At 66.9% G+C, this 56,477-nt stretch carries 56 protein-coding genes (1 of these 56 running past the window's edge); 37 read left to right on the forward strand and 19 right to left on the reverse strand.

Annotated features, from left to right (window positions below; all coding sequences use genetic code 11):
- Positions 1-115 precede the first annotated feature (115 nt).
- The 3 genes from BST13_RS28980 to BST13_RS28990 all read right to left on the reverse strand — a co-directional run bounded on the left by BST13_RS28980 (position 116) and on the right by BST13_RS28990 (position 5,814).
- A complete protein-coding gene (locus BST13_RS28980; RefSeq protein WP_245839847.1) occupies positions 116-4,111 on the reverse strand; it encodes a phage tail protein in 3,996 nt (1,331 codons plus the stop codon).
- Between the two features lie 22 nt (positions 4,112-4,133).
- Positions 4,134-4,850 (reverse strand): eCIS core domain-containing protein, encoded by a 717-nt coding sequence (locus tag BST13_RS28985; RefSeq protein ID WP_083168414.1) that lies wholly within the window; start codon positions 4,848-4,850, stop codon positions 4,134-4,136.
- Between the two features lie 112 nt (positions 4,851-4,962).
- Positions 4,963-5,814, reverse strand: a complete 852-nt coding sequence (locus BST13_RS28990; RefSeq protein WP_083168415.1) for an alpha/beta fold hydrolase — start codon at positions 5,812-5,814, stop codon at positions 4,963-4,965.
- A gap of 59 nt (positions 5,815-5,873) precedes the next feature.
- Between BST13_RS28990 and BST13_RS28995 the strand changes: the two genes are divergently transcribed.
- The 13 genes from BST13_RS28995 to BST13_RS29050 all read left to right on the forward strand — a co-directional run bounded on the left by BST13_RS28995 (position 5,874) and on the right by BST13_RS29050 (position 17,763).
- Complete coding sequence (locus tag BST13_RS28995) at positions 5,874-6,242, forward strand: MerR family transcriptional regulator (RefSeq protein WP_083168417.1); 369 nt, start codon at positions 5,874-5,876, stop codon at positions 6,240-6,242.
- Between the two features lie 236 nt (positions 6,243-6,478).
- Entirely contained in the window at positions 6,479-8,020 is a 1,542-nt protein-coding gene (locus tag BST13_RS29000) for a phage tail sheath family protein (protein ID WP_083168418.1), read from the forward strand.
- A gap of 24 nt (positions 8,021-8,044) precedes the next feature.
- Positions 8,045-8,491, forward strand: a complete 447-nt coding sequence (locus tag BST13_RS29005) for a phage tail protein (RefSeq protein WP_029370186.1) — start codon at positions 8,045-8,047, stop codon at positions 8,489-8,491.
- Between the two features lie 14 nt (positions 8,492-8,505).
- Positions 8,506-8,940 (forward strand): hypothetical protein, encoded by a 435-nt coding sequence (locus BST13_RS29010; RefSeq protein ID WP_245839848.1) that lies wholly within the window; start codon positions 8,506-8,508, stop codon positions 8,938-8,940.
- Positions 8,937-9,080, forward strand: coding sequence for a DUF6760 family protein (locus BST13_RS39350; RefSeq protein ID WP_095533749.1), 144 nt, complete (start codon positions 8,937-8,939; stop codon positions 9,078-9,080). Before BST13_RS29010 ends, BST13_RS39350 begins: the two co-directional genes overlap by 4 nt.
- Positions 9,081-9,093: 13 nt before the next feature.
- The gene (locus BST13_RS29015; protein WP_142282861.1) at positions 9,094-11,346 is read left to right on the forward strand and encodes a hypothetical protein; all 2,253 of its coding nucleotides are present in this window, start codon (positions 9,094-9,096) and stop codon (positions 11,344-11,346) included.
- A gap of 48 nt (positions 11,347-11,394) precedes the next feature.
- Complete coding sequence (locus tag BST13_RS29020; protein WP_083168423.1) at positions 11,395-11,862, forward strand: phage tail protein; 468 nt, start codon at positions 11,395-11,397, stop codon at positions 11,860-11,862.
- On the forward strand, positions 11,855-12,628 hold the full coding sequence (locus tag BST13_RS29025; RefSeq protein ID WP_083168425.1) for a CIS tube protein: 774 nt from the start codon (positions 11,855-11,857) through the stop codon (positions 12,626-12,628). The genes BST13_RS29020 and BST13_RS29025 overlap by 8 nt, the downstream gene beginning before the upstream one ends.
- Positions 12,629-12,633: 5 nt before the next feature.
- Positions 12,634-14,448, forward strand: coding sequence for a VgrG-related protein (locus BST13_RS29030; RefSeq protein ID WP_083168426.1), 1,815 nt, complete (start codon positions 12,634-12,636; stop codon positions 14,446-14,448).
- 13 nt (positions 14,449-14,461) lie between these two features.
- On the forward strand, positions 14,462-14,746 hold the full coding sequence (locus BST13_RS29035; RefSeq protein ID WP_083168428.1) for a PAAR domain-containing protein: 285 nt from the start codon (positions 14,462-14,464) through the stop codon (positions 14,744-14,746).
- Between the two features lie 4 nt (positions 14,747-14,750).
- Positions 14,751-15,200 (forward strand): GPW/gp25 family protein, encoded by a 450-nt coding sequence (locus BST13_RS29040; RefSeq protein ID WP_083168429.1) that lies wholly within the window; start codon positions 14,751-14,753, stop codon positions 15,198-15,200.
- A 2-nt stretch (positions 15,201-15,202) separates the two neighbouring features.
- A complete protein-coding gene (locus BST13_RS29045) occupies positions 15,203-17,170 on the forward strand; it encodes a putative baseplate assembly protein (protein WP_083168431.1) in 1,968 nt (655 codons plus the stop codon).
- 29 nt (positions 17,171-17,199) lie between these two features.
- On the forward strand, positions 17,200-17,763 hold the full coding sequence (locus BST13_RS29050; protein WP_245839849.1) for a phage tail protein: 564 nt from the start codon (positions 17,200-17,202) through the stop codon (positions 17,761-17,763).
- A 4-nt stretch (positions 17,764-17,767) separates the two neighbouring features.
- Here the strand turns inward: BST13_RS29050 and BST13_RS39505 are convergent, their stop codons facing one another.
- From BST13_RS39505 to BST13_RS29065, 3 genes are all read right to left on the reverse strand, one after another.
- Positions 17,768-18,022, reverse strand: coding sequence for a hypothetical protein (locus BST13_RS39505; protein ID WP_083168434.1), 255 nt, complete (start codon positions 18,020-18,022; stop codon positions 17,768-17,770).
- Positions 18,023-18,031: 9 nt separating this feature from the next.
- On the reverse strand, positions 18,032-19,048 hold the full coding sequence (locus BST13_RS29060) for a C45 family autoproteolytic acyltransferase/hydrolase (RefSeq protein ID WP_083168435.1): 1,017 nt from the start codon (positions 19,046-19,048) through the stop codon (positions 18,032-18,034).
- 86 nt (positions 19,049-19,134) lie between these two features.
- A complete protein-coding gene (locus tag BST13_RS29065; protein WP_083168437.1) occupies positions 19,135-20,052 on the reverse strand; it encodes a LysR family transcriptional regulator in 918 nt (305 codons plus the stop codon).
- A 41-nt stretch (positions 20,053-20,093) separates the two neighbouring features.
- Here BST13_RS29065 and BST13_RS29070 point away from each other — a divergent pair, with 41 nt between their 5' ends.
- Positions 20,094-20,501, forward strand: coding sequence for a CBU_0592 family membrane protein (locus tag BST13_RS29070; protein WP_142282862.1), 408 nt, complete (start codon positions 20,094-20,096; stop codon positions 20,499-20,501).
- A 46-nt stretch (positions 20,502-20,547) separates the two neighbouring features.
- On the opposite strand, the gene BST13_RS29075 is transcribed toward BST13_RS29070, so the two are convergent.
- Entirely contained in the window at positions 20,548-23,445 is a 2,898-nt protein-coding gene (locus BST13_RS29075) for a winged helix-turn-helix domain-containing protein (RefSeq protein WP_083168440.1), read from the reverse strand.
- Between the two features lie 166 nt (positions 23,446-23,611).
- Complete coding sequence (locus tag BST13_RS29080; RefSeq protein ID WP_083168441.1) at positions 23,612-24,475, reverse strand: IclR family transcriptional regulator; 864 nt, start codon at positions 24,473-24,475, stop codon at positions 23,612-23,614.
- Positions 24,476-24,641: 166 nt separating this feature from the next.
- On the opposite strand from BST13_RS29080, the gene BST13_RS29085 reads away from it, so the two are divergent.
- Both BST13_RS29085 and BST13_RS29090 read left to right on the forward strand, forming a co-directional pair.
- Positions 24,642-25,451, forward strand: coding sequence for a hypothetical protein (locus BST13_RS29085; protein ID WP_083168443.1), 810 nt, complete (start codon positions 24,642-24,644; stop codon positions 25,449-25,451).
- Positions 25,448-26,398 carry an alpha/beta hydrolase gene (locus tag BST13_RS29090; protein ID WP_083168444.1) on the forward strand — a complete coding sequence of 317 codons (951 nt, stop codon included), beginning with the start codon at positions 25,448-25,450 and terminating at the stop codon, positions 26,396-26,398. The genes BST13_RS29085 and BST13_RS29090 overlap by 4 nt, the downstream gene beginning before the upstream one ends.
- Positions 26,399-26,491: 93 nt before the next feature.
- On the opposite strand, the gene BST13_RS29095 is transcribed toward BST13_RS29090, so the two are convergent.
- Complete coding sequence (locus BST13_RS29095; RefSeq protein WP_245839850.1) at positions 26,492-28,126, reverse strand: flavin-containing monooxygenase; 1,635 nt, start codon at positions 28,124-28,126, stop codon at positions 26,492-26,494.
- A gap of 246 nt (positions 28,127-28,372) precedes the next feature.
- On the opposite strand from BST13_RS29095, the gene BST13_RS29100 reads away from it, so the two are divergent.
- From BST13_RS29100 to BST13_RS29110, 3 genes are all read left to right on the forward strand, one after another.
- Positions 28,373-29,758: a WS/DGAT/MGAT family O-acyltransferase gene (locus BST13_RS29100; protein ID WP_211296205.1), complete on the forward strand. Its 1,386-nt coding sequence runs from the start codon at positions 28,373-28,375 to the stop codon at positions 29,756-29,758.
- A gap of 148 nt (positions 29,759-29,906) precedes the next feature.
- Positions 29,907-30,683, forward strand: coding sequence for an SDR family oxidoreductase (locus BST13_RS29105; protein WP_083168449.1), 777 nt, complete (start codon positions 29,907-29,909; stop codon positions 30,681-30,683).
- A 40-nt stretch (positions 30,684-30,723) separates the two neighbouring features.
- A complete protein-coding gene (locus tag BST13_RS29110) occupies positions 30,724-31,515 on the forward strand; it encodes an SDR family NAD(P)-dependent oxidoreductase (RefSeq protein WP_083168450.1) in 792 nt (263 codons plus the stop codon).
- A 23-nt stretch (positions 31,516-31,538) separates the two neighbouring features.
- Here BST13_RS29110 and BST13_RS29115 read toward each other — a convergent pair whose 3' ends face one another.
- Positions 31,539-32,597 carry an acyl-CoA dehydrogenase family protein gene (locus BST13_RS29115; RefSeq protein WP_083168452.1) on the reverse strand — a complete coding sequence of 353 codons (1,059 nt, stop codon included), beginning with the start codon at positions 32,595-32,597 and terminating at the stop codon, positions 31,539-31,541.
- 244 nt (positions 32,598-32,841) lie between these two features.
- Here BST13_RS29115 and BST13_RS29120 point away from each other — a divergent pair, with 244 nt between their 5' ends.
- Positions 32,842-33,657: an IclR family transcriptional regulator gene (locus tag BST13_RS29120; RefSeq protein ID WP_083168488.1), complete on the forward strand. Its 816-nt coding sequence runs from the start codon at positions 32,842-32,844 to the stop codon at positions 33,655-33,657.
- Positions 33,658-33,675: 18 nt separating this feature from the next.
- Here the strand turns inward: BST13_RS29120 and BST13_RS29125 are convergent, their stop codons facing one another.
- Positions 33,676-34,773 (reverse strand): acyl-CoA dehydrogenase family protein, encoded by a 1,098-nt coding sequence (locus BST13_RS29125; RefSeq protein ID WP_083168453.1) that lies wholly within the window; start codon positions 34,771-34,773, stop codon positions 33,676-33,678.
- Between the two features lie 83 nt (positions 34,774-34,856).
- Here BST13_RS29125 and BST13_RS29130 point away from each other — a divergent pair, with 83 nt between their 5' ends.
- Positions 34,857-35,816 (forward strand): acyl-CoA dehydrogenase family protein, encoded by a 960-nt coding sequence (locus tag BST13_RS29130; RefSeq protein WP_158087208.1) that lies wholly within the window; start codon positions 34,857-34,859, stop codon positions 35,814-35,816.
- Here the strand turns inward: BST13_RS29130 and BST13_RS29135 are convergent.
- Complete coding sequence (locus BST13_RS29135) at positions 35,763-37,256, reverse strand: wax ester/triacylglycerol synthase family O-acyltransferase (protein ID WP_245839851.1); 1,494 nt, start codon at positions 37,254-37,256, stop codon at positions 35,763-35,765. The two genes, BST13_RS29130 and BST13_RS29135, sit on opposite strands and share 54 nt — an antisense overlap.
- Positions 37,257-37,350: 94 nt before the next feature.
- Here BST13_RS29135 and BST13_RS29140 point away from each other — a divergent pair, with 94 nt between their 5' ends.
- The 6 genes from BST13_RS29140 to BST13_RS29165 all read left to right on the forward strand — a co-directional run bounded on the left by BST13_RS29140 (position 37,351) and on the right by BST13_RS29165 (position 43,189).
- Positions 37,351-38,997: an AMP-binding protein gene (locus BST13_RS29140; RefSeq protein ID WP_083168456.1), complete on the forward strand. Its 1,647-nt coding sequence runs from the start codon at positions 37,351-37,353 to the stop codon at positions 38,995-38,997.
- The gene (locus BST13_RS29145; RefSeq protein ID WP_245839852.1) at positions 38,994-39,950 is read left to right on the forward strand and encodes an alpha/beta hydrolase; all 957 of its coding nucleotides are present in this window, start codon (positions 38,994-38,996) and stop codon (positions 39,948-39,950) included. The genes BST13_RS29140 and BST13_RS29145 overlap by 4 nt, the downstream gene beginning before the upstream one ends.
- 40 nt (positions 39,951-39,990) lie before the next feature.
- Positions 39,991-40,788, forward strand: a complete 798-nt coding sequence (locus tag BST13_RS29150) for an SDR family NAD(P)-dependent oxidoreductase (protein ID WP_083168458.1) — start codon at positions 39,991-39,993, stop codon at positions 40,786-40,788.
- On the forward strand, positions 40,788-41,561 hold the full coding sequence (locus tag BST13_RS29155; RefSeq protein ID WP_083168459.1) for a glucose 1-dehydrogenase: 774 nt from the start codon (positions 40,788-40,790) through the stop codon (positions 41,559-41,561). The genes BST13_RS29150 and BST13_RS29155 overlap by 1 nt, the downstream gene beginning before the upstream one ends.
- 38 nt (positions 41,562-41,599) lie before the next feature.
- Positions 41,600-42,712 carry an alpha/beta hydrolase gene (locus tag BST13_RS29160; RefSeq protein WP_245839853.1) on the forward strand — a complete coding sequence of 371 codons (1,113 nt, stop codon included), beginning with the start codon at positions 41,600-41,602 and terminating at the stop codon, positions 42,710-42,712.
- Between the two features lie 72 nt (positions 42,713-42,784).
- Positions 42,785-43,189, forward strand: a complete 405-nt coding sequence (locus BST13_RS29165) for a RidA family protein (RefSeq protein ID WP_083168461.1) — start codon at positions 42,785-42,787, stop codon at positions 43,187-43,189.
- On the opposite strand, the gene BST13_RS29170 is transcribed toward BST13_RS29165, so the two are convergent.
- Positions 43,141-43,503 (reverse strand): DUF952 domain-containing protein, encoded by a 363-nt coding sequence (locus tag BST13_RS29170; RefSeq protein WP_083168462.1) that lies wholly within the window; start codon positions 43,501-43,503, stop codon positions 43,141-43,143. The genes BST13_RS29165 and BST13_RS29170 overlap by 49 nt on opposite strands.
- Before the next feature lie 159 nt (positions 43,504-43,662).
- Here BST13_RS29170 and BST13_RS29175 point away from each other — a divergent pair, with 159 nt between their 5' ends.
- Positions 43,663-43,854 (forward strand): DUF7455 domain-containing protein, encoded by a 192-nt coding sequence (locus tag BST13_RS29175; protein ID WP_026356416.1) that lies wholly within the window; start codon positions 43,663-43,665, stop codon positions 43,852-43,854.
- A 61-nt stretch (positions 43,855-43,915) separates the two neighbouring features.
- Positions 43,916-44,893, forward strand: a complete 978-nt coding sequence (locus BST13_RS29180; RefSeq protein ID WP_083168464.1) for a YihY/virulence factor BrkB family protein — start codon at positions 43,916-43,918, stop codon at positions 44,891-44,893.
- Here the strand turns inward: BST13_RS29180 and BST13_RS29185 are convergent.
- Positions 44,883-45,119: a DUF3039 domain-containing protein gene (locus BST13_RS29185; protein ID WP_018600547.1), complete on the reverse strand. Its 237-nt coding sequence runs from the start codon at positions 45,117-45,119 to the stop codon at positions 44,883-44,885. The two genes, BST13_RS29180 and BST13_RS29185, sit on opposite strands and share 11 nt — an antisense overlap.
- Positions 45,120-45,224: 105 nt before the next feature.
- Between BST13_RS29185 and BST13_RS29190 the strand changes: the two genes are divergently transcribed.
- The 3 genes from BST13_RS29190 (at position 45,225) to BST13_RS29200 (ending at position 47,613) form a co-directional block, all read left to right on the forward strand.
- Complete coding sequence (locus tag BST13_RS29190; protein ID WP_083168465.1) at positions 45,225-45,641, forward strand: DUF3099 domain-containing protein; 417 nt, start codon at positions 45,225-45,227, stop codon at positions 45,639-45,641.
- A 117-nt stretch (positions 45,642-45,758) separates the two neighbouring features.
- Complete coding sequence (locus BST13_RS29195) at positions 45,759-46,748, forward strand: sigma-70 family RNA polymerase sigma factor (protein WP_264028723.1); 990 nt, start codon at positions 45,759-45,761, stop codon at positions 46,746-46,748.
- A gap of 172 nt (positions 46,749-46,920) precedes the next feature.
- Positions 46,921-47,613, forward strand: a complete 693-nt coding sequence (locus BST13_RS29200; RefSeq protein WP_083168467.1) for an iron-dependent transcriptional repressor DtxR — start codon at positions 46,921-46,923, stop codon at positions 47,611-47,613.
- Here BST13_RS29200 and BST13_RS29205 read toward each other — a convergent pair.
- Positions 47,594-48,661: a DUF4192 domain-containing protein gene (locus BST13_RS29205; RefSeq protein WP_083168469.1), complete on the reverse strand. Its 1,068-nt coding sequence runs from the start codon at positions 48,659-48,661 to the stop codon at positions 47,594-47,596. The genes BST13_RS29200 and BST13_RS29205 overlap by 20 nt on opposite strands.
- Positions 48,662-48,837: 176 nt before the next feature.
- On the opposite strand from BST13_RS29205, the gene sthA reads away from it, so the two are divergent.
- On the forward strand, positions 48,838-50,244 hold the full coding sequence (sthA, locus tag BST13_RS29210) for a Si-specific NAD(P)(+) transhydrogenase (RefSeq protein WP_170064355.1): 1,407 nt from the start codon (positions 48,838-48,840) through the stop codon (positions 50,242-50,244).
- Here the strand turns inward: sthA and BST13_RS29215 are convergent.
- On the reverse strand, positions 50,241-51,071 hold the full coding sequence (locus BST13_RS29215; protein ID WP_083168472.1) for a trypsin-like serine peptidase: 831 nt from the start codon (positions 51,069-51,071) through the stop codon (positions 50,241-50,243). The two genes, sthA and BST13_RS29215, sit on opposite strands and share 4 nt — an antisense overlap.
- Positions 51,072-51,251: 180 nt before the next feature.
- On the opposite strand from BST13_RS29215, the gene BST13_RS29220 reads away from it, so the two are divergent.
- The 3 genes from BST13_RS29220 to BST13_RS29230 are packed head-to-tail and all read left to right on the forward strand — an operon-like array spanning position 51,252 to position 54,101.
- Positions 51,252-52,304 (forward strand): proteasome assembly chaperone family protein, encoded by a 1,053-nt coding sequence (locus BST13_RS29220; RefSeq protein ID WP_083168473.1) that lies wholly within the window; start codon positions 51,252-51,254, stop codon positions 52,302-52,304.
- Positions 52,305-52,340: 36 nt separating this feature from the next.
- Entirely contained in the window at positions 52,341-53,363 is a 1,023-nt protein-coding gene (locus BST13_RS29225; RefSeq protein ID WP_083168475.1) for an alpha/beta fold hydrolase, read from the forward strand.
- Positions 53,364-53,414: 51 nt separating this feature from the next.
- Positions 53,415-54,101 (forward strand): PhzF family phenazine biosynthesis protein, encoded by a 687-nt coding sequence (locus BST13_RS29230; protein ID WP_083168476.1) that lies wholly within the window; start codon positions 53,415-53,417, stop codon positions 54,099-54,101.
- Between the two features lie 9 nt (positions 54,102-54,110).
- Here the strand turns inward: BST13_RS29230 and nrdR are convergent, their stop codons facing one another.
- Positions 54,111-54,563 (reverse strand): transcriptional regulator NrdR, encoded by a 453-nt coding sequence (gene nrdR, locus BST13_RS29235; RefSeq protein WP_083168494.1) that lies wholly within the window; start codon positions 54,561-54,563, stop codon positions 54,111-54,113.
- 160 nt (positions 54,564-54,723) lie between these two features.
- Positions 54,724-55,206, reverse strand: coding sequence for a LysM peptidoglycan-binding domain-containing protein (locus BST13_RS29240; protein WP_083168478.1), 483 nt, complete (start codon positions 55,204-55,206; stop codon positions 54,724-54,726).
- 233 nt (positions 55,207-55,439) lie between these two features.
- On the opposite strand from BST13_RS29240, the gene lexA reads away from it, so the two are divergent.
- Entirely contained in the window at positions 55,440-56,150 is a 711-nt protein-coding gene (gene lexA / locus BST13_RS29245; RefSeq protein ID WP_083168479.1) for a transcriptional repressor LexA, read from the forward strand.
- 19 nt (positions 56,151-56,169) lie between these two features.
- Here the strand turns inward: lexA and BST13_RS29250 are convergent, their stop codons facing one another.
- A protein-coding gene (locus BST13_RS29250) for an LGFP repeat-containing protein (RefSeq protein ID WP_083168481.1) crosses the window boundary here: on the reverse strand, positions 56,170-56,477 show its 3' portion. It continues 1,912 nt past the right edge of the window; only the last 308 of its 2,220 coding nucleotides appear in the window; its start codon lies off the right edge, out of view — the gene reads right to left on this strand; the stop codon is at positions 56,170-56,172.

The following is a 56,477-nucleotide window of genomic DNA, read 5'->3' on the forward strand; positions in this document are numbered from 1 at the left end:
CGCGACCCCTGCACCCGAAATCCCATCGAACAACACCGCCCAAAAATCAGGTGTTGCAGCGACCACTTGACTCTGAGCCGTCACAACAACCCTCACGTCAATCTCGGCGACGGGCTCAGGCCCCGCTGATGAGCCAACGCGCACCACGGAGCTTGGCGAGATCTGCTGGCGTGGTCTGTGCGGCTTGCCGGTCCGGCATGTTGTAACTCTCGCGCGGCTCATACCGCTCGCTGTACGCAAATGTCAGAGCGGCCGTCGCGATCTTCGGACCCGAGGGCATGCTGGGGTCGACGGGCGCACGCTCTTTGTCCAAGGTCCGCCGAATTCCCACCAGCATGTCGGTACAAGCCGTGCACGGACTGAGGTTGCTCTTGATCTCGATGGCGACAATCCGCTCGCGGAAGGCAGACCCCTGCTGCTCCAGAAAATTGTCGAACTGGCTTTCCGTATGGCCAGTGTTCGACCTGAAGAACGCAGCCCCGCCAGATGCCCAACCATGTGTCACAACTTCACGCTGCTGTGGAAGACCAGTCAAATTCGGTTCGTTGGTACCGGTGTAAACACCGCCGCGCGGTTTGTTTCGGGACTCTGCGGGCAGCCGGTCATCAGGGTTGAACAGTTCATAGCCTGAACCGCGAGGAGGCGTTGTACCCGTGCCTCGTGGGACGGTACCAGCCATCTCCAAGGGTGTACGGGCGGGCGGTTCGGGTTGAGCTTCTGTCGGCGGGTTCCTGGGTGGAACGCACACGGTGATCCTGGCGGTCATTTGCTGGCCGCCGCGTGGCTCCTCTGCCATACGCGCGCGGTTTGGTTGCCCGAACTGCGCCTGTATGCCGAGCAGCTTCGCCAGATTGCGGGCGTGCTTATCATTGGCTTTCTCAACATCTTTCGGTGTCTTCGCCGCTGCCAGTTCCCGCGTTGCGGTGTCGATATTGTTCATCGCGGTGACTGCCTCGGAGCGAGGACGCTGCGTGCCCTGCTGCTCCGGAAGCTCCGCCAAGCGACCCCGGTACAACCCAAGGAGCACGCCGATTTCGGTGGGCTGGCTGGCGACGATGGTCTTGACGTGACCGTCCTCGCCGATCGTGCTCATCACGGTATGTCGCTCTGTCACACCCTCAGGTTGGCGCACCGTGAACGGGGTCTGGTGGCGCCCTGTTATTGCAGCGACCTTCCCCTTCGCCCACTCCTTACCAGCCTCAACCTTGCCCTTCACCCATGCCTTGCCCGCTGCCACCTTGGCCTTCACTTTGCTGCCAATACCTTTGAGCCCGCGGATGATCGGCCCGGCAAGTTTGAGCCCGGTCTTGATGACGAAGTCGATGGCTTTGTTGACGGGTTTCTGCAAGGTGGCGATGATCTCGCGGATCTTCTCGCCGATGCCGCCGATCCCGATGGCACTGGCGAGGAAGCCGATCAGGATCGGCACCATCTGCCCGAGGACGTCCTCGATCTTGGCGACGACGCCGCCGATGTTGCCGCGGACGATGTCGACGGCCGAGTCGATCACTGTGTTGACGAACTTGAGGATTCGCTCGGCGTTGTCGACGAAGAACATGATGATGTCGTAGATCAGCTTGCAGGCCTTGATGAATGCCGCGGCCGGGTTCAGCAGGCCGATCAGCCAGGTGATTCCGGCCGTGATGATCCTGGTGACGACGAAGTCCTTGACCTTCTCGAGGATCATCTCCTTGATGTCACCGAGCTTGTCCATCAGCATCTGCCACAGCCCCGCCAGGCCAGTGGACGCGATGGTCCGGAAGATCTCGACGCCCTTCTCGATCGCGGCCATCGCCGGCTCGCCGATCTGCTTGACCAACCGGTTGCGAATGTTGGTCCAGGTCAAGCCGAACAAGGACAGGAGCAGCTTGATGATGCCCTGCAGATCGAACTTTTCGGGCAGCTCGATGCCACCCTCGGCGAGCGCACCGAACAACCATGTCATCAGGCCCCTGCGCAGGTGCTCCAGGATGTTGTCCTTGAAGCGCATGATGCCGCCCTTGACCCCGTCGATCAGGTTGCCGAGGAATCGCACCGGGTGCTTGACGATGTCGCCGACGACACTGGCCACCCGCGCCAGGGTGTTCATCAGCATCGACGTGAGTTTGCGGATGGTCTCGATGACGGCTTTGATCGCCCCGATCGCCTTGTCTACCAAGCCCTTGTTCTCGGCCTGCAACTCCTCGATCCGGTCGTCGAGGCCCTTGCGCGCTTCGACGTACTTGGTGGCCAGGGTGTCGACGAGGGCGTCTTGCTTGGAGTTGACGTCGCTCTCCAGCTGCTCGAACTTGTCGTTGATCTCCTTCGACGCCTCGGCACCCACCTTCTGTAGGTTGGCCGGCAAACTCTTGACGTAGGAGGCGATCTCGGTACGGCCCGCCGCGATGCGCTTCTTGGCCGCGGTCAGGTCGTTGCCCACGATGTCGGCCACCCGGGAGATCACCGTGTCCATCTGCTTGAGATACAGTTCGCGGCCCGCCTCGTAGAACCGGTTGACCGCGTCCGGCATGCCCAGCAATTTGTCCTTGGCCCAACGTAATCCGCCGAGCCAGCCGCTGTATCGGTCCGCCTTGTAGGCCGCCATCTTCGCGGCGACGAACGTCTCGAAGGACTTGCGGGCGCTCGCCTCCCCCTCCTCGAACGCCTTCTCCACCTTGGGATCGATGCCGTCGAGGATCTTCTTCACGTCGGCTTCGGTGGTCGCGAAGATGGCTTGCACCTTGGCCGTGACCTCGGCCCGCTTGGCCTCATCCTTGGATTTGGTCTTGCCCTTGTCTGCGACGAGGTGGGCCAGTGCCGCCGCCTTGGAACCTTGCATGCCGGTGATCCCGGCGGTGGTCGCCGCGGCGGCTTCGGTCTTCGACTGGTCGATGGTGTCTGCTTCGTGCTTGCGGTATTCGGCCGGCGCGGTGTCGGCGTGCGCCGCGGCTTCTTTCTTGTCGGCCAATGCCTGCTGGAATTGGGGCTCGTTGGACTCGGCAAGCTGCTTTTCGTCGACGTCGGCGTTGGCCATCTCCTGATTGGCCTGCTGCTTGCCTGCTTCCAGGTTGAGTTGCTCCGGCGGTGCAGGTTTCGGCACTGCGCCCGCCGCGGGGACCGCGGGCGCCGGCGCCTGTTCCTCGGGCCCCATCGGCGTCACCGGTTTCGCGACGGCCTTGGAGGTGTCCGGGGGTGCGTCCGTCGCCGCCTCGATGTCCTTGGCCTGCCCCTCCTTGCCCTGGGACACCATTCCCTTGATCTCGTCCTTGACCTCGCCGGCCTTACCCGACTCGGCATACGAATCGGCTTCTTTGAGGGTTTTCGGGGACTTGGCCTCGATCGCGGCCTTGACGGCGGCGATGAACGCCTTCTTGTCGAACGTCCCGGCCTGCTGGGCGTCCATCGTGTCGACCTTGGCCGCCTTCGCTTGGCCTGCGATGTCGTCGGACGGTGCCACCGCCGCGTCCTGCGCCTCTTTGGCTTTCGACCCGGCGACGGGATGGGACCGCTTGTCATGCGCGACCGACCGGACACCGCCGGTGACAGCGCCGAATGCCGGGTCCTGGGCAGGCTTCACCCCCGGTGGCGCCACCGGGGGTTGCAGCAGTTGATCGGCACTCAACGCAGCGGGCAGGGCCGCGCCAGCACCGGCCGGTGCCGCCGGAGGCACTGCCCGGACGCCGGAACCGCTCGCACCGCCTCGCTTGGCCGGTGCTGCGGCCCTGCCCAGTGCACTCTTGGCGGGCACCGGTTTCGGCGGCGGCACAGCCTTTTTCGGTGCGACCGAAGCCGGCCCGAATCCGGTCGTGGTGACCGCCAATGCCGATGCCGGTGGCTTCGGACCCTCCAGCTCGACGGGGACGCCGACGGCCTGCGCAGCCTTCAACCCCTTCTCGACCGTGTCGACGGCGGGCTCGTCGCGGCGCATCTCCCCCAGCGCGGTTTCGATCTCTTCCCTGCCGGGTGCTCTGAGCTTGCCCAATAGCAGGGCATTGACCGCCGCATTTCCGGCCGCCCGCTGCAGCGCGGCCAGCCCGGTCACCCCCGGCTGCGGTCGCGGCCGCCGCGTCTGCGCCCGCCCCGCCACGAGCGCGTCATTGACCTCTCGCGCGGCCCGCGCCGGCTCGCTCATGGTGCCCCCGGTGGAATTGCTCTCAGGCCGACTCTTCTTCGGCCTGCTCTTCCTCGCGCTGCACGAAGGTCTGCGCCGTCTCCTCCTCTTCCGGCGCCTCCGCGCGCTGCGCGACCGACCCCTCGGCCACGCGTTGCACTCCAGCAGGTGCCGCCACGGCAGGCGCCGGGCCGGCCATCACATGCTCGGCGTTGGCGACGGCCTCACGCTCGAACCGGTCCGACGGATGGCTGACCTTCACCCCGCCTCCGACGTCGGTACCGTCGACCGGACCGCTGCGCTGCTGCACCACATGCGTGAGCTCGTGAGCGATCATGTGCTTGCCCGCATCCGAACCCGGATCGTATCTCCCGCTGTCGAACACGATGTTCGAGCCGACCGTATAGGCCTGCGCATTCACCGATTTGGCCGACGCATGTGCGGCGGCATCATTGTGCACGCGAACATCACCGAAGTCGTGTCCGAACCGGCCTTCCATATCTGCGCGCAGGTCGGCGGGAAGCGGTGTGCCGGACGAAGACACCACGTCGTGGACAGGTGAGCGGCCCTCGTCCATCAGCGCGGCCGCACCGGCATTGCCTGCCGCGCGCTGAACGCCCAGGACCCCGGCCGGACCCGCCACGTCGAGCCTGCCTGACAATGCTGCTCGCATCGCGACCGCAGATTCCGGATCCTCGAGTCGAGAAGCCTTCGGGCGCAACTCCGATGCGCGTTCGTGCTCGCTGTCGTGGGTACGCATGCCGTCTCACCTCCTGAAGGTATGAGGCAACGATCCAGTGCTTGCCGGCCCGGCGGAAGACGCGAAAGCGTGTCCGTTCGGACAGCGGCCCGTGCCCGAACGGGCGGTCGGGTCAGTGCTTCTCATCGTCGTGTTGCATGAGTGCTGCCTGAATTTGACGCGCCAGCAGGTCGGGCGCGTCGTAGTGGACAAGGTGGCCGGCCTCCGGGACCAAGGTGAATTTCGCATCCGGGATCGAGGCTGCCAGACGCGACGCCTGCTCTGCGGGTATCCACGCATCTTCGTTGCCCCAGAGGATCGTCGTCGGGGTCGTCACTTCGGCGAGCCGATCGACGATCGGCTCAGTGTCTTGGGTGCGGCACTGCGCGATCTGCGCGTAGAAGGCCTGTTGTCCGACGGCCGAGAGCCACGGTGCCACAAGGAGTTCTTGGGTTGGTGCGTCAAGCTCGCGGTAGCTGGCACCTCGGATGTACGCACGCACCAACCCCTCATGAAGCGCTGGGGGTAGTTGCATGAAGACGTCGGCGTGATCGCGGACCAGGCGGAAGAACGGTGAGCCCCACGGACGCAGCGTGACGATATCGACGAGCACGAGGCGCTCCATCGCCCGTCGATGCAGAAGGTGCGCGCCGAGCGCCACCGCACCGCCAACATCGTGTGCGATCACGGCGGGGCGCTCCAGGTCCCACACATCAAGGAGCTCGGTGAGCGCACGAATCTGCGCTGCGATGGAGACGTCCTGTCCACCGACCATGCTCGAGCGGCCGAACCCAGGCATATCCCACAGGTAGACAGTTCGACTGTGGTCAAGGTCGTCTGCAATCTGGTGCCAGACAACGGAAGACCATGGAGTCCCGTGGCACAGGACGACGGGTGGACCCGACCCGCGGCGATGCCAGGCCACCACGCGCCCGTCGGTCAGTGTGGTCTCTTGCCAGTGCACATCTCGATGCGAACTTGCCATGCCTGCGAGGCTAAACATTCAGGTTGACCTGAAGGCAAGTGCCCAACCACCATGGCTGAGTGAGGATCAGCGACCTGGCGAAAAGCCTGCACCTTGAGACGCACGTCCTGCGCCACTGGGAGGACGTCGGGCTCTTGCACCCGTCACGCTCAGCCAACGGATACCGTGACTACGACTCCGAGCAGGCGACCAGGGCTCGCATCATCGCGCACTGTCGTCAAGCCGGGCTCTCCCTGCCGGTCATCGGCGCGTTGCTCGACCGTCGTTCACCTGGACGCGCGGAGATCATCGACGCGGAGTTGCATCGGCTCCGGGCCCGTGAGCGTCGGCTTCGTCAGACCCGGCTGTTCCTTGATCATGTTGTGGAATGCAGACATTCGCTCATGGAGCGCTGCCCTAGCTGCAATTCGTACTCCCAGACTCGCTAGCGGTTGCGGCCCCGGAAACCCTTCTCACCATGCCATCGGGTGGTAGGAGGCCCGCAGGCCGTGCGCTCTGACAATGCGGTCGAGCGAGCTTGAGCCACGGGCGCTGGTCGCTGCGATCCATCCGCTGCCTCAAAGTGCACGAACGGGTGCCCGCACGGCAGTACCGGTGCGCCTCGCGGCACCGCATCAACACGAGCACGATCATGGCCAGCCCATCAGAGCATCGAGGAGGCGCAATGCCGACGTATCTGTCGCCGGGAGTCTATGTCGAGGAAACCGACTCCGGCTCAAGGCCAATCGAAGGAGTGGGCACCGCCGTGGCGGCGTTCATCGGCCTCGCCGAGAAGGGCCCGTTCAACAAGCCCACCCTGATCAGCAACTGGACGGAATACCGCAAGACCTTCGGCGGGGCGATCGACGGAGCCTGCCTCGCCGAATCGGTGGCCGCTTACTTCCAGAACGGCGGCGGCAACTCCTACGTGGTCCGCATCGGGGACGGCGAGGGCGAAAACGGCTCTGCCGGCACCCAACAGCAACTGGCCGCCGGGCCCCAAGGCGTATTGGCCAACTATCGGGTGGTGGCGCTGGACCCGAGTACGCCGCCCGACCGGTTACGCCTCGAGGTCGCGGCATTCCACAGCGACGGCGAGGAGCAGCCCGGCGGCGTCAAGCTGATCGTGCGGCGTGATGGCCAGACGGTCGAAGAATTCCCCAATGTCACCACCGCCCGCGGCAAGAACAACGTCGCCACCGTCGTCAACGCGGCGTCGCAGACGATCAAACTCGAACAGATCTCCGGGAAACCGGCCGAGGATCTGCAGGCCGGCATGCAGATCGCGCTCGCCGCACCTGCCGAGCTCGCCACGACCACGGCACCGGACCGACTCACCACCGACGACTACGTGGGAAACGTCGACGAACGCAGCGGTGTCGCCGGTTTGGAAACGATCGACGAGATCACCATGGTCTGCATGCCCGATCTGCTGACGGCATATCAGCGCGGCGCCATCGACATCGACACCGTGCAGTCGGTGCAGCAGGCGATGATCTCGCACTGCGAGCTGATGGGTGACCGGATGGCGATCCTGGATCCGCCGCCCGGATTCAACGCACAGCAGATCAAGGAGTGGCGCGTCGACAAGGCCCGCTACGACTCCAAGTACGCGACCCTGTACTGGCCGTGGGTCACCACCGGGGGTGGCAAGTACCTGCCGCCGTCCGGATTCGTCGCGGGCATCTGGGGCCGCAACGACGACACTCGCGGTGTGCACAAGGCGCCGGCAAACGAAATCGTCCGTGGGGCAATCGATGTGGAGACCTTGATCACGCGGCGCGAGCATGATCTGCTCAATCCGGTAGGCATCAACTGCATCCGGGCATTCCCGGGCCGCGGGATCAGGGTCTGGGGTGCCCGCACGCTGTCCTCAGATCCGGCCTGGCGCTACATCAACATCCGGCGGCTGTTCAACTACCTGGAAGAGTCGATCCTCACCAGCACCGACTGGGTGGTGTTCGAACCCAACGACTACTCGCTGTGGGCCAAGCTGCGCCGCACCATCAGTGCGTTCCTGGTCAACGAGTGGCGCAAGGGAGCACTGTTCGGCCTGACACCCGACGAGGCCTTCTACGTCAAGTGCGACAGCGAGACCAATCCCGCCGAGGGTATCGACGCCGGTGAAGTGGTGTGCGAAATCGGGGTTGCCCCAGTCAAACCCGCGGAATTCGTGATCTTCCGCCTCTCGCAGTACTCCGGCGGCACCAGCCTCGTCGCCGAATAGCCCACCTGACACGAGGAGACAACCATGGCACTGCAGGACGACGACAGCTCGGTAGGCCACTCATTCGGACTCGAATTCGACGGGATCCAGATCAAGGCCATCACCGAGGTGACCGGCTTGAAGATGGAGCAGGACGTCATCGAGTACAAGTCGAACGTGGCCAAGGACGGCAAGTACAACATCAAGAAGCTGCCCGGCCGGTGGAAAGCCGGTGAGTGCACCTTGACTCGCCCGTTGACCAAGGATGGCAGCTTCGACAAATGGGTGAAGGACTCCCAACTGGGCAAGATGAAGGATGCCCGCAAAGGCGGTTCCATCATCGTCTTCGACTACGAGGGTGAAGAGGTCAAGCGCTACAACCTCACCGCGGCGTGGCCCAAGAGCCTGGAACTCAGCTCGATGAAAGCCGGCGACACCAGTGTCATGACGGAGAAACTGGTGCTGACGTACGAGAAGTGCGAACCCGCCTGATGCGGCGAGGAAATGTGCACGGCAGTTCTGCCCTGGCCGATGGGCCAGGGCAGAAGCCTTCGGATGAGCCGGTGCGCGAACTGCGTACCGAATTCCCGTTCGTCCTGCCGCGCGGCTACGTCGACTCCTCGGGCACCGTGCACCGTGACGGAGTGATGCGGCTGGCGACGGCGCGTGACGAACTGGTGTCCCAGCGCGACGACCGCGTGCGGGAAAGTCCGAATTATCTTGCGGTGGTGTTGATCGGCCGGGTGGTGACCCGCATCGGTGACATCGAGGATGTACACGGCGGAATCATCGAGAACCTGTTCGCCTCGGATCTGGCGTTCCTGCAGGACCTTTACCGGCGGGTGAATCAGGACGGCCACACCCACGCCCGGGTCACGTGCCCGCACTGCAACAACGATTTCGCCGTCGACGTTGCGGGGAGCCGCCTGGGGGAATCGTGACCTGCGGGGCCGACGTCCTCTACCAGGAGGCGGCTTTCCTTGCCTATCACCTGCATTGGCCGCTCGACGATGTGCTCGACCTGGAGCACGGGGATCGGCGTCGGTTCGTGCAACTCACCCGCAACCTGACACAGAACTAGCTGGAGGCCCGTGATGCCGAAGTGGTGGCCCTGGGGACGGCGCCCGGAACCGGTGGCGCCGCCCGCGCCCGCGGACCGCCCAGAGCCGGTGTGGCAGCGCCTTGTTGCCGTCACGCCCACCACCGGTGACATCGAACCGACCGCGCACCTCAACGGATTCACCGCGACGCTGACCACTTCACAGAACCCCGCATTCACCCGACCGGTGCAGCTGCTGGCAGTCGACGACCATCATCGGCTGCCGGTGTTGGACACCGGACCGGCACACCCGGGGCCGCGGTCGGAAACACCAGCCCCCGCAGCACAGTCCAAAAGCTGGGCACCCCGGCTGCCGAGTGTGCAGCGGGCCCATGTCGGCGTTCCTGTGCAGCGGGATGTCACGCCGGACGCCTCCGCACCCGTACCCGCAACGCTGCCCGTGATCGAAACCGGCTACGAACCTGAGCCTGCGCGCACCATGGTGCAAGCCACCGATCCTGACGAACGCCGACCACTCGACGCCGTCGCCGCCGAGGAAGCACCCGTCGAGCCGCCAGTGGCATCACCCGCCGCGACTGAACCGTTCAGCGTGGCACCGACAGCTGTCGAGCATCCGACGCCGGCCCCGCCCGTACCCGCGGTCCAGCGCCGGGCCACCGATACGCACCGGTTACCGACTGTCGTACAACGGGTTACGGCTCCGTCGCCACCCCAGCCGACCGCTTCGAGCGCCGCCGTGTCCGGAGCATCCGAGGTTCCCGCCGACCGAGCGCAGGAGGTGTACACCGCCCATCGCCCCGAGGTCACGACGCCACCGTTGAGACATCTGCACACCGTCCAGCGCACCGACGCTGCCGCACCGACCATCCCGACGCTCGTACCGCTTCCCCTGGCATCCGCGCCGGGCAAGCCGGCCATCGGCCACGAGCTCGACGCGCCGAAAGCACAACCGGTGGCCGCAATTCAACGGATACCCGACGCCGAGGAGCCCATTGCGGATGCCGTCGCCGACGACGAGCAACCCGCGCAGGCGGTCACCTTATCCGTGGTCGACGAGCGCGACGGCGACGCACCGGTGCCGCATGAGGCTGCGATTGCCACCACCACGCCATCCGTGATCGCCCAGCCCCCATCGCACGCACCGGCCGCCGTGCAGCGCCTCACGCCACAGCCGACGGCGACGACGCGGCACACTCCGTCGGCTCCGTCGACTCCGGTTCCGATGCCGCAACAGTCGACGCCTTCGCCGGCAATACGCACCGACTTCCACCCGACCCCCAGCCCGGACACCACCACACCGGCAGCGGAATCCACGGACCTGCCCGTGGTCACCGCCCAGCCTGTCATCGACGAATCAGCGCCGGTGAGCAACCATTACGAACCACCCGTCGCGCAACGATCACCGACGGTTCCGCTCACCCCGGTCGAAACCCACCCGGAACACGAGCCCCGGGTGCACCCCTTCTCGGTTTCTGCCGCGCCGCAGCAGCACCCCCCAACGGTCATGCGCACCGCTGGCGACACCCCTCGTGTCGCATCGAACCCGACAGCACCGGTCACCGGCTCCGCTCGACCGCAGGGCACTGCGGACCATGTTCCCGCGGCCGAAGCAACAGTCGCACAACGGATCACCTCGCCCGTGGTGGACACTTCCCCTGCGCCGGACAGTGTCCAGCCCGTACGCAGACCGGAGGCGTCCGCGCCGCGGGCCGTGCAGCGGTCCAGCGGGTCCGCCCGCCGACTCGTGGTGCTGCCCCCGGTGCGCAGCGCGGATGATCATGGCTCATCTCCGAGTGTCGCCGCGCATCCGTCCGGCGGTGAAGCAGAGGTGTTCAGCAGCCCGCGCCCGGTCGGCCTGCAGCGCATGTTCGAGGCTGGAACCCAGCGCATAGGGTCTCGAGTCCCGGCCCCTGTCGTCGGCGTCGAGTCACCGCCGGCGGCTCCCACGCCTGATCACCGGAACTCCATGGACACAGCACAATCCACGGCCGGCGCACACGAATACGACGCCGCAACCAACACCATCACCTTCGGTTCACCGGAGTTGCCGAGTATCCAGCGAGCCACCGACGAGCCCGCCCCGACCGCAGAGACCGCGGCTCCGGTTGCCGCGGCACCGGCGGTGACTTCTGTGCCGGCCGCGTCGGGTTCCGGCGCCCCCGCAGCGGCGGGCACCGACGTCGACGAGCTGGTCAACCGGGTGTACGACGCGCTGGCCGCGCGGCTGCGGGCCGAGTTGTGGCTGGATCGGGAGCGGGCGGGCACCCTCATGGATTTGGGCCGATGAGCGCTTGCGCGAAGAGGAAAAAGCAGCGATGAGGGAGGCATCAGAACGATGAGCACGCCACAACTGCCCCAGGGGGACGCCGACGAGGTGTTCGTAGGCGTGTGTTTCGCCGTCAAGTTCGACAAGACCGATATCGGGAAGTTCAGCAGCTGTGAGGGTTTCGGCTTGGAAGTGGTGATGGAGCAGCGCGAGGAGGGCGGCAACAACGGCTTGGTCTGGCAGTTGCCGACCCGCATGAAGTACAGCAACATCAAGCTGACCCGGCCGGTGGGTCCGGACAGCGCCAAGCTGACAAAGTGGATTGTCAAGGCCCTCAACGGCTTGAAGCCGACCACCGGTGAGATCAAGGCGATGGACGCTGCGGGCAATCCGGTGATGACCTGGCAGTTGGAGGGTGTCGTGCCGGTCCGGTGGACCGGGCCCAGCCTGAACCTGGACTCCCCCAAGGTGTTCACCGAGACCCTTGAGATCGCTCACCACGGCTTCACCCCGGAGAAGGGTTCGCCCAATGGCTGACACGGCAATCGCGCTGAAGGCCCCGCCGCCGGACAAGACCGGGGACAGCGCGCCCGACACCTGGTCGCAGCCGCAGTACGCATTCTTGGAGCTGTGGGAACCCAAGCACGTCAAGGGCGGGAAGCCCGAACTGGGGACGCTCAAGGACAAGCTCACCTTCCAGTTCAATCCGAAAGAGGTGTCGATCACCAAATCCGCGAAGTGGGAACGTAAACCGACCAAGGAGAAGAAGGCCGGTCCACCTGAGTATTCGGGGGCCGAGCCGTGCAAGCTCAGCCTCGAGTTGTATTTCGACGCCACCGCCAAGGACGGGGTCGACGTGGTGGCGTCGGTGGACAAGCTCTTCGGCTGCTGCGTGCCGTGCAAGGAGGTGAAGAAGGGCGAACAGGCCATGCCGTTCCTGGTGGTGTTCAACTGGGGCCAGGTCAAGAGTTTCGCCGCCTACATCAGCCAGGTGCAGGCCAAGTACACCCGCTTCGCCGCCAACGGCATCCCGATCAGGGCGGTCTGCACGGTCAACCTGGAAGAAATCGACGTCACGCCGGATCCCAAGCAGAATCCGACGTCGGGATCGTTGTCGGCCGACGACGTCCATACCGTGGTCAGCGGCGACTCGCTGGCCTTGGTCGCCTACCGGGAGTACGGCGACCCTCAACTGTGGCGAGCCCTGGCCCGCTACAACGGGGTTGACGATCCGATGCGCGTCCCCACCGGCACGCGGCTCAAGCTGCCCACGCTCGAAGCCCTCACGGCGGCGGCAGGCTGATCGAGATGGCCACCGCTGCAAGCTTTCTCATCGAGATCGACGGCACACCGCTGCCCGACGACATCAGCCCGCTGCTCACCTCGGCCTACGTCGACTCCAGCCTGCGGTTGCCGGACGCGTTCATGCTGCGCTTCCGCGATCCGAACCGGATCGTCATCGAGAAGGCCAAGGTCACGATCGGCGGCAAGGTGAAGATCACTGTCGACAGCACGCAGACCGACACGCCCGAGAAGCTGATCGAGGGTGAGGTGACCGCATTGGAGGCCGAGATCGGTGGCCCCGGTTCGTTCACCATCGTTCGCGGCTACGACCCCGCGCACCGGTTGTTCCGCGGCAGGCACACGCAGTCCTACACCCAGACGACGGCTTCGGACGCCGTCACCCAGGTGGCTCAGCGCGCCAAGATCCCGGCCGGCCAGATCGAGCCCAGCAAAACGGTTTTCGACCATCTCGGCCAGTTCGGTCAGTCCGACTGGGAGTTCCTCGACGGGATGGCCAGACGCATCGGGTACGAGCTGACGGTCCGCGACAACAAGCTCAGTTTCCACCCACGCCAGGATGCGAACACCGCGCCGTCGGACGATGCCCAGAAGACCGACCCGCTGGTGCTGCGCCTCGGCACCGACCTGCTGCGGTTCCGGTCGGTGATCACTGCAGCCGAACAAGTCACCGAGGTCGAGGTCCGGGGCTGGGATGTGGCGCAGAAGCGCAAGATCATCAGCACGTCGCAGGCGGCGACCAAGAGTGTCGACCTGCCGACGGTGAAACCCGGCGACATGGCCAAGCCTTTCGGCAATCCGCGCTACGTGGCCTCCGACACTGCCTACCGGACGCAGTCCGAGGCCGATACCGCCGCCGCCGCGCTCACCGAACAGATCAGCAGCTCGTTCGCCGAGATCGACGCCGTGGCACGGGGAAACCCGAAGCTGCGGGCCAATGTCGGGATCACGGTCGACAACGCAGGCAAGCCGTTCGACGGCAAGTACACCATCACCGCCGCACGGCACCGCTACGACCCGGCCAACGGCGGTTACACCACCGCGTTCTCGGTGACCGGGCGCCAGGAGCGCAGCCTGTACGGTCTGACCGCGGGCGGCGGGCGGTCCGCTGCCGGCGCTGGTGTGGTCATCGCCCAGGTCAGCGACGCGAACGATCCAACGCACCAGGGCCGGGTGAAACTGACCTTCCCGTGGCTCTCCGACGACTACGTCAGCGACTGGGCGCGCACCCTGCAACCGGGAGCCGGAAAGAACCGGGGCGCCATGATGATCCCCGAGGTCGGCGATGAGGTGCTGGTGGCCTTCGAGCAGCAGGATCCACAGCGGCCGTACGTACTGGGCGGGCTCTACAACGGTGTGGACACCGCGAACACCAAGGGCACCACTCTCATCGACACGGGGTCCGGCGCCGTCAACCGGCGATCGATCATCTCCCGCAACGGCCACCGCATCGACCTGCTCGACGAGAACGGGAAAACCGAAGGCATCACAGCCGAAACCGGCGACGGGAAGCTCAAGCTGACGCTGGATTCCGTCGGCACCTGCATCACCGTGCACAGCGACGGCACAGTACTCATCGAGGGGCGCAAGGGAATCGTGGTCGACGCCGGCAACAGCGACCTCGAGCTGAAGGGCAAGAAGATCTCCGTCACCGCCACCAACGGAGTCTCGGTGTCCGGCGGTTCGGGCGCGGTGAACGTGGACACCCAGACCGCTCTTTCGCTGCAGGCCGCCACCGTCAAGGTTGCCGCGAAAGCCACCGCCGAGTTCAAAGCCGGCGGGCCCAATGTCATCACCGGTGCTCCCGTCAAGATCAACTGAGAGGGACCAGATCATGCCTCCTGCAGCGCGAGTCGGGGATATGACCGGTCACCCCGGCGCCATCGGTCCGCCCGGCGTACCCACTGTGCTGATCGGCGGCAGCGCGGCGGCGACGGTCGGGACCCCGCACATCTGCGCGTTTCCCGGGGTGGTGCCTCATCCGCCGAACGCGATCATCCCGCCGGGAAGCCTGACGGTGCTCATCGGCGGCATGGCCGCGGCCCGGCTCGGTGACATGACCGCTTGCGGCGCACCCATTGTCGGACCGGGCTGCCCGACCGTGTTGATCGGAGGGTGAGTAGATGACCAATGAATTCATCGGGGCGGGCTGGAACTTCCCCTTACAGGTCGACCCCACGGACTCGATCGCGCTCGCCACCGACGTCCGCGACGTCGAGCAGGCCATCGAGATCATCATCCGCACCGCACCTGGGGAGCGGCCCATGCGCCCCGAATTCGGCTGCCGCATCCAGGATCATCTGTTCTCACCAATGAACGATGCGACACTCGCGGCAATCGCCAACGATGTGCGTCGTGCGCTCGAGAGGTGGGAGCCTCGCATCGACGTCGAGGACGTGCGGGTGCTGTTCAACCGTCACGACCTCGGCATGGCCCACATCGACGTCGGGTACCGGATCCGCGGCTACAACGACGAACGCAACCTGGTCTTCCCCTTCTACGTGATACCTGACGAGCCGGGCGCACCCGCGTCGGCCGAACTGTCCCCGATGTACCGGCGGAATGAGGTCTGAGGATGCTGCCCGCACCGAATCTCGACGACCGGACGTTTCAGAACCTGGTCGACGAAGCCCGTCGCCGGGTCCGCCAGCGCTGCCCGGAATGGTCAGACCACAACATCTCCGATCCCGGCATCACGTTGATCGAGACCTTCGCGATGATGGTCGACCAACTCATCTACCGGCTCAACCGGGTCCCCGACCGCAACTACATCAAGTTTCTGGAACTGCTGGGGATGGAGCTGCGTCCACCCGGTGCGGCACAGGGCGAGGCGACGTTCTGGCTCTCCGCGCCGCAGCCGCAGACCATCACGGTGCGCGAGGAGACCGAGGTCAGCACCGACCGCACCGATCTCGATGAACCGATCGTGTTCTCCACCATCGAGAAACTCGACATCGTGCCGTGCTCGTTGGACGGCGGCCGCGTCGCCACCCAGTCCGGCGGTGGCGAACCCGTCCCGCAGAACAACGAACCCGGCAGCGGCGAGTTCCGCTGCTTCTCAGAGCGTCCCGTGCCCGGGGACGCTCTGCTGATCGGGCTGGACTGCGCAGTCCCGTCGTGCGCTGTGCTGCTGAGGGTGGACTGCCGGGTATCCGGCGTCGGCGTCGACCCGACCAATCCCCCGTATGTCTGGGAAGCGTGGACCGGCGGCCCGGACTGGGTGCCCTGCGAGCCGGGCCGCGACGAGACCAAGGCCTTCAACAAGCCGGGCGATGTGATCCTGCACGTGCCGCGCGGACATGTTCTCGACTCTCCACCTCGGGTCGGCGGCGAAGCCAGGGGCTGGCTGCGATGCCGGCTGGTAGATACTACTCCCGGTCAGTCGACCTACAGCGAATCGCCCTTCATCACATCGATTTCCGCGTGCACCGTCGGCGGCACCGCGCGGATCATCCATGCCCGAGTCGTACGGGACGAGCCGATGGGGACGTCCGACGGTACCGCCGGGCAACGCTTCGGGCTGCAGCATCGTCCGGTGCTGCCGTGGAACGGCACCGCGCTGACCGTCGTGGGTGAGAGCGAGACTCCTTGGCAAGCCGTGGAACACTTTGGCGAACAGGATGATTCGAGCCGGTCGTTCCACATCGATCCGGTAGCCGGTGAGATCGTGTTCGGCCCGATGGTGCGCGAAGCCGACGGCGCGGTCCGCCAGTACGGCAAGGTCCCGCCGCGATCCTCAGCATTGGTGATGACCGCCTACCGCACCGGCGGCGGCCGCAAGGGCAACGTCGGGGTGGGCCGGATCCGGGTTCTCAAGACCAGCGTTCCCTACGTCGCCCGGGTCGAGAACCGGCGCGCCGCTGTCGGCGGCGCAGAGGCCGAAACGGTTGACGAGGTGAAAGTACGCGGCCCGATGTTGCTCCGCAGCCGCGGCAAGGCGGTCACTGCCCAGGACTTCGAACAGCTGACGCTCGACGTGGCGCCCGAAGTGGCCAGGGCGCACTGCCTGACCGCGGTCGACGCCCGGGAGGCAGGCACCGTGCGGGTGCTGATCGTGCCGCACGTCGCGAGTGACGAGATGGACCTGGTGCGCCGCGAGGACCTCATTCCCGAACCCGAGACCATCCAGCGGATCAAGAACCACCTCAATCGGCGGCGCCTGATCGGCACCCGCGTCGTGGTGGAGCCCCCGCGCTATCGCGGGGTCACGGTGGTCGTGGCGCTGGCGGTGCTACCAGGTTATTCCCGCACCCAGGTGAAAACCGATGTGCAGCGGGCACTCAACGCCCTGCTGCATCCGCTGACTGGCGGCCCGAACGGCACGGGGTGGCCCATGGGACGTGCCGTGCAGGTGCACGAGGTGGCCGCGGCCCTCGCCCCGGTAGCCGGAGTGGACATGGGCCGCAAGGTCACGGTCCAATTGTTTGGGTTCGATCCCATCACCGGCGAGCGCTCCACCGAGCCTGCCGAGGTGATTCCGCTGGCCCGCAACGAGTTGGCCTACGCGTTCGGCAAACACAGTGTCCGGATGGCCGACCGATGAGAGCGGGAATCGAGAACATCGACACCCCAATGCCTTTCATTGACACGATGCCGTCGGTGTACTGGGACGACTGGTTGGCCGCGGAACTGTGCGCGGCGTTCGACGAGGTGCTCGCACCGGTGTTCGCGACGTTGGACTGCCTGCCGGCGTATCTGGATCCCACCACCACTCCTGCCGACATGCTCGACTGGCTCGCAGGCTGGATCGGCCTCACCGTGGCCGGTCGGGAGCCGGCGCACAAGCGACAGTTGATCGCCGCGGGTGCGGCGCTGCTGGGTTGGCAGGGCACTGCGCAGAGCATCCATGACGCCGTCGTCGCCGCGTTCAACCGGGACACCGAAGTCATCGAATCTGGTTCGGCGACATGGTCTCTCACACCCGATTCGCGCCCTGGTGGGCAGTCCACGCCGGGGCTGCTCGTGCGGGTCACCGTGAACGCCGACGATGAGGTGGACGCGCGCAGCGTCGACGCGCTGGTCGACGCGATCAAACCGGCACACATCCCGCATCGCATCGAGCTCGTCACGCGTCCGGCGCCACCTGCGCCACCCCCGGCCGCCGAACCGGAGTCTCCCGCGCAGGCAGGGGCCTGACGGGCTACGACCGCCAGCGCTCCCAGGCAGCCTGCTTGGACGTGCCTGACACCTCGGCAACCTGAGCCCACGAATTCGACGTCGCCAACAACCGGGCCGCCTCACCGACCTTTTCCCCGGTGTATGCCACCACATGCAGCAGCTCGGCGAAGGCCTCGCGGCTGCCCCGAGCGCTCAGCTCGTCGATACCCCGCTGGACGAGCGCCGCCAATTCACTCTCGGTCATGGCGGCCACGGGAATGTCTGGGTCTGCCGGCATGCGGGCATTCTACGGTGGCGAAGCGGCCCCCACATCGAGACGCAATTCGGCATCGGTCGAATCGAATGACCTCGACCAGGTGGTTCCCGGCCAGCGGTAGTGGACGATCCCCGAGTCGGGACGGTAGTCGGCGGTGTAGAGCGTCCCGAAGCCGCCCGCGTAGTCGGTGCTGCGCAACGGGGTGCGGAGAAACTCACGAGCCAGCGCATCCGGGTCTGGTCGGTCGCGCAACACCTCGATGAGGTGGGTCTGGCGTTCGACGCTACGGAAACGCCTGGCGTGCACCGGATCGTCGGGCCGGTCGAACCGGTGATTGGTGGCCAGCGGCACAGCGCGTACCTCCATCGGCCGGCCCGGAGCGACGTAGGCCGTGCGGTGGCAGCCGGTCCGATCGGTCAAGGTCAGGTTGTAGGACATGGAGACCGGCACGCCGGACAGTGCGGACAGGGCGTCGGGCACCGTGCCCGCAACCTCGAGCAGATATCGCACGACCAGCGGGATCCCGAAGCCAGGACCGGACCCCTTGGCGCCGCCGAATGTCAGTGACACCGCGAGCCCGTCGGAGTTCATGCCGTCCAGCAGACCCCACAGACAATCGCCGGTGCCGGTCACCAGTCGGTTCCCGAGCCGCGTGGTCAGCACGATCTGTTCGAACAGGTCGGGGTGGTAGTCGTAATTACGGATGAGGGCCCGACTTCCGGGCCCTGTTTGTCCTCCTCGCGTGCGGGTATCGACGACGGCTTGCGAACACGCCGGTGCGAACGCGGGCATGTTCCAGTGCGTGAGCATGGCCGCGGTCGTCGGGTCGCCACCCGTCAGTTCCACGAGGTGTTGCCACACCGGGTGCAACTCGGGCATGTACCGCAGCAGTGCAGCTTCGGCCTGTGCGGCAGCCGGGCGACGACCGCTGCCTGGCCGTAGATACCAGGCGCGGTAGCCGGGCCAGGTCGCATCGTAGAGCGCACGCCACCGCGGACCGGGCAGGTCTTCGCGGAATGCGTGCAAGCGGATTGATTGGAACACCATGCGTCAAGGTTTACTTGACGCATCGTCATTCGTCAAGGAAACCCTGACGGGCCCGTCCGCCCGGAGCGGCACCCGACATCCGCGATCTACGCCTGGCCGACGTCGATCTTCGACAGCGCATCGCGGATCAACGCCGTCACCGGTGCCAGCAACCGGTGCGCCTGCTTACCCCGGAAGTGGCTCCTCAGCACGATGCGGCGGGTGCCGAGCCCTGGAACATCCAGCGTCTCAACTCCTTTCAGCGAAATACCGTGCAGCGCCAGCGTCGGGATGACCGCCATACCCTCCCCCGCCGCGACAAGAGCCAGCGCAGTCTGGGTCGCGAAGTAGCGGTGGATGGTCGGTTGATCGATTCCGGCCACCCGACGCAGCCGCAGCAAGGCCTGAGCGCTCGCGTCCCCGGGTCCCACTCCGAGCCATGGCAGCTTGATGCGGCCCAGATCGGTCGTATCGGTCAGCAGGGTGCCCGCCGGAACGACCAGTTTCCACGGTTCGTCGGTCAGCGGGATCTCCGTAACCCCGCTCGGCAGGGACTTGGGTGGTTCGCCCGCGTCGAATTCGATGACGGCAGCGTCGAGTTCACCCGATTTCAGCCACCGCAGCAGGAGCTCCTGATCAGCCTCGATCACCTCGAAGTGAACTCCTGGCAGCTTGCGCTTCCAATCTGACAGCGCCGGCGCGATGACCACCGAAAGAAAGCTCTGGAAACCGCCGATGCGCACGGCGCCCTGCAGTTCGATCCCCGCCCGATCGAGTCTCGTCCTGGCCTCGAGGAGTGTCCGTTCGATTTCCTGCGCCGCCTCGGCCAGCACCAACCCCTCGGACGTGAGCGCCGAACCCTGAGAAGTCCGCGTCATGAGCGTGCAACCGGTTTCCCGCTCAAGGTGGGCGATCTGCTGCGACACCGCCGAAGGGGTCATGTGCAACAGATCTGCGGCTGCCAGGACGCCCCCGGCGCGGGCGACGGCCAGCAGAAAGCGCAGTCTACGCGGGTCGATCGACATTCAGGAATGCTAAACAAGACATCAAGATCAATTCAATTGTCATGAATGAATCCGGCGGGCAATACTGGCGCAGGCATTGCATTGTTGAGAGAAACGGAGTCTTGGCGATGTTGGCAGCGATCCTCGGCTGGCTTGGAACGGTAGGGACTTTCGTTGCATACGTACTGGTCGTCCGCGGTCGGCTGATCGCCGATTCCTGGCGCTACGGGCTCCTGAACGCACTCGGTGGCACCTCCGGCGCGATAGCGGCGGCGCTGTACGGCGCGTGGCCGAGCGCCGTGTCGAATGTCATCTGGGCCAGCGTCGGCTTCGTTACCGTGGCCTCCGCCACCAAGACCCTCTGGCCGGTGACTGATCGTGAGGAAGGTCACGCATTCCGAACGTCTTCCCCGGCCGCTGACGGTGCGAACGGCCAAGGCAGCCTGTGCCCGGCCCCCGCCGACGCCTGATCACCTTGTCCCACATCCGACTTGGGTAGCTCAAAGCCTGCCAGGATCACATATGCGACGGCTCCAGGTCAGCCTGCATCCGCGCGTGCTCGCGGCGCACCAATTCGGCGGAGCTGTGGTCGCCGAGTGACTCGTGCAGTTCGGCCAGCACCACCCAGGCCGTGTCCTGGTATGGCTCAAGCTGTACCGAGCGTTGCGCCATCACAAGCGCCTGCTCGAACTCGCCGAGGCTCCGGTGATCCGCCGCGAGCGCCGCGGCAGCGGCAGCGGCCGTGCGCTGTAGCCGATCACGTTCTGCGTCAAGGTAAGACGAGCCCGAGATCTCCGGCAGCAATTCGCCGGTGTACAGGTTCATCGCCTCATGCCGCGCGCTCATCCGGCCGTGCAGATCTCCGCGCGCCGACGCGGCCGCAGCCCGGGCCAGCGCGTCGGTGAAGTCGCGTACGTCGACGGTGGACCGTTCACCCAACTCCAAGCGGTAAGACTCGCCGCGACGACCGATGACCAGATCCGCCTGCCCGAACATGGTCCGTACGCTCGACACGGCCACCTGCAGGCGGTGGCAGGCGACCGTATGGTCGACGCCCGGCCACAGGATGTCCTCGAGAAGTTCGCGGTGGTGGTCGTGTCCCGGCGCTGCGGACAGGATCTGAAGGACCCAACGAGCCTGAGGCCGAAGCTGATTCAGCCCGACGACCTCTCCGTCAATCGCGATGCGGTATTCGCCGAAGCAGGTGATCGCCACGGGCGGCAGGCTCGCCTCGACCACCTCGGTCGCCGTGGCGATCGCGCCGCGCGGCGCGTCGGCGGCACCGCGACTCAGCAGCGGTATGCCACAGGCCTCGGCGACCCGGGCAGCCTCGGTCACCTCCGGCCCGGACCGCGTCGACGCCAGCAGGCCAAGTGCCACCGCCTGCGCACCGCGCGAGCGCAGTGATTGGCCGGTTGCCAGCAGCTCCCGGATCTCCGGTTCGGTGGCGCGCTGAGCCGTCGCCACCAAACGGCACCACAGTTGCAGCACCGGCGCGCCGAGTTCACCGAATATCGTGTTGGCACTGTCCAGTTCGCCGCTGCCGTCCTGGCCCACGCGGTTCTTGGCCAGCCCTGCGGCGAACAGCAGCAGGCCTGCGCCCCAGCGATCCCCCACCCGTTCGGCAGCGTCGATGATGTCCGAGCAACTTTCCAAGCGCCACAGCGCATCCCGCGACACAACCAGCGACACTTGCTCCAACCCGTGGCAGAGCCGCGCAACCCACGGCAGTCCCTCGTTTTCGGCTGCCACCGCGATGGTGCTGAACCGCGCGGACGGATCGGCAGCGGCGCCGTCGAGCAGATCGAGCGCGGCCAGTGCGAGGTCGGCACCGACGGCGGCCAACACATCGACGGGCCCCTCGGCCGGTACGGTGCCGTCAATCGACTCCAGCAGGCCCCGAGCTGCTCTGAGCTCACCGGCGGCTATCGCAGCCAGCCCACATGTCAACTGTTCGCGAGCGTCCATGCACCGGTGTCCGCCGGCGCCATCGGGAGAACGCACCAGAGCCTGCCGCAACGGCCCGCTCCAGTGATGTGCCAGGGTTCCCGAACCGGGTGCCCGCCTGGTGTGCTCGGCCGACAACCAGGCCGACGCCACCGCGGCTTCCTCGCGGCACATCTGTTGATAGTTGGGTTCGTCGTAGAGGGTGCGGGCGTGCCGGTACGCCTCGACCGCACGCGTCAACGCACCTTCGCGGATCAAGCGTCGCGCATGCGCCAGCGCCAACCACGGATCGTGCTGCCAGGTGCTGGCAGGCAGCAGATGGGCATCATCGAGCGCCGTCGCGTCGATGCGCGGCCCGCCGGTGTCCTGCACCAGGCGCGACACCGATGCCCAATCGCCCGCCTTCGCGAAAGCCCGTGCTGCCGAACGGGTCTCACCGAGAGATTCCAAGACGCCTGCACTCTTGCGGTAGCACTCGCGGGCAGCAGCCGGACCGTACTGCTCGACCAGCGCCAGCTCCAGATGCGACTGCAGCACCTCGTGATACCGAAAGTAGACCCCGCCGTCATCGGTGAAGGTGAACAGCTGCGCACTTTCCAGGTCTTCGAGGATGCGGTGACTACCCGTGATCCCCAGCAGCGCGTCGCAGGCCGTACCGGAGAGCCGGCCGAGCGTGCAGGTTCGCAACAGGAACTCCCGGCGGTCGGCCGGAAGTTCTGCCAGCACATTGCGGGTCAGATAGGAGCGCACCAGCTTGGACCTGCCGCCGAGGCCTGCCACGGCCTGATGCCGCTCGACCGCGGTGCGCCCCACAGTGGCCAGATGGAACAGTTGCAGCCCCGCGGCCCAGCCGCCGGTGCGACGCGTCAACGCCGCGGCGGCCTCCGGGCGCAACGGCTCGCGGTAGACCGAGGCGAACAACTCCTCGACCTCCCAGGACCGGAAACGCAAGTCGTCACTTCCCGTTTCGGAGATCGACCCCGACACCCGGATGCGGGAGATGTTGAAGTCCGGCATCCGGCGTGACCCGCAGATCAGTTGAAGTCCGCGCGGTCGCAGCGAGATGAACTGCTCCAACGCCCGCTCGGCTGGGGTGTCCGCGATCTCGTGCACATCATCGAGGATCAGGACGCCACCCACGCTCGTCCTGCGATCCAGAGCAGCCAGCAGATCAGCCATCGAACCCGCACCGTCGGTATCGGTCACCGCCGCCAGCGCCGCCGCCAGGTGCGCCACCATCCGAGATTCGGTCGAATCGTCGGAGGTGATGCGGTACCACCCCACCGGCCGGGTCGACGCGGTCGCGACATGGGACAGCAGAGTGGTCTTACCGCAGCCCGCGGGCGCCACCACGAGATCGACATTCGTTTGCGAGCCGGACAGCAACGGCCCTTCCAACCGGGCGCGGGCGAGCCCCGAAACCTCGGGCACGCGTAGCTTTTCCTGCAGCACAACGCGCTCAATCATGGTTGTCCGGCCACCTGCCCGAACAACCGACGCTGCCCGCCGGATCGCGCTTCATCTTTGCCAGTGATCCTTGCTCGCGTTTCCTGTGGAATACCTTGTGGCGAGCATATGGCCGGGGTCGGCGTGCGGGATCGAGTAATGCACTACTCGAATTTTCGATCCCGGTTCAGCGGGCAGGCTTGCGGCAGGTCGGCAGCAGATGGTCGGCACCATTCGTCCCGACGGTGTGCTGCCGGGCCCGTCGCCGAGGACCCGAGCCGCCGACTGCCGCGTCATCCAGATTGCGCCAGATCTGCAGGGCGGTGATGCGCACCGGCGCGGCCAGCCGGTTGTCGAACGGCAACCGGTCGACCGGCCCGCACACCGACACCGCGGCGACGGGTTCGTCGACCGGCCCGACCGGGGCTGCCACACAGCCGAATCCGGGGGCACACTCCTCGCGGTCGAATGCCACGCCTCGAGTTCTGATCTCGCTCAGGGCGACCCGCAGCTCTGCTGTATCCGTGATCGAGTAGTTGGTCTTGCGGGTCAGCTCCGCCTCCTCGAGTTGTTCGAGCTGACCGAGCGGGCTGTAGGCCAGAATCGCCTTGCCCACACCCGTGCAATGCGCCGGCTGGCGCGCGCCGACCTGCGTCGGAATCGACAGTCCCATGCGGCCGGCCACCCTCTCGAGGTAGACGACATCGGCACCGTCGAGAATCGCCAGGTGCACCACCATGCCCGTCGCTCGGTGCAGATCCCACAGGAACGGTGCCGCGGCCCGGTAGACGCGGTTCTGGTGTACGGCACGGTGGCCCAGTTCGATGAGTTTGGTTCCGAGCTCGTACTCGTGCCCGGTGCGGCACAACCAGCGCTGCCGCACCAATTGGTCGAGCATGCGGTGGGTCGAGGAACGCGGCAGGCCGGTGCGGCGAGCGATCTGAGCCAGGGTCAGCCGAGTACCACCGTCGAAGGCATCCAGCAGCACTGAGACCCGTCCGATCGCGGCGATCGGCGGGGTATCGGGGCTGTCCTTGACGGCCGGCACCATGACTGTCTCCTCATCCGCTTGATCATGAATTCGCTTCCGGCATCGGGGTTCGGTTTTGTACCGGGCATTGTGATGGTGCAGTGCGTAGGAGTGGCTCGTGGGCCGTTGTCCCGCTCAGCGGTACAGGTCGTGCAATATTTGGGTCCCGCAGTGACGATCTTGAGTCATGACGTACACGGGACCGTTCGGCCACTGGGACTCGTTCCGGCCGCTGGACTCTCTCGCGTCGTTGTGGTCATCGGCGGCGGTCAGCCCGCACGGGAGCGCCGGCGCCTACCGGACCGTGTTCACCACACTGCGCCGACTAATCGTGGGCCGGCGCCTCAACATCGGGCTCGACTCGGGCGAGATCACCCTCACGGTGACGGAGTTCGAGTCCGACCTCGACATGCGCGGCCTGTCGGTCGGCCAACTCAATGACGTAGCCCTGTCTGCAGCCGAAATCTCCTGGAACGGACACCAACTCGACCGGGCCACCGCCGTATTGCACAACGTGCACATCAAACCCGCCACCCCGCCGGTGCTGGTCACGGCGCCACTCGAGATGACCGTCGAAGTACCCACCGCCGTCGTCGATGCGCTCTTCGACCTCGCTGCGCCGCGGCTGACCGGTCGGGTCGACGCGAACAGCGTCGCGCAGATCCGGTGGGCCCGCCGGCCCGGCTTGGGCCACCTCGAAGTAGACGCCGCCATCGACGGGTCGACGCTACTGGTGAGGCCACGCGTTCTGGTCGTCCGCCGATTGCGGTGGGTGCTGCCTGCACGTACGCCCGCCTACCGGGTGAAGCTACCGAAGCTGCCGCGCGAATTCAGGCTCAGCGTCATCAGCTTCGGCCCGAACATCGTCAACCTCACCGCAACGGTGCCCGAGTGGCAGTTGGACGTTCCGGGCGGACGGCTCGAAGACGTCATCACCCAACTCAGCGGCATGGGCCGGTCGCTCAATCTGACCCGGTTCGGGCGGATGTGGGAATGACCGGCAAACCGCCCTCCCGGCTCGATCCCGAGATCGCCGAGCTGCTGCCGGTCCTCGACACCGGCTTCCCCGCCGTCGAAACCATGACGGGTGCGCAGGCCCGCGCGGCGGTCCGGGCGCGGTTTCGGCCACCCACCGAGCCGCAACCGATCGGCGCCGTGCGCGACTGCGTGACACCCGACGGTGTACCGGTCCGGATCTATTGGCCCGCAACAACGCTGAGCCCTCCGCTGCCACTGGTGGTATTCGCCCACGGCGGCGGATTCGTGTTCTGCGATCTGGACACCCACGACGATCTGTGCCGGTCGCTCGCCAACGGCATCGGCGCCGTGGTGGTGTCGGTCGACTATCGGCTGGCGCCCGAGTCACGGTGGCCCACGGCTGCCGAGGACCTGTACGCCGCCCTGCGCTGGGCGGCCGAACATGCCGGCGAGCTCGGCGGCGACCCGGCGCGACTGGTGATCGCCGGCGACAGCGCGGGCGGCAATCTCGCTGCGGTGACGGCGATCTTGGCGCGTGATCGCGGTGGTCCTGTCGTCGCGGCTCAAGCGCTGCTGTACCCGGTGATCGCCGCCGATTTCACCACTGAGTCCTATCGCCAGTTCGCGACCGGCTACTACAACACCGCCGCCGCGATGGCGTGGTACTGGGATCAGTACATTCCGAACGTCTCGGACCGCACCCATCCGCATGCCTCACCGCTGCGCGCGGAGCTGTCGGGTCTGCCTCCGGCGGTCGTGCTGACGGCAGGCTTCGACCCGTTGCGTTCCGAAGGCGATCGGTACGCCGAGGCCCTTGCAGCCCAAGGCGTTCCGGTGCATCACCGGCGCTACTCCGGAGCCATCCACGGGTTCATGACCATGCCTGCGCTCACCGTGACCGGCGAGGCCCGGCGCCAGGTCGCCGCCGATGTCACCTCACTGCTGGCCCGCTGGGCAGTCGACTAGCAATCGGCCAGTGTCGTCGCGAGTGTGAATCGTCTGCGAAAAACCTGCCCGGAAATCGCAGAGACCGCACACTCGCGGCGGCGCCGGATCTGGTCAGTCCTCGAGGATGTCGAATCCCTTGTAGCCGGCTGCGGCCACATCGGCGATGATCTCGCCGTATACCCCGAAGCCACCGACGAACGGCATGAACACGCGCGGCTTGCCCGGGATGTTCGCGCCGAGGTACCACGAATTGGCCTGCGGCATCAAAGTTCCCGCAGCGCGGCGGCTGCACTCCTGCACCCACTCGGCTGCGGCGTCGGCACGCGCCTCCAGGGCACGTGCATCCCGCTCGTCGAGATAGGTGATCGCGTCGGCCACCCAGTCCACGTGCAACTCCGAATGCAGCACCATGTTCGCAAGCACCGACGGGCTGCCCGGTCCGGCGATGTTGAACAGGTTCGGGAAGCCGGCTACCCCGAGGCCGAGATAGGTGACGGGGCCGTGCGCCCACGCCTCGTTGAGTGTGCGTCCGCCGCGGCCGACGACATTGAGCTTCTGCACCGACCCGGTCATCGCGTCGAACCCGGTGGCCAACACCAAGGCGTCCAACGCGTAATGGGCGTCGGAAGTCTCCACGCCGGTCGCGTCGATCCGCTCGATCGGCGTCGCCCGCAGGTTCACGAGGTGTACATGGTCGCGATTGAATGTCTGAAAGTAGTTATCGTCGGTGCAGATCCGCTTGGCACCGATCGGATGGTCCTTCGGGATCAGCAGATCTGCGGTCGCCGGGTCGTCGATGACACCGCGGACCTTCTCCTCCCAGAACCGGCGTGCGGTGTCGTTGGCCTCGATGGTGATCAACTGATCCGGGAACGCCTTGGAGAACAGCACGCCGCCCAGTTCCCAACGGCGCTCGTAGGTTTTCCGCAGCTCGTCGTCGGATACCTCAAGGGCCGACTTGGGATGCGGCTGATGCGGAGAGCCACCGCCGCTGGCACGCGACAGCCGTCGCCGTTCGGCGTAGTTCGCCTTCTGCCGAGCCCGCGTTTCGTCATCGAGCCGCACATTGCCGGCCGGCACACTGTAATTGGGTGTCCGCTGGAAGACGTACAGCTGCGCGGCCTCATCGGCGATGCACGGAATCGCTTGTATGCCGGAGGATCCGGTACCGATGACCCCGACCCGTTTGCCCGTGAAGTCGACGCCTTCGTGCGGCCAGTGGGCGGTGTGATATACCTCGCCGGCAAACGAGTCGAGGCCATCGATGGCCGGGATGTTCGCGTTGGACAGCGGGCCCACCGCCAGGATGCAGAAGCGCGCCGACACGACATCGCCACGGTCGGTACGGACCTCCCAACGCAGCGTCTGCTCATCGAGCACCATGTCGGTGACCCTGGCCCCGAACGTGATGTCGCGGCGCAGGTCGAAGCGGTCGGCCACGTGGTTGAGGTAGCGCAGGATCTCCGGTTGGGTCGCGTACTTCTCGCTCCAGTCCCACTCCTGCTGCAGATCCTCGTCGAACGAATACGAATAGTCGACGCTCTCGACGTCACAGCGGGCACCCGGGTAGCGGTTCCAGTACCACACGCCGCCCACACCATCGGCCGCCTCGACCACCCGCACCGAAAGTCCCTGACCGCGAAGGCGATGCAACGCGTAGAGGCCGGCGAAACCGGCTCCGACCACCACGACGTCCACCGTGGCCGGAACTTCCGCGATCTCTGACGATGGTGCTCGGACTGCCACTATGGTCGCCTTTCACGTGGTGCTCGGGGGTGCCACGCTACGAACCGAATCCGGCCGGCCACAGCCGTTGTCTCACTCACCGGCACAATCTCGCCGAGCCACGGTGCGTTGACTGGGCGCTATCCGGACGCCCCGCCCCGACTTCAAACAGATGTCCCGCTGACTGGGAACAAACCCCAGTTCAGAGCCGGTTTCTCGGTACCTTCGTGCCTGCAGGGCCACGTGGTCCGCGAATGGGAGTCCTCGGTGAAACGCTTGTCAGGTATGGATGCCATGTTCTTGTCCATGGAGGGCACCGAGTGGCCGCAACACACGCTGGGGTTGATGATCCTCGATCCCAGTGACGCACCGGGATTCGATTTCGAGCACCTGCGTGATCACCTGGACCGGCGGCTACCCTACCTGCCCCAGTTCCGGCGTCGGATCCAAGAAGTGCCGCTCGGGCTCGACCGGCCGGTGTGGGTCGACGACCCCTCGTTCAAACTCGACTATCACATCCACCGCGCGGCGCTGCCCGCTCCCGGTGGCCAACGCGAGCTCGCCGATGTCGTCGGCGAGATCCTGGGCCGCCAGCTCGATCGCAACCAGCCATTGTGGGAGAGCTGGTTCGTCGAGGGCCTCGAAGGTGGCCGCGTCGCCTACATCGCCAAGACCCACCACTCGATGGTCGACGGGGTCTCCGGCGCCGGCCTGTCCTCGGTGCTCTGCGATGCCCATCCCACGGCCGACAAGCCACTGGTCGACCTGCCCGCGCAGGGCGAGCAACCGCGACACTCCGCACTCGAGCTGTTCGCGAAGGGCACGGTCGCGGCCGCAACCTCGCCACCGAAGATCGCGCAGTATCTGGGCCAGACCGTGCGCAGTGCTGTGACGACCATCAGTCACCTGCGGCGCGACAACCCGCCGCCGCGGCCGATGAGTGCCCCGAAGACGAGCTTCAACGGTGCGCTGAGTTCGCACCGCAGCTTCGCCTACACGTCGCTGCCGATGGCCGACATCAAGCACGTCAAGAACAGCCTCGGCGTCAAGGTCAACGACGTCATCCTCTGCGTCGTCGCGGGCGCCCTGCGCGGCTATCTGCTCAAACGCGATGAGCTGCCGCAGAACCCGGTGCTGGCCACCGTCCCGATGTCGACCCGCGACGCCGGCGACGACGAACTCGGCAACTTCGTGCACGCGATGGTCGCGTCGATGTGTACCGACGTCGAGGATCCGGTCGAGAGGTTGTCGGCCATCCACAGCGGGATGAACAGCGCCAAGGCGCTGGCCGAAGACCTACAATCGCAGCAGTCGGTCGGCCTGACCGACTTCGCGCCACCTCTACTGCTGAACCTGTTGTTCAAGGGATTCCGCGCCGCCAAACTCGAAGACAAACTGCCGCTCGGCAGCAACCTCATCGTGTCGAACGTTCCCGGCCCACCGGTCCAGCTCTACATGGCCGGTGCGCGCATCGAACACATCGTGCCGGTGGGCCCGCTGACCGTGGGCATGGGTATCAACGTCACGGTGTTCAGCTACGGCGACTACGTGGACGTCGGGGTGCAGGCCGATCCCGAGCTGGTGGACGACCCGTGGGAGCTCCTCGAGGGCGCCAAGGCCGAGCTCGAGAAGCTGATGGCCGCGGCCGGTTGACCGGTTCCCCCCACCGAGACGGCCCGGCAGCACGAATTCCCATTGAGTAGGACTAAACCCAGCGCAGCCTCCCGCGATGTGATTGCGTCAATGCGCGGGCGGACCGGCCGAGGTCTCTGCCCAGTCGACGTGAAAGGAAGTTGCTGGGATACAGGCGGATTCACAAGGTTTGTCGGATGTGGTGGCCATCGTCACCGGCGGCGCCCGGGGGCTCGGCGCGTCGTTCGCGCGACACATCGTCGCCGGTGGCGGCAAGGTCGTCATCGCCGATGTCCTCGACGACGAGGGTGCCCAACTGGCAGCTGACCTCGGACCCAGCGCGCGCCATGTCCACCTCGACGTGACCGATCCGGTGCACTGGGAATCGGCGGTCCAGCTCACCCTTGGCGAGTTCGGCACGCTCACCGGTCTGGTGAACAACGCAGGCATCTCCACCGGGCAGTTCATCGAGCACGAACCGCTCGACCACTTCCGCACGGTGCTCGAGGTCAACCTCGTCGGGGTCTTCAACGGTCTGCAGGCGGTCATCGCGCCGATGCGCGCCGCCGGGGGCGGTTCGATCGTGAACATCTCGTCGGCGGCCGGAATGATGGGCCTGGCGCTGACGGCCGGTTACGGCGCCTCGAAGTGGGGCGTGCGCGGCCTGACCAAGATCGCCGCGGTGGAGCTGGGCGGCGACCGCATCCGGGTCAACTCCGTGCATCCCGGCATGACCTACACGCCGATGACGGCGCAGGTCGGCATCGTGCAGGGTGAGGGCAACTACCCCAACACGCCGATGGGCCGCGTCGGCGAGGCCGACGAGATCGCCGGTGCCGTCACCTATCTGCTGTCGGGTGCCGCCTCCTACGTCACCGGCGCGGAAATCGCCGTCGACGGCGGCTGGACTGCCGGCCCTACCGTGAAATACGTTATGGGTCAATGACATTCGCCGATCCGACCACCTGCGACAGGAGCACCACAGCATGAAGCGACTCGACGACCACCGGATCATGGTGACCGGCGCAGCATCGGGCATCGGGCAGGCCACCGTCTTGCGCCTGCTCGACGAAGGCGCGGCCGTCGTCGGTGCCGACATATCCACCGACGGGCTGGTCCACACGGGCGAACTCGCCCAGCACGCCGGCACCGAATCCCGGTTCACGGCGCTGACCATGGACATCGGGGACGAGACCTCCGTGGTCGAGGGGGTCAAGGCCGGCGTCGAAGCGCTCGGAGGCCTCGACGCCCTGGTCAACGCCGCAGGCATGCTGCGCGCCGTGCACACCCACGAGATGAGCCTGGCGTCGTGGAACCAGATCATCGCGGTCAACCTGACCGGCACCTTCCTGGTGACCCGCGAGGCCCTGCTTGCGCTGCTGGCCAATCCGCGCAGCGCGATCGTCAACTTCAGCTCCACCTCGGCGGCGTTCGCCCATCCCTACATGGCGGCGTATGCCGCCAGCAAGGGTGGCATTCAGTCGATGACCCACGCGCTGGCACTGGAGTACGGCAAACAGGGTCTGCGCGCAGTGAGCGTCGCGCCGGGCAGCATCAAGTCCGGGATCACCGACGCCACACCGGGATTCATCCCCTCCGACGCCGACTGGTCACTGTTCGCCAAGCTTTCGCCGATCGTGCCGACGACGCTGACCTCGGGCACCGCCGCGATGGGCGATCCCAGCGCGGTCGCCGGTGTGATCGCCATGTTGGTGTCCGACGACGGCGTGTTCATCAGCGGCACCGAGATCCGCATCGACGGCGGCACCCACGCCTGATGAGGCGGGGTGCGTCGGGGCGTTCAGCCCACCAGCCCCGACGCGGCAACCACCCCGGCGAGGCCGACATGGGCGTCCCGCCAGAACCTCTGCAGCGGGTGGTCACGACGCAGCTCGTCGATACTCGACCGCGACACGATGTCGTCGACCGCACGCACCGCGCGGCGCGCCGAGGCCACCTGATCGCGCCGGGCCCGCTCCCGCACACCCGCATCTATCGGCCCGTCGAGGACGAGATGAAACGACGCGCTGACGGTGTCGAGCAGCGCCAGCCGCGAAGCCCGGATCTCGGCGGCAGCCTGCTCGACGAAAACATCGTCGGATCCGCCCGCCGCGCCGTGATGAGCCAGCGCGCCGTCGGCCATCCCGATCACCGCAGCTGTGATACCCAGCGGCACCACCATGCCGAACGGCAAGTGGTAGATGGGATTACGCAGGCCGGCCCGCTCGGCCGCGGTCCCGTCGGCGACGCCGCGTTGCACCCGGTGTGCGGGCACGAAGATGTCGTCGGCAGCGATGGTCTTGCTGCCGGCACCCGCCAGCCCGACACCGTTCCACGAATCCTCGACGATCAGCAGATCGGCGGTCGGCGCCAGCACGTACACGTGCCCCGTCGCGTCGGCTGTGTCGACCACCCGAGCGCCCAGAACGACCCAGTCACAATGATCGATGCCTGCCACGCACTGCCAGTCACCCGAGAGCCGGTAGCCGCCGCCAACCGGAAGCAGCACGCCCGCAACGGAATACGCCGATGCGATCCAGCTGCCGGGGTCGGCTTCCCACACCTCGTCGCGCGGGCGCCGGTCCGCGGTGGCCACGATCCACGGGGGCACGCCGACCGATCCGGCGACCCAGCCTGCCGAACCGTCCAGGCGCGCGATCTCGTAGATGGCGTCCGCGAAATCCGCAGGGTGCGTTTCGATGCCGCCGAACTCCTCGGGCTGCAGCATGTGCATCACGCCGGAGCTTCGGAGCGCTTCGGCGCAGCGATCGTCCAACCGGCCGAGGGCCTCGTTGACGGGTCCGAGAGCCCGCAACACCCCGGCCTGTTCGTCGATGCCGTCCAGAACATCTCTGGTCATGTCAACACCACGCATCCACAACTCCCTTGTCGCCCGCATTGCGCGCTGCCGACCATCGTGGGGGAACCGATCGCGGGGTTGCGCCGCAATCTCACTCAATGGGATCGTGGTGGGCCGAGGATCCGACGTCCACGCAGAAGGGACGGCGCAGATGCCGAGTTACACAAGCCGTGAACCGGCACAGCCACGGCCCGACCAAACTAACCGCGCACGCGAGGAGCACCAAAGTAAGAACGCGGTGTCGATGGTGGATCGAGTCGCGCTGATCCTCAACACGTTCGACGAACCGGGCAAGCACCTGCGGCTGGATCAGATCGCCTGCCGCACCGAGTTACCGCGCTCGTCGGTGCACCGCATCCTCAAACAGCTGCACAAGGCCGGCCTGCTGCAGCATCGGCGTGACGGCTACGCGCTGGCCGCCTCACCCCTGCCCGTCACCAGGATGGTCGACCACTCGCAACTGCGGGGCGTCGCGTCGCCGACCCTGTCCCGTCTGCACGCCGACACCGGGCTCGTGGTGCATCTCGGAGTGCTCTTCGGAGGCGACGTCGTGTACCTCGACAAGGTGGCGGGCCGCAACAGCGCCGTCGTACCGACCCGCGTTGCCGGCCACACTCCCGCGCACGCCAGTGCGCTGGGCAAGACGATGCTGGCGCAGCTGCCCGCCGAGGACGTCGACGCCATCGTCGGGCAACGGCTCGTGCGATGCACGCGGGCCACCATCGGCGACCTGCCCACGCTGCACCGGGAACTGGCCCGCATCCGGTCGCGGCACGGGCTGGCCTACGACAACGAAGAACTCGCCATCGGGCTGACAAGCGTGGCGGCCCCGTTGCGCTCAGTTGACGGCGAGGTGGCCGGCCTGTCGCTGAGCGGAACCGTCCCGTTGCACCGCTTGCAGCGCACGGCCCCGTTCGTCATCCGCGCCGCGCGGCACATCTCCCAGCAGCTCGGCGCCGACCTCGGCGCCAAGCCGGCACCGTCGGGCGCCCCGGCCCTGGCCACCGACAACCTGCTGTCCCGGGTGCTGCGCACGATCACCTCCGACGCCTGGGTCTGACCACGCGCCAGGTGGATCTCACCAGAGAATGTCGTCGACCTCCATGCCGAACGAGTAGCGCCCGACGAGCGCAAGCACCTGTTCGACGTTGCTCGCCACGTGGGTGCGCGCGGTCTGCACGTCGCGCCAGACCCGTTCCACCACAGCGTCATCGGTGGCGTGGTCAGTCGCGTGCCGCACGAACGTCTGGATGGCGCCGTAGGCACGGTCGGAAGCCAGCACCTGGTCGCGCCGTGAGCGCAACACCAGCCCGGTGTCAGGCACCGCGTCGGCGCGGGCGCAATCCATCAGGGCGCGGATGTTGCCGTCGATCTGCCGCATCGAGAGGTCGACGTCGGAGCTCGCCATCGCGACCGGGCCCAGCGGCGCGGAGGCATCCGGCCGCAGGGCTGCCAGCACCCGGTCGGCCGCACCGATCAACGGAACCGTCCCGGTGTGGATGTACATCGTCGGCTGCGGCAGCCGGTACAACGGCGCCGGAACCTCCCGCTGATCACCGCTGACCCAGCCGAACGTGCGGTAGCGGGGTACCAGTGCCCCTGACACGACGACATCGTGCGCGCCGATGCCCCGCAAACCCACGCTGTTCCAGCTTGATTCGACGGTGTAGTCCTCATGGGGTACCAACGCCACCACAAAATCCTGGGCGGCGCCGTCGTCACCGACCAGAACCGCCGCGGCCATCAACCACGCCGCGTGCCCGATGCCGGTGCATCGACTCCACCGGCCCGACAACCGGAAACCGTCACCGGCCCGCTCGAGCCGTCCCGTCGGGGCGTACGACTCGCAGACCAGTGTGTTCGGGTCGGCACCCCAGACGTCGTTCTGGGCCTGCTTGTCGAACAGGGACAGATGCCACGTGTTGACCCCGAGCCAGCCCGCCATCCACCCAGTCGACATACACGCCGCCGACAGTTCCCGCACCACCGCCAGATACTCGACCGGGTCGGCTTCCAGCCCACCGAAGGCCCTGGGGCGCAGCATGGCGAAAAAACCGGCATCGTGCAGGCTCGCGATCACCGATGCGTCGACGGCACCGCTGCGGTCCACCTCCGACGCGGCCCCGTCGATCCCCGGCAGCAATCGACCGATCGCGCTGCGCACGCTCTTGGTCATCGCCTACCGCCTATCCCGCCTGCACGGTGTCTGGAGTGTGTCACCATCGTGGATACCATTCGTCACCGCTCCCAGGAGGTCATATGGCCCAGCCGCCCGGTGAATCAATTGCCGTGCTGGACGATTCGTCCACCACGCGGCTGTTGCAGCCGGCCGGAAACGGCGGCCGGGGTGTCCCTGTGGCCGAATTCGTCTCGGCGATATCCGAACTCGCCGGACGCGACGGCTCCGCCGGTTGGCTCGCAGCCATTCTCAACGCTGCCGCCAACCAAGTGGCGTCCATCGGCGGAGCTGCCGCAGAGCGGGTCTGGGGCCGTGACACGACCGCTCTGGTGACCATGGCGACACCCGCCGACGGGCGATTGATCCAGCAGGGCCCCAACTTTCGGCTTACCGGCCGGTGGGACGCCGTCACCGGTGCAGCATTCGCACATTGGTTGCTGTTGCGCGCCGACCTCGACGGCGCCGCCCACTGGGTGCTGCTCGGACGCGACGCGGTGGAGCAGGCACAGCGCACTGACATCACCGGCCTACGCACCACCGGCATTTGCGACGTCACAGTCGCCGATACCGTCGTCGACGCGTCTTCCGTATACCCGTGCGCCGACGAAAACACCCGTACCGAAACCGAATTCGTCGCCCCGGCGGTGGTCACAGGTGCCGCTGCGGCGGCCGCGGTGCTCGGTGCCGCCGCCGGGATCTGGCAGACCCACGTCGACCAGGTGCGCGAGCGACTGGCCACCTCGTACGGCAGCGAGGACACCGCCGAGCGCACGGCGTCGGCGGTGGTGGTCGCCGAAACCGCGTCGGCGATCGATGCCGCCACACTGCAACTCGAGGAATCACTGCACGCCCCGGCAACACCGGCGGCCCGTGCGCAATTGCAAGCGATCGCCCGGGCCCGTGACGCGGCCGACCGGCTGTTGGCCAGCGGCAACCGCCACGCGCTGGACGCCACCGACCCGGTCACCAGGCTCTGGCTGGACGTGTCAGCCGGATACCGCCTGGCGGTCCGCATCCTCGACGACCCCGACGCCGGCTGAGGCCGCCCGCTCGGACAGCTCGGCGAGCACACCCGGTGCCCGGTCGGCGATGCCATACGGGTCCGGGACATGGTCCCCGCAGGTCAGCACACAGATAGTCATGTCATCTCGATAGCTCCACCCGGTGAAGTTGAGGCCCATGGGGAACACCACCGGGCCCGACGAGATCAGCTGCTCGATGGGGGCACCGCCGAAGTACAGCGTCTGCTGGGGCCCACGCATGTTCGAGGCGATCAGGCTGAACATCGGGCGCTGCTTGATCCGAGCGCCCAGGATCGGCAGCACCCGCGAATACAGCCAGAACAGCGGCCAGTACTCCATCCAGTCGTGCTGCAGCCAGGCGTCGCGCTCGCCCTGGACCTCACGGGCGGTGCGGGTGGCCGCCGCGACGGCCTCGAGTCGTGCCACGGGATCGGCGATGTGCGTCGCGAGCTCGACGTTCCACCGGGCGACCTGATTACCCCACTGCGCTTCGCTGCCGGCCGGCCGCATGGACACCGGCACCACGGCGGTCAGCGGCTCATCGCTGAGCTGGTCGTGCTCCTGCAGATACCCGCGCAGCGCTCCCCCGCACATCGTGAGGAACACATCGTTGACCGTGACGCCGAAAGCCTTGGCAACCCGTTTGATCTCGGCTGCGTCGCAACAGCGGTACGCGAACCGGCGGCGCGCCGAGAACGGCTCGTTGAAGGCCATCGCGGGCGCCGTGAACGCTTCGGCGTAGCCGGGCTTTCCGGCCTTCTGCCGCCGCCGGATGACGCGGGTGACCTGGGCCGTGCGCGTGATGATGCGCGGGAACCGGCCGAGTGCGGCGATCTGGTGCCGCAGCACCAAAGGCCACCAGAGCGCGGCGGCCGGGCGCTTCTCGTTGGGCAGCGGAATCGGCCGCGGCCGCGGCAGCGGCGTCTGGGGATCCGTGCTGTAGAGCATTTCCAGCAGGCGCAGCGAGGCACTACCGTCGGCGACCGCATGGTGAATCTTGAGCACCAGCGCGATCCGGCCGTCGGCCAGGCCGTCGACGTACCACAGTTGCCACGCGGGCCGGTCGCGGTCGAGCGCGACCTCGAAGATGTCGCCGATGGTAGCCGCGAGCTGTTCGTCACCGCCCGGGGCCGGCGCGGTGGTCCGCTGGACGTGATGGTCGAGGTCGATCTGCGGGCGCGACACCCACCACGGGCGCCCGACACCGACGCGCGGTGAAAGCAGCTGCCACTGCAGCGGCTCGACTCGGTCCACCCACGCCTGGACGACGCTCTTGAGCCGATCGAAGCTGAGCGGTTCGGAAACCCGGGCAGGGTCGAGCACAACCGCCTTGATGGTGTGCTGCGGTTGCACCGAGCTCTCCCATGCCAGGAAGCTGTTGTCCTCACCCTTCAAACGGCGCATGTTCACCTCGCTTATCCGGCCGCCGAGCGCGGCGGCGTATGTGGCTGCGATCACTCTTCTCCATTTCTGTGTCCCACGAGACAACCTGTCCCGGCCAGCGGGATTTGACGATCCGCGGGCCCGGCGACGCGCCGTACGGTTCCGTGCCATGAAGCGAGCTATCCCAGGAAGCGAGGCCGTTGCCGCCAGGATCCACCGGATGCGAGTCATCGCCCGCAGCATCGCCGTGCTGCGCGAATCCGGGCTGTCGACAGGGGCCGCCGACGGCATCAGGCAGGCCCGGCTCGTTCGCCAGTTCGGCGGTTTCGCGGCCGTCATCGAAAGCGCCGCCATGCGCAACCCGGACGCCATCGCGATCACCGACGAGATCGGCGACATCACGTTCGCGCAACTGGGCGGCCGGGTCAATGCGCTGGCCCGCGCGTGGAATTCGCGTGGCATCGGGGCAGGCTCGGTGATCGCCACGCTGTGCCGCGACCACCGCGGACTCCTCACGGTGCTGGCCGCGACAGGCAAGGTCGGCGCCCAGCTACTGCTGATGAACACCGGCTTCGCCAAGCCGCAGCTCGCCGACGTCGCCGCCCGCGAGAGAGTCGACGTGCTCGTCTACGACGAGGAATTCACGGAACTGGTCAGCGCCATCGATCCAGACGTGCGGCGCTTCCTGGCCTGGACCGACGACCGCTCCACCACCGACATCGAAGGCACCCTCGAAGGCCTGATCGCGGCGACGTCGACGGCCCCCGTCGCCGCGCCCGCCAAGCCCGGCGGCATGACCTTGCTGACCAGCGGCACCACCGGTACGCCCAAGGGCGCCCCGCGTGGCAAGACCTCGCCCCTGTTCTCTGCGCAGCTGCTCGACCGCGTGCCGCGCCGACGGGACCAGACCTGCATGCTGGCCGCGCCGATGTTCCACGGCACCGGGCTGGGCCAGGCCGTGCTGTCGCTGGCGCTGGGCAACCGGCTGGTGTTGCGCCGCAGGTTCGACCCCGAAGCCACGCTGCGGGCGGTGCAGACCTACAAGTGCGACGTGCTCGTCGTGGTGCCGACTATGTTGCAGCGAATCCTGGCTCTGCCCAAAGAGGTTCGCGACAGCTATGACACGTCGTCCCTGAAGATCATCTTCGCGTCGGGTTCGGCCATGCCACCCGACTCGGTCGAACGCACACTCGCCGAATTCGGCCCCGTGCTCTACAACCTCTACGGATCGACCGAGCTCGCGGTGATGACCGTCGCGATGCCCGATGACCTGCGCCACGATCCACGCACTGCGGGCAGGCCCCCCGTGGGTTGTGCTGTGCGGCTCTACGATTCGGACGACACGGAGATCACCGAGCCGGGCGTGATCGGCCGGATTTTCGCCGGCAGCGACGTGAGCTTCGGCGGCTACACCGACGGCCGCACCAAGCAATCCATCGGCGGTCTCCAAAGCAGCGGCGACGTCGGCCATTTCGACGAGACCGGCCGGCTCTACGTCGACGGCCGCGACGACGACATGGTGATCTGCGGCGGCGAGAACGTCTACCCGTTGGAGGTCGAGAACCTCATCGCGAGCCACCCCGACGTGGACGAGGTCGCGGTGATCGGGGTCAGCGACGCCGATTTCGGCCAGCGGCTGGGCGCCTACGTGGTGCTCAACGACGGAGCGACCCTCGACGCCGAGGGGGTCAGGGAGTTCGTCAAGGCGAACCTGGCCCGCTACAAGGTGCCCCGCGATGTCGAGTTCCTCAGCAGGCTGCCGCGCAACGCAACCGGAAAGGTGCTGCGCGGCGAGCTGACCGGAGGCACCAAGTGAGCGATTCCGACATCATGAAGCGCGAGGTCGCCGGCCGGATGGGCGACGCGTTCGCCCCGATCGCCGAAGGCGGTATGGACCCCGTCGCCGCGGCGGCCGAGGTGCGGGCACGGCTCAAGGCCAGCCGCCGTCCCGCCAAACCTGTCGAGGTCGGCAACGTCGAAAACCGGACGGTCCCCGGCCCCGCGGGCGAGATACCGGTACGCATCTACCGTCCGCTCGGGGCCGGGGACAGCGGCCTGCCCGTGGTGATCTACTTCCACGGCGGCGGATTCGTGCTGTGCGACCTCGACTCACACGACTCCTGCTGCCGTCGGCTGTCCAATGGCATTGGCGCCGTGGTGGTTTCGGTCGACTACCGGCTGGCTCCCGAGCATCCGTTCCCGGCCGCCGTCGACGACGCGTGGGCAGCCACCGAGTGGGTCGGCAGCCATGTCGACGAACTCGGCGGCGACCCGGCCCGGCTGGTGCTCGCCGGGGACAGCGCAGGCGGCAACCTCGCAGCCGTGATGGCGATGGCAGCCCGCGACCGCGGCGGCCCGGCCATCGCATTCCAGGTGCTCATCTATCCCGTCGTCGACCAGCGCCGCAAGTCCTCACTGACGAGCCCGCACACCAAAAGCGGTGTGCTCACTGCGGCGCACATGCAGTGGTTCACCGAGCAGTACCTCGGCACAGGCGGAAACCGAAGCAGCACGCAGGTGTCACCGATTCTCGGCGACCTGTCCGGACTTCCGAACGCACACGTCCTCACCGGCGGGCTCGACCCGCTGTGCGAGGAGGGCGAGGAGTACGCGCGCAGGCTCGCCGCGGGCGGCGCGACGGTCAGCGTCCGACGTTATGACCGTGGCTTCCACGGATTCTTCAATCTCGCCGACCATCTACCGGACGCGGCGCAGGCCACCGACGACGTCTGCGCCGTGGTCCGCGAAGCGCTGGGCACCGAGCCCTGAACACCAAGCCCCACATCGGAAAATCGGGAAAGGCACACCCATGGAACTACGAAACGCGCGGGTGCTCGTCACCGGTGCCAGCCGCGGACTCGGCAAGAGTATCGCCGAGGTGCTGGCGCACCGGGGCGCGGAGATCGCGCTGGTCGCGCGCAACGGCGCTGCCCTTGAGGCACTGGCACAAGAGCTGGGCGGCAAGGCCTACCCGACGGACCTGGGCGATCACGCGGCCGTGGAGAGTCTCGTCGACCGCGTCGAGGCAGACGGTCCGGTGGACATCGTGATCAACAACGCCGGCGTCGACCACGTCGGCCGGTTCCACCAGGTCAGCCCCCAGCAGGTGCGCGATCTACTGCAGATCAATCTCGCCGCACCGATGGAAATCTGCCGTCAGGTGATGCCGCGCATGGTCTCGCGCGGCCGTGGCCACATCGTCAACGTATCGTCGATGGGCGCCATATCGCAGGGTCCCGGACTGACCCTGTACGGCACGTCGAAGGCCGGGTTGAGCCACTTCACCGCCGGGATTCGCATGGAACTGCGCGGCAAGCCGGTGGGCACCACGCTCGTGCAGATCGGCGAAGTCAAGACCGACATGATCGACCACATCCGGGAGTTCGGCCCGGCACGACGCACCATCGAGCGGTCCATCCGGTGGCGGATGATTCCCCGTGAATCGCTCGACCCGGCAGCGGTTTCCGAGGCCATCGCCGAGGCGATCGAACGCAACCGTCGCCATGTCATCCTGCCGCGCAACATCGTGGCGATGGCCAAGTTCACCGAGTTCCCGCGCCGGGTCTCCGAACTCATGCTGACCGGCATCGACCAGGACATCGACTGATGCCGGGCGTCGACCTGTCCGGGAAGGTCGCGATCATCACCGGTGCGGCTCAAGGGCAGGGCGCAGCAGAAGCTCGCCTGTTCGCCGACCTCGGCGCCCGGGTGGTGCTGACCGATGTCCTGGTCGACAAGGGCCAGGAGGTGGCGGCAGCCATCGGTGACGCGGCACGGTTCCTGCACCATGACGTATCCGATGAAAGCGGCTGGGCCGCGGCCGTGGACACCGCCGTCAGCGAATTCGGCCGCCTCGACGTACTGGTGAACAACGCCGCCATCTGCAAGGTGGTGCCGTTGACCGAGCAGACCGCCGACGGGTTCGACCAGATGTTGCGGGTCAACCTCGTCGGCGCGTTTCTGGGGGTCAAAGCCGTCGTTGAGCCGATGAAAACAGCCGGTGGCGGGTCCATCGTCAACATCTCGTCGCAGGCCGGTGTGCAGGGACTGGCCGGCTATACCGCCTACGGCGCATCCAAATGGGGCCTGCGCGGCATGTCCAAGGTGGCGGCAATCGAATTGGGGCCGTTGGGCATTCGGGTGAACACCGTCTACCCCGGCATGATCGACACGCCGATGATCGCGCACCTCGACGTCGCACGCGGTCCGGGCGGGCACCCCGGCGCACCCCTGACCCGAGTCGGCACGCCCGAAGAAGTTGCCGAGGTGGTGGCGTTTCTCGCGTCCGACGCGTCGTCCTACATCACCGGCGCCGACCTCACGGTCGACGGCGGCGCCAGCGCGGGCCGGATCCCGATCACGCCAGCGCATTCCAGCTGACCGACCTGCGAAACGACTGCGAGACAAGGAGGTTGAAGTTGTCGGCACGCCGCAATGGCACCGGGCTGTCCATGGGCACCCGCTCGGACTGTGTGAACCTGACGCAGCGCGCGACCATCACGCCGCACATCGCACTCGATGAGGCGGTGCTTGCCGTCATGCGCCGACGCCGGCCGCGACAGCCCGGTACCGCCGCGGCCAACCGGACGGCGGCGGAGATGGCTGACGCGGCAGCACTTTTCGCCGAACACGGTTGGTCGGCGATGCCGGCGACGTATCACCGCACTCCCCCGCCACTGCTCGATTCGGAGGTGATGGGCCGACGCACACACGCCGGTCCTTGGAGTCACGAGACCATGACGTTCGCCTCGGGATTCCGGCCCCGCGCCATCGAACCGGGTGCCTCGCAGTGGCCGGAGAACGACCGCAACGACACCGTCTCTGTGCGGGTGTTGCGCCGCGCCGAGCCTCGGGCTCCGTGGGTGATCTGCCTGCACGGCTTCGGGATGGGCGCGTCACGCTTCGACCTGGCCGTGCTGTGGGCCGGCTACCTGCATTCCAAGCTGGGTTTCAATGTGGCACTTCCCGTTTCGCCGTTGCATGGAACGCGCAAGGCGGCCGGTGACCCGGAGCTGTTGTCGCTGGATCTCACGGCGATGCTGCATGGCATCACCCAGTCGGTGTGGGATGTCAGACGGTTGTTGAGCTGGATCCGCGCCAACACGGACGCTCCGGTGGGCGTCTACGGCGTGTCACTGGGCGGATTCCTGGCCACCCTGCTGGCCGGCCTCGAACCGCCCGACGCGGTCGCGGCGGCACTGCCGTTCACCGACGTGTTGGGCCTGCTGCAGCATCACGGCCCGCCGCAGGAATACCGGGATCTGCTCGGCAGTGCGCACGCCAGGGATACCTTCCGCGTCACATCGCCGCTTGAGCTGTCACCGGTGGTCGCGCCGGGGAGGCTGTCTCTGTTCGCCGCCCGCGCCGACCGACTGATCCCGATCGAGCAGTCGCGCGCCCTCGCACGCGCCTGGCGGGACGGGCATGTGCAGTGGTTCAACACCGGGCATGTCGGCTTCACGGGGTCCCGGGCCGCCCGGAGCGTACTGGCCGCGCGGATGCGCGACGCGCTGGGCACCGGGCGCTCCTGAGGCCCGGCAGGGTCGCGTCGACCAGCGCTCCCGCCCCGCGGGAGCCGATCGCCTGCCCTCTACGCTGACCGCATGTCGCAGCCGCGTATCAACATCAGCTCCGGATCCGAGTTCGAGGACATCGTCGGGTACTCCCGCGCCGTCCGGATCGGCGATCACGTCGCGGTCTCCGGCACCACCGGCGCCGGAGACGACGTCGCCGCCCAGACCCGCGACGCACTGGCCCGCATCGAAAAGGCCTTGCAGGACGCCGGCGCCAGCCTCGCCGATGTGGTGCGCACCCGGGTGTTCGTCACCGACATCAGCCGATGGAAAGACGTCGCGGCGGCGCACGCCGAGGTATTCGGCAACATCCGTCCCGTCACGACGATGGTCGAGGTTTCGGCGCTGATCGCCCCCGAATTGCTCGTCGAGATCGAGACCGATGCCTACGTCGCCGCAAGCGGCGAGAACGTGCCGTCGGAGGCCGGCAGGTAGTCGGCAGCCGCCGTGACCGCTGCGGCAGGCAGCGGCCCGTACAGATGCGGGAAATGCATGCCCTCGGGATCGGACGGCACGCCCGGCTCCCAGCGCACCGGGGACGTCAGCGCCGCCGCGTCGATGTAGAGCAGCACCAGGTCGGTCCGGCCCGCATAGAGCCGGTTGGCGGGCAGGTGCACCTGCTCGGGAGCCGACAGGTGGACGAAGCCCTGGGCGTCCAACGAGGGCGGGCGGTGCTCTCCGGACGCCTGGGCCGCCCGCCATTCGTCGGCACTACACAGGTGAACCAGCACGGGCGGCGATGGACGCATACTGCCAGCTTGCCGGTCGAGCAACTCGGCAGACAAGTGAGACACGACACACCGGTAAACCCCTAGGGAACAAGGCCGGAACCGAAAACGTCTGAGAGAGTAGACATACGCAAACCCGGCGCCATTGCCGGGAGGCGCAGAGCAGAAGACGGAGGAGCCATGAACGCAACTCTGACCACCCCGGAGCTAACCAGAGCCGATCGTTGCGACCGCTGCGGTGCCGCCGCACGCGTGCGTGCGACCCTGCCGTCGGGCAGCGAGCTCCTCTTCTGCCAGCACCACGCCAACGAGCACGAGGCCAAGCTGGTCGAACTGGCAGCCGTCATCGAAGTCAGCCCGGTCGAGGCATAAACGCCTCTTCGCACCACCCGACTGGGCAGGAGCACGCTTCGTCCGTAATGCTGGTCTGAACATGACCGGCCAGCCGCTTCCACTACCCCCATCACGCCATCACATCTGGCATATCGCACGGCGCACACTGTCGAAGAGTTGGGACGACTCCATCTTCTCGGAATCGGCCCAGGCGGCTTTCTGGTGTGCGCTGTCGTTACCGCCGTTGCTGTTGGGGGTGCTTGGCAGCTTGGCGTACATCGCCCCGCTGTTCGGGCCGGACACGCTGACGGCGATCATCAGCCAGCTGATCAATGCGGCGAACAGCTTCTTCTCGAAGAACGTCGTCAACGAGATCATCGAACCCACGATTCGTGACATCGCCTCCAGCGCCCGCGGCGAGGTGGTGTCACTCGGGTTCGTGATCTCGTTGTGGGCGGGATCCTCGGCAGTATCGGCATTCGTCGACTCGGTCGTGGAGGCTCATGACCAGACGCCCTTGCGGCACCCCGTACGGCAGCGGTTCTACGCCCTCGGGCTCTACGTGATGATGCTGATCGGCGTGATCGCCACGGCGCCGTTCATCGCGTTGGGGCCGCGCACCATCAGCGAGCACATCCCCGACAGCTGGGACAACGTCCTGCGCTACGGCTACTTCCCCGCACTGTTCCTCGCCGGGGTGGCCGGGGTGACGCTGCTGTACCGGGTGGCATTGCCCAAGCCCTTGCCGTCACACCGGCTGCTGCTGGGCTCGGTGCTGGCCACCGTGGTTTTTCTGGTGGCGACGGTCGGCCTGCGGTTCTACCTGAACTGGATCACCCGTACCGGCTACACGTACGGCGCACTGGCGACACCGATCGCGTTTCTGCTGTTCGCGTTCTTTCTGGGGTTCGCGGTCATGCTGGGAGCCGAACTCAACGCCGCCATCCAGGAGGAATGGCCTGCGGCGGACACCCACGCCCAGCGCCTACGAGACTGGTTCGAGGACAAAGCCCTCAACGGCAACGGCTCGGCGGCCAGAGATTCGGCCGCCGCCACCGACGAGCCGACTACTTCTTGAGTGATTCGTAGATGCGCTTGCAGTCCGGGCATACGGGCGAGCCAGGCTTGGCGGCCTTGGTCACCGGGAACACCTCGCCGCACAGCGCGACGACGTGGGTGCCCATCACAGCACTCTCGGCGATCTTGTCCTTCTTGACGTAGTGGAAGTACTTCGGGGTGTCGCTGTCTGTCCCGTCGTCGACGCGTTCATCCGCGTCGGTGCGCTCGATCGTCTGGGTCTGCATGGTTTTATTGTGCTCCTCGCGTCCGCGGACCCTTATTGTGCCCGCCGACTCGGCCCCAGGAAATCCGCCTGCGCCGACGTCACCCAGGTGTGGAACAGTAGAGGTATGAAACAAAGCCACGAGCTGAGTTTCGACGACGATTTCGACGGCGAAGGTCGCCCGGTTCTCATCACTCGCGCCGCGCCGGCCTATGAAGAACAGCACCGCGCCCGGGTACGCAAGTACCTGACGTTGATGGCGTTCCGCATCCCGGCGCTGCTCCTGGCGGCACTTGCCTACAGCCTCTGGGGCAACGGCCTGATCTCGTTGGCGATCATCTTGGTCTCGGTACCGCTGCCATGGATGGCCGTGCTCATCGCCAACGACCGTCCGCCCCGCAAGGCCGAGGAGCCCCGGCGCTATCAACACGGCGCCGAACGGGTACCCCTGTTCCCGACCGCGCAAAGGCCTGCACTACGGCCTGACGAAGACGCGTCGCCGCAACCGGATGAGGACCGGCCGGGAGGCGACGTTCCAGGCTGAGGAGCTTCTTTAGCTATTCTCAGGATAATCTCAGGTCGTCGACGAAAAACTGCAGGTCAAGCGGCATGAAATCGGCAACTGGTGGGAACTCTTACTGGGTCCACTGCGTTATAAGTGGTGACAGTTCGAGCCGATCAGGAGGCCGTCATGGCAAATGCCACCACAAGCCGCGTTGACACCGATCTGGACGCCCAGAGCCCGGCTGCAGACCTCGTGCGCGTGTACTTGAACGGCATCGGCAAAACGGCGTTGCTCAATGCTGCCGATGAAGTAGAGCTCGCGAAACGTATCGAGGCCGGGTTGTATGCCCAGCACCTGCTGGACACCAAGAAGCGCCTCGGTGAAACCCGCAAACGCGAGCTTGCGACCGTAGTCCGGGACGGCGAAGCCGCCCGGCGCCATCTACTCGAAGCCAACCTGCGCCTTGTGGTGTCGTTGGCGAAGCGCTACACCGGCCGCGGCATGCCGCTGCTGGATCTGATCCAGGAGGGGAACCTGGGGCTGATCCGCGCGATGGAGAAGTTCGACTACACCAAGGGCTTCAAGTTCTCCACGTACGCCACCTGGTGGATCCGCCAGGCCATCACCCGCGGTATGGCCGACCAGAGCCGCACCATCCGGCTGCCCGTCCATCTCGTCGAGCAGGTGAACAAGCTGGCCCGGATCAAGCGGGAGATGCACCAGAACCTCGGCCGGGAAGCCACCGACGAGGAACTCGCCGAGGAATCGGGCATCCCGGTGGAGAAGATCAACGACCTCTTGGAGCACAGCCGGGATCCGGTGAGCCTGGACATGCCGGTGGGCACCGACGAGGAGGCGCCGTTGGGCGACTTCATCGAGGACTCCGAAGCCATGTCTGCGGAGAACGCGGTGATCTCCGAGTTGCTGCACACCGACATCCGCTACGTGCTTGCCACGCTCGACGAGCGTGAACAGCAGGTGATCCGGCTGCGGTTCGGCCTCGACGACGGTCAGCCGCGCACGCTGGACCAGATCGGCAAGCTGTTCGGGCTCTCCCGTGAGCGGGTGCGCCAGATCGAGCGCGAAGTGATGGCCAAGCTCCGCAACGGCGATCGGGCCGACCGGCTCCGGTCGTACGCAAGCTAGACGTTGCCCCTGGATGTGCCCGCCGGATACCCGGCGGGCACATCGCATTTCCGCCGGTTTTGCCGCCTTGAGCGGCCCCGCCGCGGGGACGGGCGGCACGCCTACGTTGGCCGCCAGTTCGCGCCGCCCGAACGGTAGACTGTCGTGTGACGTTTGGGCTTGGAAGGCGCGAATGAACGATCTTGTCGATACCACCGAGATGTATCTGCGGACCATCTACGACCTCGAAGAAGAGGGCGTGGTGCCTCTGCGTGCCCGAATTGCCGAGCGGCTCGACCAGAGTGGTCCCACCGTCAGCCAGACGGTGTCGCGGATGGAGCGCGATGGGCTGCTGCACGTCGCCGGTGACCGGCACCTGGAGTTGACCGACAAGGGACGCTCCCTGGCCATCGCGGTCATGCGCAAGCACCGGCTCGCCGAACGCCTCCTCGTCGACGTCATCGGACTCCCGTGGGAAGACGTGCACGCCGAGGCGTGCCGGTGGGAACACGTGATGAGCGAGGACGTCGAGCGACGCCTGATGCATGTGCTGAACAATCCCACCACCTCGCCGTTCGGCAACCCGATCCCCGGGCTGTCCGAACTCGGCGTCGGAACCACCGCGTTCTCCGACGACGTGAGCCTGGTCCGGCTGACCGAGCTTCCGGTCGGACTGCCGGTCGCGGTCGTGGTGCGTCAGCTCACCGAACACGTCCAGGGCGACACCGAGCTGATCGGACGGCTCAAAGAAGCCGGCGTCGTGCCCAACGCCCGTGTCACGGTCGAGGCCAACGACCACGGCGGCGTGATGATCCTGATCCCCGGCCACCAACAGGTCGAGCTGCCCCACCAGATGGCACACGCCGTCAAGGTCGAGAAGGTCTGACACCCCCGAAGGTCCGCCGCGGTGGCAACCGCACGCCGAGCCGATCGGCCTGCCGGTAGCCGCTGAGGGCCAGCTCGCGGACTTGCTCGGGCCGCATCCCCGACTGCAGCGCGGTGTCGAGCATGCCCGCCATCCGGTGCTCGGGATCGCAGTCGAGTGCGGCGTCCAGCGACACCCCGGTCAGCGGTCCGTCACCCCGGACGTAGGCCGAGAATGCCAACAGCACGAGGGCCTCTGCCCGCCACGGCGGCGGCAAGGCGCGGGCCAGCTCGGCCCACAGGGATTCCGCCGGGCCCGCGCTGTCCCCCACCGCCAGCGCGTACAACGTGTCGCGGACCTGCGGATCGGTCAGCGAGACCGCGATCCGGGCCATCTCACCGTCGCTGGGTGGCCGCCCGTCCGCGAAGCGGTCCGCAGCGGCGATCGCGGCTTCGATGTCCGCGCGGACACGGGCCCGGCCGCGGGTGCGCGGCGCGGCGGGCAGCTCATCGATGACCCGAGCCAACCGCGCACCGCGGACAGAGTCGGCCTCGACGATCTGTTGCAGTTCCTCGCGCCGCCGGTAGAGCCTGCGTCCGTCGAGCACCGCGGCCGCAGCTAACGGCGACGCGGACGGATCCTCGACAACACCGTGGCTGCCGCAACCGTCGGCGCAGTGCCAGGTGCCGCCGGCTTCCACCCGGTCGACGACATGCGCGCCGAGCAGTTCGATGCCGCCGGCCGCCAGCCGCTCGGCCAGGATGGCGGCGAGCTCACGGAACTCGTCGTTGCACTGCTGGCAGTCGGCTCCGTTCTCGTCGACGAACACGGCGATGGCGGTCTGCGGCGCGGCGGCTGAGGCCACCTCGGCCAAATGGTCGATCCGCACCCCGATGTCCGGTGAAAGATCAACGCGCATAACGCATCCCAGCGCTCCGTCGTCGACGGTGACCAGCACCAGCGAGTGCACGGGTACGAAGCCGAGGACCGCGGGCAGCGCGGCGATGAGGGTGCCGGGCCGGTCGAGGCCGAACTGCGCGGTATCTGGTGAATCCGATGAATATGTCATGGCACGACCGTCGCAGCAGGCACCGTCAACGGGATTCGCCGCGCAGCCCGATCACGGCGATCTGTGGATGAAACTCGTTTTGGGGATAACGGTCCGCAGCGATTGTTCATGCGCAATTTGACGCGGTCGGCGTGCGAGATCCGAGCAACCGGCGTAAACACTCTCCCATGGGTTCGATGCAGGAGTACGACCTCGTCGTCATCGGTTCAGGTCCCGGCGGCCAACGTGCTGCCATCGCCGCCGCAAAGCTGGGCAAGACGGTCGCCGTCATCGAACGCGGGAGGATGCTCGGCGGCGTGTGCGTCAACACCGGCACCATTCCCTCGAAGACCCTGCGCGAAGCGGTCGTCTATCTGACCGGCATGAGCCAGCGCGAGCTGTACGGCGCCAGCTACCGCGTCAAGGAGAAGATCACCCCCGCCGATCTGCTTGCGCGTACGCAGCACGTCATCGGCAAAGAGATCGACGTGGTGCGCTCGCAACTCATGCGCAACCGCATCGAGCTCTACACCGGGCACGGCCGCTTCGCCGACGAACACACCATCCTGGTCGAGGATCCCAACCGCGCCGAGCTCGTCACGGTGCGGGGCCGCTACATCGTGCTGGCCACGGGCACCAAACCCGCCCGCCCCTCCGGCGTCGAGTTCGACGAATCGCGCGTGCTGGACTCCGACGGCATTCTCGACCTCAAGTCGCTGCCCACCTCGATGGTGGTGGTCGGCGCCGGCGTCATCGGCATCGAGTACGCGTCGATGTTCGCCGCACTCGGCACCAAGGTGACCGTGGTCGAAAAACGGGAATCCATGCTCGATTTCTGTGATCCGGAGATCGTGGAGGCACTCAAGTTCCACCTGCGCGACCTCGCGGTGACCTTCCGGTTCGGCGAGGAGGTGACCGCTGTCGACGTCGGGTCCGCCGGAACCGTCACCACCCTGGCCAGCGGCAAGCAGATCCCCGCCGAGACGGTCATGTACTCGGCGGGCCGCCAAGGCCAGACCGATCACCTGGACCTGGCCAATGCCGGCCTGGAGTGCGACAACCGTGGCCGGATCTTCGTCGACGACAACTTCTGCACCAAGGTCGACCACATCTACGCCGTCGGCGACGTCATCGGCTTCCCGGCCCTGGCCGCGACCTCGATGGAGCAGGGCCGCCTGGCCGCCTACCACGCGTTCGGCGAGCCCACCAAGGGCATGATGCAGCTGCAGCCCATCGGCATCTACTCGATTCCCGAGGTGTCCTACGTCGGTGCCACCGAGGTGGACCTCACCAAGGACTCGATCCCCTACGAGGTTGGTGTTTCCCGCTACCGTGAGCTGGCCCGCGGGCAGATCGCAGGCGACTCCTACGGCATGCTCAAACTGCTGGTGTCCACCGAGGACCTGCGGGTGCTCGGAGTACACATCTTCGGCACCAGCGCCACCGAGATGGTGCACATCGGCCAGGCGGTGATGGGGTGCGGCGGCACGGTGGAGTACCTCGTCGACGCGGTGTTCAACTACCCGACGTTCTCCGAGGCCTACAAGGTGGCCGCGCTCGACGTGATTAACAAGCTGCGCGCGCTCAACCAGTTCCGCGCTTAGCAGTCGCTGTCGTAGGCCGAGGGGGCGGAGTCACCTGCCCCGCCGGCCTCTGCGCGCGCCAACAGGCCCACGATCGATTCGTCGAATCGGGGCGAGAAGGACAGGTCGTCGTCGCAACCGCCACCGTCGGGTCCGCCGATCAAGCCGATCACCGTCGAACCCACGATCCATGGCGCGCCGCTGAAACCGTCGGTCAGACCGATGCACGGCAGCGACGGATATCCGTCGTGTGAGAGCCCGGTCACCCCCTGACACCGCAGCGGATCACCGCCCGACCCCATCGGGTAGCCCGTGACCGTGACGGATGTGCCCGCCGGCGGTGCCGAGCCGAGCGTGAGACCGCCCTCGAACGACTGGACCGCTGAACCTTCGGACTCGTGATGCACCCGCGCGATGGCGAAGTCGGCATGCGGATCTTGCGATGCGACCCACCTGGGGTCCAGATAGACCGTGGTGATCCGCCAGATGTCGTCATCCCCATCGTGGAAGCCGGGGATGAACGTGGTGCCGATGCCGTCGGCCACACAATGCGCGGCGGTGAGGATCAGGTCCCCGGTACTGCTGTCGAGGACTGCAGCGCTGCAGGTGTGCACCGATTCGCCCGTTCCGCCGCCGAGAAACACCGCCCCCACGCGAGGGTCAGGTGCGACGGGCGCGGCGCCCGAGACGGCATTGGCCTGCGGGTCGGCCTGCGGGGCCGATGCCGCCGAGGTCACGGGGATCGCCGCGGACCCGGTGTGCCGCGCAGGCGCGGGTGCGGCACACGACGCGACCACGGACGTGATGGCCGCCGCTGCCGCGACCGTCCGAACCCTCGCCACCTGCATGACCACCGATCCTGCCCGAAAAACCGTCGCTCAGGCTGGAATGCCGGGTGGGCGCTGCCTGTTCGATTCCACATGCGGGGCATAACGCGCCGCATGATGGGAATGCGCGACACTATATGGCACAGCACGAGGGTTCGGCACGATCTGGATCAGGGCGTGCAGTGACAAGGAGACGGAGTGATGGCCGACAGTAGCGACCACCCTGAGCACCACTACCAGCCCGATCAGAGCGGGATGTACGAGCTGGAGTTTCCCGCACCGCAGCTGTCTGCGTCCGACGGGCGCGGGCCGGTGATGATCCACGCGCTCGAAGGGTTCTCCGACGCCGGCCACGCGATCCGGCTGGCGGCCGAGCACCTCAAGAACAGCCTCGACACTGAGCTCGTCGCCTCGTTCGCCATCGACGAACTCCTCGACTACCGGTCGCGGCGGCCATTGATGACGTTCAAGACCGACCACTTCACCGGCTACGAGGACCCCGAACTCAATCTCTACGCCCTGCACGACAGCGTCGGCACGCCGTTCCTGCTGCTGGCCGGCATGGAACCGGACCTGCGTTGGGAACGCTTCATCACCGCCGTCCGGTTGCTCGCCGAGCGGCTCGGGGTGCGGCAGACCATCGGGCTGGGCACCATTCCGATGGCGGTGCCGCACACCCGCCCGGTCACCCTCACCGCGCATGCCAACAACAAGGAGCTGATCGCCGAGCACACCCCGTGGGTCGGCGAGGTCCAGGTGCCTGCCAGTGTGTCCAACCTGCTGGAGTTCCGGATGGCCCAGCACGGACACGAGGTGGTCGGCTTCACCGTGCATGTCCCGCACTACCTGGCCCAGACCGCATACCCGCCCGCGGCGGAGGCGCTGCTGGCCGAGGTCGCCAGGACGGGTTCGCTACAGTTGCCGCTGGCCGCACTGTCCGAGGCAGGCGCCGAGGTGTACGGAAAGATCAACGAGCAGGTAGAAGCCAGCACCGAGGTCGCCCAAGTGGTGGCGGCGCTGGAGCAACAGTACGATGCGTTCGTTGCCGCACAGGAGAATCGGTCTCTGCTGGCACGGGACGACGAACTGCCCAGCGGCGACGAGTTGGGCGCCGAGTTCGAACGATTCCTCGCCCAGCAGACCGGTGACAAATTCAAAGACGACAAGTACAAGGACGACAGGTATCGCGACGACCTGTACCGCGACGACAGACAGCCCGACGATCCCGACGACACAGACCCGGACCATCCATAGGAGCCCACAGCAGGGCCGACAGCGAGGTTGGCCAACATGACGGAGCGAAAGCCCAATCTGCGGTCGGTCAGAGAGGTCACACCGACACTCGAGTTCCGCACCGTGCACGGATACCGGCGCGCGTACCGCGTGGCCGGATCCGGGCCGGCGATCCTGTTGATCCACGGCATCGGTGACAATTCGACCACCTGGCAGACCGTGCAGACCGCCTTGGCGCAGCGCTTCACGGTGATCGCCCCCGATCTGCTCGGGCACGGCCGATCGGACAAGCCGCGGGCGGACTACTCCGTCGCCGCCTACGCCAACGGGATGCGGGACCTGCTCAGCGTCCTGGACATCGACCGGGTCACGGTCGTCGGGCACTCTCTTGGCGGCGGAGTGGCGATGCAGTTCGCCTACCAGTTCCCGCAGTTGGTCGACCGCCTGGTGCTCGTCGGCGCCGGCGGGGTGACCAAAGACGTCAACGTCGCGCTGCGCATCGCGTCATTGCCGATGGGCAGCGAAGCGCTCGCGCTGCTGCGGTTGCCGCTGGTGCTGCCCGCACTGCAGATCATCGGCCGGGCCGCGGGAACGTTGTTCGGCTCCACCGGCATCGGCCGGGACATCCCGGACATGCTGCGCATCCTGGCCGATCTGCCCGAGCCGACCGCGTCGTCGGCGTTCGCCCGCACTCTGCGCGCCGTAGTGGACTGGCGCGGCCAGGTCGTCACCATGCTGGACCGCTGTTACCTGACCGAATCCGTTCCCGTGCAACTTATCTGGGGCGCTTCGGACTCGGTGATCCCGGTCGGTCACGCGCTCATGGCACACGCGGCAATGCCCGGTTCCCAGCTCGAGATCTTCGAGGGGTCCGGGCATTTTCCGTTCCACGACGATCCTGACCGCTTCGTCGAGGTCGTCGAACGATTCATCGACTCCACCGAACCTGCCGTCTACGACCAGGAAATGTTGCGGAACCTGCTGCGCTCGGGAATCCGCAAGGCCACGATCTCCGGGCCCCTGGACACCCAGGTCGCGGTGCTCGACGCGATGGGCGCCGACGAACGCAGCGCCACCTAGCCCGGTACCGGGATCAACCCAGCGGCGATCGCTGCCACGTAGCATCGGCTTATGGCCATTGATGTGACCGTGCTGCGCGTGTTCACCGATTCCGACGGCAAGTTCGGCAACCCGCTGGGCGTGGTCGACAACAGCACCGTGGATCCGGCCGACCGACAGCGCATCGCGACCGAATTGGGTTACAGCGAAACCATTTTCATCGACGTACCACCGCCAGGCGGCACGTCGGCACAGGCGCGAATCTACACTCCGGCCGCCGAGCTGGCGTTCGCCGGCCACCCGACGGTCGGCGCATCGTGGTGGCTGCGCGAAACCGGGAGGCCGGTCAAGACCCTGCAGGTGCCGGCAGGCATCGTGCAGGTCGAGTACGACGGCGACCTGGCCGCGGTGAGCGCCCGCTCCGAATGGGCTCCCGAGTTCGCCATCCACGATCTGTCGTCGACCGACGAACTCATGGCCGCCCAACCCGACGACTTCTCCGACGACGTCGAGAACTACCTCTGGACGTGGATCGACCAGGACCAGGGCATCATGCGGTCACGGATGTTCGCGCCACACCTGGGCATCCCCGAGGATGAGGCCACCGGCGCCGCTGCCGTGCGGATGACCGACTATCTCAGCCGGGATCTGAAGATCATCCAGGGCAAAGGGTCGGTGATTCATACGCGATGGAGCCCCGAGGGTTGGGTTCGGGTGGCAGGCCGCGTCGTCAGCGATGGCAGCACCCAGCTGGACTAGGAAACCCGGTCAGCCAGACCGGTGGGCGCGCAGCGCCTCGATCTCCCGCTCGAAATCATCGGCCGACGTGAACGACCGGTACACCGAGGCGAACCGCAGGTAGGCGACCTCGTCGAGCTCGCGCAGCGGCCCGAGGATCGCCAGGCCCACCTCGTGGCTGGGAATCTCCGGTGTGCCCAGGCCCCGCACGGCATCCTCGACCTTCTGGGCCAGGAGGTTCAGCGCAGCGGCGTCGACCTGCCTGCCGTGGCAGGCACGCCGCACGCCCCGGACGACCTTCTCCCGGCTGAACGGCTCTGTGACGCCACTACGTTTGACGACGGCCAGCACAGCGGTCTCGACCGTGGTGAATCGGCGGCCGCATTCGGGGCACGAACGCCGGCGCCGAATGGCCTGGCCCTCGTCGGTTTCTCTCGAATCGACCACCCGGGAATCGGGATGACGGCAGAAGGGACAGTGCATCACCGCTCCTTCGTCATTCCGCCAGACCACAAGTTCGAGCGCCCTTGAGCCTACCTGCGCCGCCGGCGGTACTGTCCACGCCGGGTCCAATGGCACGTACGTCGCCGGACATCCGGCGAGTGCCGTTGCGCACCAAGCCGTCTCACCGCTCATGGCACGGTCAGCCGACCGGTGCGATCAGCGTCTGGCCCGCGTCCACAGCGACCGACTTGAGCTGGTTCAGGTCGCGGATCTGCTCCACGACCTCGGCGACCGGCGCATCGGGAGCCACCCGCCGAGCCAGCTGCTGCAGGGATTCGCCGCTGCGCACCTGCACGACGGCCAACTCATCGGGTGTCGGTGCGGCGGTCCCCACCACGCCGCCCAACTGCGCCACAAGACCCAGCCACACCGTGATCCCCGCGGCCACCAGCGCCAACAGCACCGTCGTGACCGGCGTGATGGGCTTGCGGCGGTGCGACGCCCGCGACATCAGCACCCCGGTGCCGCGGTAGCGCAGCGCGGCCCCACCGGGACGCAGCGGAGCAGGCCGGTCAACCGACCGAGGCCTGCGGACGGGACGGGAATCGCGCTGGGGCAGCGGAGCGGGCCGGCTCGCCAACACAGCTGCGCGGGTCTCGGCGGGAATGTGGAGGATGGCCATCTGACTGCCTTTCAGGTCCGGGCGTTCGCTTCTGTGTTCGAATATAATCGATCAGATGTTCGAACGATAGAACGTGTGATCGAACTGTTGCCAAACGATAGACCGGGGTACCGACAAGTCCGATTGGCACAAATGGCATCCGCGTCCCGCTGCCGTCCCGGAGGCCACCCGGGGGACGACACACCTCGAACACATGTTTGATCATTGCGCGTACAGCGACTAGATTCGGCGCCATGAGCGACGACAGCACCGACAGCCCGGCCGACACCGACGGCACCAGTCGGCGCCGCAGTCCCGACAGCAGCCTCACCGAACGGCAGCGGACCATCCTCGAGGTGATCCGGGCGTCGGTCACCAGTCGCGGCTATCCCCCGAGCATCCGCGAGATCGGCGACGCGGTCGGCTTGACCTCGACGTCGTCGGTCGCGCATCAATTGCGCACGCTGGAGCGCAAGGGCTATCTACGGCGTGACCCCAACCGGCCGCGTGCGGTCGATGTGCGGGCGGCCGACGATCCGGTGGTGACACCGGTGGTGACCACCGATGTGGCCGGCTCCGATGCGCTGCCCGAGCCCACCTTCGTGCCCGTGCTCGGTCGTATCGCCGCGGGCGGCCCGATCCTGGCCGAGCAGGCGGTCGAGGACGTATTCCCGCTGCCCCGGGAGCTTGTCGGCGAAGGTTCGTTGTTCCTGCTCAAGGTGGTCGGCGATTCCATGGTCGACGCCGCGATCTGCGACGGCGACTGGGTGGTCGTGCGGCAGCAGAATGTCGCCGACAACGGCGACATCGTGGCGGCGATGATCGACGGCGAAGCGACGGTCAAGACGTTCAAGCGGACCCGCGGCCAGGTGTGGCTCATGCCGCACAATCCCGCCTACGACCCGATCCCCGGCAACGACGCCGCCGTGCTCGGCAAGGTCGTCACCGTCATCCGCAAGATCTAGACGACGTTCGAGGCGGTTCTCACTCGGCCCGGACGAATCCGTTCGTCCGGGCGAATTCCTCGCTGGCGAACCAGATCTCGGCGACCGCATCGTCGTATTGACGACTGTCGGGTGACCAGTACATGCCCGACTTGGTGTCCGCCTTGATCGGATAACCCTGAGGCGCCCGCTGCGGATCGTCCAGCGGCAGGTGCAGCGCCGTGGCGCTGGCCACCGGCTCGTCGAGTTCGATCGCTGCGTGCCGCCCACTGTGGGTCTCTGCGTCCGTGTCGATCCGCGGCATCAGCGTCGGGATGGGCGTCGGCGCGGTGTCGACGTTGTCGGAGT

The organism is Mycobacterium aquaticum (assembly GCF_002086485.1).
In the GTDB taxonomy this organism is placed as follows: domain Bacteria; phylum Actinomycetota; class Actinomycetes; order Mycobacteriales; family Mycobacteriaceae; genus Mycobacterium; species Mycobacterium aquaticum.

Coding starts and splice junctions, on each gene's coding strand:
- BST13_RS29045 (WP_083168431.1), top strand. CDS start 15,203: ATGCTGCCCGCACCGAATCTCGACGACCGGACGTTTCAGAACCTGGTC.
- BST13_RS29065 (WP_083168437.1), bottom strand. CDS start 20,052: ATGTCGATCGACCCGCGTAGACTGCGCTTTCTGCTGGCCGTCGCCCGC.
- BST13_RS29025 (WP_083168425.1), top strand. CDS start 11,855: ATGGCTGACACGGCAATCGCGCTGAAGGCCCCGCCGCCGGACAAGACC.
- sthA (WP_170064355.1), top strand. CDS start 48,838: ATGCAGGAGTACGACCTCGTCGTCATCGGTTCAGGTCCCGGCGGCCAA.
- BST13_RS28985 (WP_083168414.1), bottom strand. CDS start 4,850: ATGCGTACCCACGACAGCGAGCACGAACGCGCATCGGAGTTGCGCCCG.
- nrdR (WP_083168494.1), bottom strand. CDS start 54,563: ATGCACTGTCCCTTCTGCCGTCATCCCGATTCCCGGGTGGTCGATTCG.
- BST13_RS29205 (WP_083168469.1), bottom strand. CDS start 48,661: ATGACATATTCATCGGATTCACCAGATACCGCGCAGTTCGGCCTCGAC.
- BST13_RS29175 (WP_026356416.1), top strand. CDS start 43,663: ATGAACGCAACTCTGACCACCCCGGAGCTAACCAGAGCCGATCGTTGC.
- BST13_RS29185 (WP_018600547.1), bottom strand. CDS start 45,119: ATGCAGACCCAGACGATCGAGCGCACCGACGCGGATGAACGCGTCGAC.
- BST13_RS29240 (WP_083168478.1), bottom strand. CDS start 55,206: ATGGCCATCCTCCACATTCCCGCCGAGACCCGCGCAGCTGTGTTGGCG.
- BST13_RS29230 (WP_083168476.1), top strand. CDS start 53,415: ATGGCCATTGATGTGACCGTGCTGCGCGTGTTCACCGATTCCGACGGC.
- BST13_RS29030 (WP_083168426.1), top strand. CDS start 12,634: ATGGCCACCGCTGCAAGCTTTCTCATCGAGATCGACGGCACACCGCTG.
- BST13_RS29170 (WP_083168462.1), bottom strand. CDS start 43,503: ATGCGTCCATCGCCGCCCGTGCTGGTTCACCTGTGTAGTGCCGACGAA.
- BST13_RS29015 (WP_142282861.1), top strand. CDS start 9,094: ATGCCGAAGTGGTGGCCCTGGGGACGGCGCCCGGAACCGGTGGCGCCG.
- BST13_RS29080 (WP_083168441.1), bottom strand. CDS start 24,475: ATGGTGCCGGCCGTCAAGGACAGCCCCGATACCCCGCCGATCGCCGCG.
- BST13_RS29155 (WP_083168459.1), top strand. CDS start 40,788: ATGCCGGGCGTCGACCTGTCCGGGAAGGTCGCGATCATCACCGGTGCG.
- BST13_RS29225 (WP_083168475.1), top strand. CDS start 52,341: ATGACGGAGCGAAAGCCCAATCTGCGGTCGGTCAGAGAGGTCACACCG.
- BST13_RS29140 (WP_083168456.1), top strand. CDS start 37,351: ATGAAGCGAGCTATCCCAGGAAGCGAGGCCGTTGCCGCCAGGATCCAC.
- lexA (WP_083168479.1), top strand. CDS start 55,440: ATGAGCGACGACAGCACCGACAGCCCGGCCGACACCGACGGCACCAGT.
- BST13_RS29110 (WP_083168450.1), top strand. CDS start 30,724: ATGAAGCGACTCGACGACCACCGGATCATGGTGACCGGCGCAGCATCG.
- BST13_RS39505 (WP_083168434.1), bottom strand. CDS start 18,022: ATGCCGGCAGACCCAGACATTCCCGTGGCCGCCATGACCGAGAGTGAA.
- BST13_RS29070 (WP_142282862.1), top strand. CDS start 20,094: ATGAATGAATCCGGCGGGCAATACTGGCGCAGGCATTGCATTGTTGAG.
- BST13_RS29115 (WP_083168452.1), bottom strand. CDS start 32,597: ATGACCAGAGATGTTCTGGACGGCATCGACGAACAGGCCGGGGTGTTG.
- BST13_RS29090 (WP_083168444.1), top strand. CDS start 25,448: ATGACCGGCAAACCGCCCTCCCGGCTCGATCCCGAGATCGCCGAGCTG.
- BST13_RS29220 (WP_083168473.1), top strand. CDS start 51,252: ATGGCCGACAGTAGCGACCACCCTGAGCACCACTACCAGCCCGATCAG.
- BST13_RS28990 (WP_083168415.1), bottom strand. CDS start 5,814: ATGGCAAGTTCGCATCGAGATGTGCACTGGCAAGAGACCACACTGACC.
- BST13_RS28980 (WP_245839847.1), bottom strand. CDS start 4,111: ATGAGCGAGCCGGCGCGGGCCGCGCGAGAGGTCAATGACGCGCTCGTG.
- BST13_RS29150 (WP_083168458.1), top strand. CDS start 39,991: ATGGAACTACGAAACGCGCGGGTGCTCGTCACCGGTGCCAGCCGCGGA.
- BST13_RS29180 (WP_083168464.1), top strand. CDS start 43,916: ATGACCGGCCAGCCGCTTCCACTACCCCCATCACGCCATCACATCTGG.
- BST13_RS29040 (WP_083168429.1), top strand. CDS start 14,751: ATGACCAATGAATTCATCGGGGCGGGCTGGAACTTCCCCTTACAGGTC.
- BST13_RS29215 (WP_083168472.1), bottom strand. CDS start 51,071: ATGCAGGTGGCGAGGGTTCGGACGGTCGCGGCAGCGGCGGCCATCACG.
- BST13_RS29130 (WP_158087208.1), top strand. CDS start 34,857: ATGGCCCAGCCGCCCGGTGAATCAATTGCCGTGCTGGACGATTCGTCC.
- BST13_RS29190 (WP_083168465.1), top strand. CDS start 45,225: ATGAAACAAAGCCACGAGCTGAGTTTCGACGACGATTTCGACGGCGAA.
- BST13_RS29200 (WP_083168467.1), top strand. CDS start 46,921: ATGAACGATCTTGTCGATACCACCGAGATGTATCTGCGGACCATCTAC.
- BST13_RS29005 (WP_029370186.1), top strand. CDS start 8,045: ATGGCACTGCAGGACGACGACAGCTCGGTAGGCCACTCATTCGGACTC.
- BST13_RS29050 (WP_245839849.1), top strand. CDS start 17,200: ATGCCTTTCATTGACACGATGCCGTCGGTGTACTGGGACGACTGGTTG.
- BST13_RS29075 (WP_083168440.1), bottom strand. CDS start 23,445: ATGATTGAGCGCGTTGTGCTGCAGGAAAAGCTACGCGTGCCCGAGGTT.
- BST13_RS29125 (WP_083168453.1), bottom strand. CDS start 34,773: ATGACCAAGAGCGTGCGCAGCGCGATCGGTCGATTGCTGCCGGGGATC.
- BST13_RS29085 (WP_083168443.1), top strand. CDS start 24,642: ATGACGTACACGGGACCGTTCGGCCACTGGGACTCGTTCCGGCCGCTG.
- BST13_RS29035 (WP_083168428.1), top strand. CDS start 14,462: ATGCCTCCTGCAGCGCGAGTCGGGGATATGACCGGTCACCCCGGCGCC.
- BST13_RS29000 (WP_083168418.1), top strand. CDS start 6,479: ATGCCGACGTATCTGTCGCCGGGAGTCTATGTCGAGGAAACCGACTCC.
- BST13_RS29165 (WP_083168461.1), top strand. CDS start 42,785: ATGTCGCAGCCGCGTATCAACATCAGCTCCGGATCCGAGTTCGAGGAC.
- BST13_RS29060 (WP_083168435.1), bottom strand. CDS start 19,048: ATGGTGTTCCAATCAATCCGCTTGCACGCATTCCGCGAAGACCTGCCC.
- BST13_RS29020 (WP_083168423.1), top strand. CDS start 11,395: ATGAGCACGCCACAACTGCCCCAGGGGGACGCCGACGAGGTGTTCGTA.
- BST13_RS29120 (WP_083168488.1), top strand. CDS start 32,842: ATGGTGGATCGAGTCGCGCTGATCCTCAACACGTTCGACGAACCGGGC.